The organism is Kitasatospora sp. NPDC101155 (genome assembly GCF_044768305.1).
Classification (GTDB): Bacteria; Actinomycetota; Actinomycetes; order Streptomycetales; family Streptomycetaceae; genus Kitasatospora.
In genome coordinates this window covers 432,183-481,128 of sequence record NZ_JBIWPN010000003.1, presented here as the reverse complement: position 1 = coordinate 481,128, position 48,946 = coordinate 432,183, and the positions used below count along the sequence as shown (strand labels likewise).

The window sequence follows — 48,946 nt, the reverse complement described above, 5'->3', positions numbered from 1 at the left end:
CGGCGGCCCCGGCCACGCTCAGTGATTGCAGCAGTTCCCGGGCCGCTTCCAACCCGGGTTCGGCCGCCACCGCGCGGTGCAGCAGACCGAGCGCGGCGCAGCGCGTCCGCCATGGCGCTGTTGGCCGGCGCGCCGCCGCCGAAGCCGCCCTGGTCGCCGCGGTCACCCCGGTCGCGCCGGTCCTGCCCGCCGCGGCCACCCTGGCCCCCCTGGCCACCACCGCGCCGCTCCTGGCGCGGCGGGCGGGCCTGCCGGTCACCCCGGTCGCCGCCGCGGTCGCCGCGGTCGCCCCGGTCCCCGCGCTCGCGGCCGACCTCGTCGTCCAGCCGCAGGGTGAGCCCGATCCGCTTGCGCGGCACGTCCACCGAGAGCACCCGGACCTTGACGATGTCGCCGGGCTTGACCACGTCGCGCGGGTCCTTGACGAAGTTCCTCGACAGCGCCGAGACGTGCACCAGCCCGTCCTGGTGGACGCCCACGTCCACGAAGGCGCCGAAGGCGGCGACATTGGTGACCACGCCCTCCAGCACCATGCCGACCTCCAGGTCGCCGATCTTGTCGACGCCCTCCTTGAAGACGGCGGTGCGGAAGGCCGGGCGCGGGTCGCGGCCCGGCTTGTCCAGCTCGCCGAGGATGTCGGTGACGGTCGGGACGCCGAAGGTGTCGTCGGCGAAGTCGGCCGGGCGCAGCGCGCGCAGCCGCTCGCTGTTGCCGATCAGCTCGCGCAGTTCCCCGCCGGTCGAGGCGAGGATGCGGCGCACCACCGGGTAGGCCTCGGGGTGCACGCTGGAGGCGTCCAGCGGGTCCTCGCCGCCGGGGATGCGCAGGAAGCCGGCGCACTGCTCGAAGGCCTTGGGGCCGAGCCGGGCGACGTCCTTGAGCTGCTTGCGGGTGCGGAACGGGCCGTTGGCGTCGCGGTGGGCCACGATGTTGTCGGCCAGCGTGGCGGTGACGCCGGAGACCCGGGTGAGCAGCGGTGCCGAGGCGGTGTTGACGTCCACGCCGACGGCGTTGACGCAGTCCTCGACCACGGCGTCCAGCGAGCGGGAGAGCTTCACCTCGCTCAGGTCGTGCTGGTACTGGCCGACGCCGATCGACTTGGGGTCGATCTTGACCAGTTCGGCCAGCGGGTCCTGGAGGCGGCGGGCGATGGAGACCGCACCGCGGATCGACACGTCCAGGTCCGGCAGCTCCTGGGAGGCGAACGCCGAGGCCGAGTAGACCGAGGCGCCGGCCTCGCTGACCATCGCCTTGGTGAGGTTCAGCTCGGGGTGGCGCTTGATCAGGTCCTCGGCGAGCTTGTCGGTCTCCCGGGAGGCGGTGCCGTTGCCGATCGCGACCAGGTCGACGTCGTGCTTCCTCGCCAGCGCGGCCAGGGTGCCCAGGGCCGCGTCCCACTTGTTGGCGGGCTGGTGCGGGTAGATCGTCTCGTACGCGACGACCTTGCCGGTGGCGTCCACCACGGCGACCTTCACGCCGGTGCGGAAGCCCGGGTCCAGGCCCATGGTGGCGCGGGTGCCGGCCGGGGCGGCGAGCAGCAGGTCGCGCAGGTTGGCGGCGAAGACGCGGACCGCCTCCTCCTCGGCCTCGGCGCGCAGCCGACCGCGCAGGTCGATGCCGAGCCGGACCAGGATGCGGGTGCGCCAGGCCCACCGGACGGTGTCACCCAGCCACTTGTCGGCCGGGCGGCCGTGGTCGGCGATGCCGAAGCGGCCGGCGATGCGCTGCTCGTAGTCGTTCTCGCCGGGCAGGTCGCCCGCGGACTCGCCGTCGTAGGGCGAGAGTTCGAGGTCGAGCACCTCCTCCTTCTCGCCGCGCAGCATCGCCAGGATGCGGTGCGAGGGGAGCTTGGTGTAGGGCTCGGCGAAGTCGAAGTAGTCGGCGAACTTGGCGCCGTCGCCCTCCTTGCCGTCCCGGACCTTCGCGACCAGGCGGCCCCGGGTCCACATCCGCTCGCGCAGCGAGCCGACCAGGTCGGCGTCCTCGCCGAAGCGCTCGACCAGGATCGCGCGGGCGCCCTCCAGGGCGGCGGGGCCGTCCGCCACCGACTCGTTCAGGTACCGGGCGGCGAGTGCGGCCGGGTCCTGCGTCGGGTCGGCGAGCAGGGTGTCGGCCAGCGGCTCCAGGCCCGCCTCGCGGGCGATCTGCGCCTTGGTGCGCCGCTTGGGCTTGAAGGGCAGGTAGATGTCCTCCAGCCGGGCCTTGGAGTCCGCGGCGAGCACCTGGGCGCGCAGCGCGTCGTCCAGCTTGCCCTGGGCCTCGATCGACTCCAGGACGGCCGCCCGGCGCTCCTCCAGCTCGCGCAGGTAGCGCAGCCGCTCCTCCAGGGTGCGCAGCTGGGCGTCGTCCAGCGAGCCGGTGACCTCCTTGCGGTAGCGGGCCACGAAGGGGACGGTCGCGCCGCCGTCGAGCAGGTCGACCGCAGCCTTCACCTGCCCCTCACGGACGCCCAGTTCCTCGGCGATCTTCCGCTCGATCACCTGCTGGGCCTGCCGGGCCCCCTGTTCGACTGGCGTGGTCACGAAGCCGGTCACCTTCTCCTTCAGTGCGTTCGCCGTACGCCCTGCATTCTGGCAGGTGCCGGTGACGGCTCCCGGCCGCGCCCGGGGCGGCGGGCGTGGCGCGATCGGGCGGCGAGCCCAATCAGGCTTGAGCGGGGCCCAGTTGGAGGGTGCGGGTCACAGCAGCGTGAGCGAGCCGCTGGGGCGGCCGTCGGCGGCGAGCTCGATGACCGTGGTCCGGCCGCCGGAGGTGAGCGTGAGCAGCGCCGACGCACCCGGCGCCGCGCGCAGCGCCCGGCGCTCCCCGTCCGTCCGCCGACTGATCACCATCTCCTCACCTTATCGGGCCGGGTAGTTCGGAAATCCGGCTGAAGCCCGGCGATCTGCGCTGTACGCTGCCGGGCATGTGCGCTGCCGCCCGGATGCACCCCGATGAACCGGTCGTCGACGCGGCCCTGGTACGGCGGTTGATCTCCGCCCAGTTCCCCGAGTGGGTGGGGCTTCCGGTCACGCCGGTCGGGTCCGCCGGGACGGACAACGCGATGTTCCGGCTCGGGCCCGAACTCGCCGTCCGGCTGCCCCGGGTGGAGTGGGCGGCCGGGGACGTCCGCCGGGAGCACCAGTGGCTGCCCCGACTGGCCCCGCGGCTGCCGCTGCCCGTCCCCGCGCCGATCGCCGTCGGCCGACCCGCCGCGGGCTACCCGTGGGCGTGGTCGGTGCTGCGCTGGCTCGACGGCGTCAACCCGGCGGTCGGCGTCCTCGCCGCCCCCGACGCCCTGGCCCGCGACCTGGCCGGCTTCGTCAACGCCCTGCGCACCACCAACCCCGCGGGCGGCCCCGCCGGGCACCGCAGCGTCCCGCTCGCCTCCCGGGACGGCGCCACCCGCGCGGCGATCACCCAGCTGACCGGCGCGATCGACACGGCGGCCGCAACCGCCCTGTGGGACAAGGCACTTCGCCTCCCCGAGTACGACGGCCCGCCGACCTGGATGCACGGCGACCTCACCCCCGGCAACCTGCTGGTCTCCAGAACCGGCCGGCTCGCCGCCGTCATCGACTTCGCCCTGATGGGCGTCGGCGACCCCACCGCCGACCTGATCGCCGCCTGGAACCTGCTCCCCGCCGCCGCCCGCCCCACCTTCCGGGCCGCCCTGCACGCGGACGACGCGATGTGGGCCCGCGGCCGCGCCTGGGCCTTCTCCATCGCCCTGGTGACGATCCCCTACTACCGCCACACCGACCAGGCGCTGACCGCGAACGCCCGCCACGTCGTCCGCGAGGTCCTCGCCGACCGCAGCGTGTAGAAGCGGCCCGGCGGCTCCTCGCCGACGACGACGTGGTGCGGGTGCGCTGCCCGCTGCCCGTACGCGAGGGCTTCGGGCTTCTGATCCTCCGCCACCACTCGCGCTGTCCTGGGCCATTGCTATGGTTCTCCCCGCCACTAGCAGCAGGGGGCAGAATTGGCACGGAGTGTGATCGACGTCAGGGTGAGCCGACGAGTGCTGTGGATCGGCGGGGACGCGTACCCGCTGCAGCACATCGCCCGGGCACGGCAGCTGGTGTGGTGGCCGCCCAAGCGCTTGCGGACCGTCATCAGGTTCGTCCGGCAGGTGATCGGTCTGCTGTTCGCCGCCGGCTTCCTCGGCGCGCTCACCAAGAACGCGACGGATCAGTCGATGGCCCGCGCCGTCCCGGGCGTACTGCTGGTCGCCGCACTCCTGTTCTGCCTCTACCGGTTCGTCACCCGACTGCGGCAGAGGGCGGTGTACAAGCTGGTCATCGAGACCTCGAACTCCGCGACCACCGCCGTGGTGAGCCACGACGCCCGGCAGATCGGCAACCTGATCCAGATGATCATGGAGGCGATCGACAACCCCCAGGCCGAGTTCGCACTCCAGGTCGAGAACGTCCACATCGGCGACAAAATCACCCAGTACGGCGATCACAACACGGGGAAGACGGTCTACTCATGAGCAACTCCTTCCACTTCGGCGACTCGGTCACCCAGCACGGCGACCACAACATCGGCATCGTGAAGAACCAGGGCCCGGTCGATCCGCAGGCCGCGCTGCGCGAGCTCGTCACCGCCGTCCACCAGTTGCGCGAGCAGGTGCCGACCGAGGACCAGGAGGTGCTGGACGAGTCGCTCGACGCCATCGGCGACGGCGCCGAGGCATCGCCGTCCACCCTGCGGCGGGCACTGCGCAACATCTCCGGGGTGGCCTCGCTGGTCCGGGCGGGTGCGCCGGTGGTGGAGTCGGTCCGGCGGATCCTGGACTCGCTCAACTCCTGAGCTCGCAATTGTCCTACCGGGTCAGAAACCTGCCCCGGTTAACACTGCTGTTAGCCTGATCCCATGAGTGGACTGCGGGAGCGCAAGAAGGAGCGGACGCGACAGGCCATCTCCGAGGCGGCCATCGCGCTCTTCCTGGAGCACGGCTTCGACCAGGTGTCGGTGGCGGACGTCGCGGCCGCCGCCGAGGTCTCCAAGCCGACCCTGTTCAGCTACTTCGCCAGCAAGGAGGACCTGGTCGTCCACCGCTTCGCCGACCACCAGGAGCAGGCGGCCGAGGTGGTCCGGGGCCGCGACGCCGACGAGACGGTGCTCGACGCCCTGCGCCGCGACTTCCTGGACGGCCTCGCCCGGCGCGACCCCGTCTCCGGTCTCAACGACCACCCCCAGGTACTGGCCTTCACCGCCCTGGTCTACGGCACCCCGAGCCTGGCTGCCCGGGTCGGCGCCTACGTCGCCCGCGCCGAACAGTCCCTCGCCGACGCCCTGCGCGAGGCCCCCGACCTCCCCGGGCCCCGCGACCTCACCGCACCCCTGCTCGCCGCCCAGGTCACCGCCACCCAGCGCGTCCTCGCCCTGCACAACTGGCACCGCATCCACCACGACGGCCGCTCCGCCGACGACCTCCACCCCGACGCCGTCGCCGACGCCACCCGCGCCTTCGACCTCCTCACCGACGGCTACGCCGAGGCCTGAGCGTCAGAACCCGAGCGCGGGCCCACGGACCCGCGCGGGGCAGCCGGCGTTGGGAGCGCGAAACCCGGCCCCGCGCCGGGTCGTGAGCAGCGGCGAGGCGGGACTACCGCCGACGCGGCCTGCCTGAGCGGCCGCCACCCTGCGGCCCTGCCCCGCCACGCGGCTTGCGCGGGGCGGCGGCGTGCACGGGGGCACCGGCCGTCTCCGGCCAGTGGGTGGGGCGGGTGAGGGTGGCGGGGAGACGGGTGGTGGCGTCGCCGCGGGCGGCGTTGAGTTGGGCCTGGGTGAGGAAGAGGGCCGAGCTGAGGTCGGCGCCGGCGAGGTTGGCGTCGCGCAGGTCGGCGCCGATCAGGTCGGCGAGGCGCAGGTCGGCGCCGGAGAGGTCGGCGGCGACGAGGAGGGCGCCGCGGAGGTTGGCGCCGCGCAGGTCCGCGCCGCGCAGGCGGGCGCCGAAGAGGTCGGCGCCGCGGTGCTCGCGGCGGCGGGGGACGGCGGCGCGGACGAGTTCACCGGCGCGCAGCAGCAGGTCGCTGACCCGCCGGCGGTGGGCGGGGACGTCGACGGCGAGGATCTCCTCGGGGGTGCCGCCGGCCAGCCGGTCGGTCTCCTCCAGGGCCTGGCGCAGTTCGGCGTGGACGGGCCGGGCCGCCTCGAAGGTGAGCGCCTCGGTGAGGTACCAGAGGAGTTCGTGGAGCTGCCGCACGATCGGGAACACGTCGAACATCGACTGGGCGCCGGCCGGTTCCTCGCGCCAGCTGACCCCGCCGAAGGTGACCTGGGAGACCCGCTGTCCGGCGCCGAAGCAGTCGTAGACGGTGCAGCCCTGGAAGCCGCTGTCCCGCAGCCGCGCGTGGATGCCGCAGCTGAAGTCGGTCCGCAGGTTGCGACAGGGGGTGCCGGCGGCCTTGTCGACGGCGAAGTCGGCGGTGGCCGCGAAGGGCAGGGCGACGCAGCAGAGCCCGAAGCAGCTGCCGCAGTCGGACTGGAGCGGGGTCGGCGCGGCCGCCGTCTGGTCCTGCGGCGGCTCGGTCTCGCGCACGTTCCGGGGTCCCTCCAGCAGCGGGGCGCCGGTCCGGCCCCGTGAACCCTGAAATCCTACTGGGCACGACCACCCTCACATCGGTAATATGTGCAGCTGCAAAGAGGCTATTACGCACGGGGGAGTAGACAGCATGTCGCAGCCGAGCATCACCGAGCTGGTCCGGATGTGGATCAGCGGCTGGACGGTCTCCCGGGGCTCCGCCGATCCGGTGGAGCAGCCCTGGGGCTGGAGCATCGACGTCGGCGCACCGGCCAGGGAGGTGGGCCGGCACGTGCTGCCCGTGCCGACCGAGGGCGAGGTCCGCAAGCTCGCCGAGACGATCACCGCGCCGACCACCTGGCTGAAGCTGTTCGCCGAGGACGACACCGTGCGCCCCTGGCTCGGCCCGCAGTGGCGGCTGGACCAGCCGGGCTTCCTGATGACCGCCCCGCTCGGCCCCGAGCGGCCCGAGCTCCCGGCCGGCTACACCGTGACCACCTGGACCAGGGGCGGGATCCTGCGGGTACTGGTGCGCACCGAGGACGGGCACCTGGCCGCCCGGGGCCAGGCGGGCCTGGCCGGCCCGGTGGCCGTACCGGACCAGATCGTGACGGCCCCCGAGCATCGCCGCCGGGGCCTGGGCTCGGTGGTGATGCGGACCCTGCAGTCCGCCGCGTACGAGACCGGCGCCCGCACCGGCGTACTGGTCGGCACCGTGGCGGGGCAGTCGCTCTACACCTCGCTGGGCTGGACCACCCACGCCCCGATGGCGAGCCTGGTCCTGGAAACGCAGGCGGACTGAAAAAGCAGGAGGCCTAGCGGGGCCTAGCGGTACGGCAGCAGCTCGGGCCGCTTCGGCGGGCGGCCGTCGCCGGAGGAGCGGCCGGTGAGGCGGCGCCCGATCCACGGGCCGAGGTGGGTGCCCAGCCAGCGGGCGTCCGAGCGCAGTTGCTCGGCGCGGCCGGTCGGTGCGGCGGGCGGCAGCGGGGCGCGCCAGTCGAAGGCGGCGGGGCGGCCGAGCGCCTCCAGCACGCCCTCGGCGACCCGGCGGTGGCCCTCGGGCGACAGGTGCAGGCGGTCCTCGGCCCAGAGCCGGCGGTCGTCGAAGCAGGGCGCGGAGAAGAGGTCGACCACGGCGAAGCCGTCCTGCTGCCCGAGCTCCTGCACGAAGGCCTTCATCCGCAGGATGGCGGGCAGCAGCCGGGCGCCGCCTGCCATCCTGCGGGTGGGGTCGGTGCTGGTGAACAGGACGACGGTGGCGCCGGCGGCGCGCAGGTCGGCGGCGCAGCGGCCGAGCAGCCGCTCGACCCGGTCGATGTCGCAGCCGGGGCGCAGCACGTCGTTGAGGCCGCCGGCCAGGGTGACGAGTTCGGCGCCCATGGCGGCGGCGGTGGCGAGCTGCTCGTCGTGGATCTGGCCGATGAGCTTGCCGCGGACGGCGAGGTTGGCGTACCGGAAGTCCCCGTCCGCCTGCCCCACCCGATCCGCGTGCTCGGCGGCGAGCGCCGAGGCGACCCGGTCGGCCCAGCCGCGGTAGTGGCCGTCGGGCAGCAGGTCGTCGCACATGCCCTCGGTGAAGGAGTCCCCGAGGGCGACGTAGCTGCGGTAGGTGATGGGCACGGACTGCCTCCGCTCTCCTGAGATGGCTCCGCGGTCCGACGATCGTACGTGTGCGCCCGCGGGCCCGAACGCCGGGGCCCGGCACTCATTCCGCGTCCACTGCCCGTTTATCGGTCTGCGCCATCCTGAGCACACGGGGCGGCGGCCGGCGACGGGGGCCTTGCCGCCGCCCCTTCACACAGCCACCCCTGCACGCGGCGGCCACCCCCGCACACTGCGGTCACCCCTTCACGCGGCAGCCGCCCCCGCACGCGGCGGTCATGCAGGGGCGACGACCGCCTCGTCCGTCACGCGCCCAGCCGTGAACCAGTGCTCCCGCACCGCGTCGGTGGGCCGCTGCTCACCCAGGGCGCCCAGCCCCCACTCCCCCAAGGCCTCGATCACCGGCCGCAGTTCGCGTCCGCGCCCGGTCAGCTCGTAGACCGTCGCGCTGGCCGGCCGTTCCAGCTTGCGCCGGACGGCGAGCCCCTCGCCCTCCAGCTGCTTGAGCCTGGCCGCGAGGATGTCGGTGGAGACGCCGGGCAGGTCGGCGTGCAGGTCGGTGTAGCGGCGCGGGCCGCCGAGGAGTTCACGGACGATCAGGAGGCTCCAGCGCTCCCCCACCGCGTCCAGGGCGCGGGCGACGGCGCAGTACTGGTCGTAGCTTCGGCGTGACATGTGGATCAGCATAGCCAAAAGGTTGGACTTTCCAAGTGCCAACTTGGTAGAACAAAGCAGAAGCAACGGAGCGGTGGTGACGGTCGGGAGGCCGCAGATGGAGTTTCGGCAGTCGAGCAAGCTGAACGGCGTGTGCTACGAGATCCGGGGACCGGTGGTCGACCAGGCCAACGCCCTGGAGGAGGCCGGGCACAGCGTGCTGCGGCTGAACACCGGCAACCCGGCCCCGTTCGGCTTCGAGGCGCCCGAGGAGATCATCCAGGACATCATCCGCAACCTGCCCCGGGCGCACGGCTACAGCGACTCGCGCGGCATCCTGCCGGCCCGTCGCGCGGTGGTGCAGTACTACCAGCAGCGCGGGGTCCAGGGCGTCGGCGTCAACGACGTCTACCTCGGCAACGGCGTCTCCGAGCTGATCCAGATGGCCGTCACCGCGCTGGTGGACGACGGCGACGAGGTGCTCGTCCCGATGCCCGACTACCCGCTGTGGACCGCGTCGGTCCGGCTGGCCGGCGGCAAGGCCGTGCACTACCTGTGCGACGAAGAGGCCGAGTGGTACCCGGACCTGGACGACATCGCCGCCAAGATCACCGCTCGCACCAAGGCGATCGTGGTCATCAACCCCAACAACCCCACCGGCGCGGTCTACCCGAAGGAGCTGCTGGAGGGCATCCTCGACCTGGCCCGGCGCCACCAGCTGATGGTGCTGGCCGACGAGATCTACGACAAGATCCTCTACGACGACACCGAGCACCACTGCCTGGCGGCCCTCGCCGACGACGTGCTCACCCTCACCTTCAACGGCCTCTCCAAGGCCTACCGGGTGGCCGGCTTCCGCAGCGGCTGGCTGGTCGTCTCCGGCCCCAAGCAGCACGCGACCGACTACCTGGAGGGCCTGACCATGCTCTCCGGCATGCGGCTGTGCCCCAACGTGCCCGCCCAGTACGCCGTCCAGGCCGCGCTCGGCGGCCACCAGTCCATCAACGACCTGGTACTGCCCGGCGGCCGGCTCACCGAGCAGCGCGACATCGCGGTCAAGGCGCTCAACGAGATCCCCGGCGTCAGCTGCGTCAAGCCCAAGGGCGCCCTGTACGCCTTCGCCAGGCTCGACCCGGCGGTGCACCGGATCGTCGACGACGAGCGGTTCGTGCTGGACCTGCTGCTGCGCGAGAAGATCCACGTCGTCCAGGGCACCGGCTTCAACTGGCCGCGCCCGGACCACTTCCGCTTCGTCACCCTGCCGCGCGCCGACGACCTGGAGACGGCGATCAACCGGATCGGGCGCTTCCTCGCGACGTACCGGCAGAGCTGAGCGCCCAGGGCCTGTCTCTTGGGTTTTGTCGGACCCGGCAAGGACCCGAGAGACAGGCCCTAGGCTCAAGCGTATGACCGTCCTGCGTTCCGTCGCGCTGTTCGTGCTCGCCGCCGTCGCCGAGATCGGCGGCTGCTGGCTGGTCTGGCAGAGCGTGCGGGAGCAACGGCCGTGGTGGCTGGCCGGGTTGGGGGTGGTGGCGCTCGGCGCGTACGGCTTCGTCGCGGCGCTGCAGCCGGACAGCCACTTCGGCCGGGTGCTGGCCGCGTACGGCGGGGTGTTCGTGGCGGGCTCGCTGCTCTGGGGCATGGCCGTGGACGGCTTCCGGCCGACCCGCTACGACGTGCTGGGTGCGCTGATCTGCCTGGCCGGGGTCGCCGTGATCATGTACGGGCCCCGGCGCTGAACGTGGCCGGGCCCCGGTGCCGAGGAGTTCCTCGGCACCGGGGCCCGTCGCGTCGATCAGGGCCTACCAGCCCCAGCCGCCGCCCTCGCCGTCGTCGTCGCGCCCGGAGTCCCAGCCCTCGCCGACCTTGCGCAGGATGCTGTAGTTGTCGATCTGCTTGCCGTCCTCGGTCAGCGCGGTGACCTTCATGACCGACTTCTGGCCCAGGTGCGCCGGGGTGACGTCGACCTTGATGAAGGAGTAGCCGGTGTAGCGCACCCGCGACCACTGGATGGTCTCGGGGGTCTTCACCCGGCCCTTGCTCCAGCAGTAGGTCGTGACCTCGTCCTGGTGGTTCTCGTGCCCCTCGTAGGTGTCCGGCACGTCGAACTTGTACAGGCTGCGGCCGGCCGCACCCGCGGTCACGTAGACCACGCCGTCCTTCTCCGGCTCGATCGTGGCGCCGCTCGGCACCTGCTTCGAGACCTTGTTGCCGAGGATGGCGTCGGTGCGCTCGTAGATGTGGTTGTGGCCGTTGATGACCAGGTCCACCCGGTACTTCTCGAACAGCGGCACCCAGGCCTCGCGGACACCGCCCTCGGAGGCGTGCGCGACGGTGGTGGAGAAGGCGCAGTGGTGGAAGAAGACCACGATGAAGTCGACGGTCTCGTCGCCGCGCAGGTCCTTGAGGGTGCGCTCCAGCCACGCGGTCTGCTTGCCCGCCGAGAGGCCCAGGTTGGCCGGGATCTCGTAGGACACGTCGTTGGCGTCGAGGGAGATGACGCCGACGTTCTTGTAGCGGAAGCTGTAGACGCCGGGGACCTTGCGCGGGTCCGGGCCGTTGTCCGGCAGGTAGAAGCGGGTGTTCTCGCCGCCGTAGCCGTTGGGCGAGTACCAGGCCTCGATGTCGTGGTTGCCGTACGCGACCATCCACGGCACGGTGGCGGCGACCGTCTCGGTCTGGACCAGGAAGTCGTCCCAGGTCCGGGCGTTGTAGACGGACTTGTCCGGGTCGGTGCCGGAGCCGGCCGGGTCGGCGTAGCAGATGTCGCCGGCGTGCAGGTGGAAGGCCGGGTTCTGGGCCAGGATCACGTGGTCGTTGCCGGCCGCGTGCGAGCTGACGCCCTGGTCGCCGAAGGCGGTGAAGGTGAACGGCTCGTACACCTTGCCCCAGCGGTGGTCGCGGGCGGGCGCGGTGCGGAAGGTGTGCAGGGTGGAGATCCGCTGCTGCGAGGCCGGGTCGAAGCCCTCGTGGCCGACACCGTAGTAGTAGGTGGTGTCGGGGTGCAGGTCCTCCAGCGCCACGTGCAGGTAGTACTGGTCCACCGGCTGGCTGTTCGGGGTCAGCGCCGGGGTGTGCAGGGCGCGGACCTCGGCCTGGACCTTGTGGCTGAGGTCCCACGGGTGCTTGCCGAAGCGCAGGAACGGCTTCTTGACCGGTGCCGGGACCTGCCAGGAGACACGGAACTGGGTGTCCGGCTCGGGGCCGAACTGGAGGTGGCGCCCGATCGGCGCGACCAGCGAGCCGTCGATGCCGTCCGTCGTGCCGCCCGTCAGCAGCTGCGGGCCGGCCGGGGCCGCGACCGCGGTGCCGCTGCCCAGCGCACCGCCGACGGCGATGGCGCCCACCGTCACGGCGCCGGCGCGCAGCATCCGGCGGCGGGAGAAGCGGGCCCGCAGGTACTCGTGCTGCTCGGCCATGCTCATGCGGTCGGCAAGCTTGGCCGGCACGCCCATGTTGGGGATATCCATGCGCGGGACTCTGTCAGCGGCGCGTTGACCGCACGCGGACTTCCGGTGAACGAGCGTCAGCGCGTCACCCACTCGAACACCAACGTTCGATCAAGGCCAGGTAAAGAGCATGTCCATACCGAACCGACGTCGGATCATGGGGCCCTTCGACGCCGGAGCCTGACCCGGTGCCATGGACGGGCCCGGCCCGAGGCGGCGGCGATACCGACGAGTGCAGATCAGGCGGACGGTTCGTCCCAGTGCGTGGCGGCCCGGTCGCCGGTGCCGTCACAGGTGCGGCAGATCTCGTCCCGGTAGGCCTGCTTGGCGCCGGTCGCGTCCACCCGGTAGCGGACATACACCCCGGTGCCGTCGCAGAGGAAACAGTTGCCGCCCCCGCCGCCCACCTCGGTGGTACCGGTGCCCTGGCAGGTACGGCAGTTGAGGCCGGCGGTCCGGCCGGTGCCCGCGCAGATGCGGCAGACCGTCGTCATCGTCTTCCTCCCTCGGCGCGGAACCACTCGATGCACCGGTCATGGTAGTGGTCCGGTCTCACGGCCGCCCCGGGACGTCGATCTGACAATCGGTCAGTAATGATCCGGCCGGTCAGGGAGTCAGTCGGGCAGGGCCTCGCGCACCCGGCGGGAGACCGAGATCAGCTGGAGGTCGAGCAGACCGGGCGGGTCGGCCAGGCCCGGACCGCCCGCGTGCACCCAGGCGGCTATGTCGTCGATCATCTCGTCCATCAGCACGAAGCCGAGCCAGACCGGACGGCCGCCCGCCGCCCGGCCCTCACTGGAGGGGCCGACCACCACCACGTTGGACTGGGTGCAGACGTCCAGGCACTTCACCGCGCGGACCCGGCCCGCCGAGCCGACCGCGGTCCGCAGCCGCTCGTACTGCCCCGCGTGGTCCACCCCCGGGTGCTTCGCCTCGGTGCCGCAGCAGCAGCCGCGGCAGACGGTCACCGTCACCGGGGAGCCGGCACCCTGCTTGCGGTCGCGGTCACGGCGGCTCATCGGCTCTGCTCCCCCTCGGGTCGGCGAGCCCTGGTCGGCGGCACGCTCTGCACCGGAACTGTACCGGGCGCCCGGGGACCCTCCGCCGGGCCGGGCGCCCCTCACTAGGATGCCCAGGGTCCCGCGCCGACACGGGGCGGTTTCCAGGGAAGGACGGGCGGATGCCGAAGCGGAGGGCCGTGGGCCTGTGGTTCTCGGTGGCCGTGGCGGTGCTCGGGATCCTCTGCGGGGCCCTCGGGCTCTCGGTGGTCCTCACCGGCGGCTACTCGGTCCACCGGATGGACGGCACGGCGATGGGACCGGGACTGCGCCAGGGCGACCGGATGCTGACCGACCGGGTCGCGGCCGCGGACGTGCGCCGCGGCGAGATCTACGTCGTCGACTCCCCCTGGGACCTCCACCACCCCGTCGTCTCCCGCGTGATGGCCCTCGGCGGCGACCGCATCGCCTGCACCGGCGGACAGCTCAGCCTGGACGGCAAGCCGCTGGACGAGCCGCCAGCCCGGCAGACCGGCACCTGCCCCACGACTTCGACGTCACCGTCCCGCCCGGGCGGGCCTTCCTGATGGGCGACGGACGCGACCAGGCGATCGACTCCCGGCTGAAGCTCGACGACGGCCGGCAGGGCACCGTCGACCTCGCCAAGCTCACCGCGGGCCGGGTGGTCTGGCACTCCGGCACCGACTCCCCCGCCCTGCCCGGCAAGCTGATCGGCGCGGCGGTGCTGATGGCGCTCGGGGCCCTGCTCACCCTGGCCGGGCTGGTCGCCTCGGTCGTGATCGCCTCCTTCACCGTCGCCCGGCGCCGGACGGCGGCGTGACGTACCCGGCGGAACCGGACGAAGGCGCGGACGGATCGGGCCCGGTCGCGCTGTACCGGGGCAGCAGCGTCGACGAACTGCGGGAGATCGTCAGCGGGCGGCTCTCCTCGCACCGCCTGGCGGTCCTGGGCAGACAGCAACTCGCCAGCTGCTTCCGGGTGTTCCACGAGGGCGGGATCGGGCTCTACGACCTGTGCTACGGCGCGGACGTCCGGCTGAACACCGAGGAACTGCCCGACTTCTACAGCGTCATCCTGCCCGTCACCGGCGACGTACGGGTCCGCGCCAACGGCGTCGAACTGCCCTCCGCGCTGTTCGTCGCCGGGCCGGGCGACCAGGTCGCCATGGAGTGGGACAGCCGAGCCCGCAACGGCGCGCTCGCGGTCTCCCGCGAGACGGTCGAGCAGGCCCTCGCGGTCCGGCTCGGCGACCTCCCCCGCCAAGCGCCCCGGTTCCGCCACCACCTCGACCCCGCCGACCCGGCCGTCCACGCCTGGGTCGAACTCGCCCGGCACTTCATGCGGTTCGCCGTCTCCCCGCTCGGCCGCCGCTCCCCACTGGGCCTGGGCCACTTCGAGAAGCTGCTCGTCGACGGCCTGCTGGACGCCCAGCCGCACTCCTTCAGCGGGCCGACCGCGGACGGCGCCCGCGCGATGCTGCCGAGCGCGCTGCGCCGGGCCACCGCCTACTGCGCGGAGCACGCGCACGAGGCCCTCTCGGTCGGCGACATCGCCCAGGCCGCCCGGGTCGGCGTGCGCACCCTGCGGGAGGGCTTCCGCGCCCACCTGGACACCACCCCGCTCGCCTACCTGCGCGAGGTCCGGCTCGACCGGGTCCACCACGAGCTGCTCGCCATCGCCGACGGCCGGTCGAGCGGCACGGTCACCGAGGTCGCCTGCCGCTGGGGCTTCACCCACCTCGGCCGGTTCAGCGCGGCCTACCGGCGCACCTACGGGCACCCGCCCTCGGAGACCCTCGGGCGCAGCGCCTGACCGGCCCGCCTGGCTATCCGGAAAGCTGCGTGCGCACCGGCCGGATCCGGATAGGCACGGGGGCGCCGCTCGGGCAGGGTTGGTCGCGAGCAGTGGCGGTGCGCCCCGCTCGGGGGAGGGGGCGCACCGCGACGGCGGCGACGTACCGGGAGCCCGACAGCCGGAGAACCGACGCCCGTACCGTCGAAGCCCGTACCGTCGAAGCCCTCACCGCCGAGGGCCGCTACGCCACCGCCTCCGCCGCCGCCCGGCCCGCCGTGCGCCCCGAGAACAGGCAGCCGCCGAGGAAGGTCCCCTCCAGGGAGCGGTAGCCGTGCACGCCCCCACCGCCGAAGCCCGCAGCCTCGCCCGCCGCGTAGACGCCGGGCAGCGCCTCGCCGTCCGGGCGCAGCACCCGCGAGGACAGGTCGGTCTCCAGTCCGCCGAGCGACTTGCGGGTCAGGATGTTGAGCCGGACGGCGATCAGCGGGGCGGCGGCCGGGTCGAGGACGCGGTGCGGGGCGGCGGTGCGCACGAGCTTGTCGCCGAGGTAGCGGCGGGCGCCCTGGATGGCGGTGATCTGGAGGTCCTTGGCGAAGGGGTTGGCCACCTGTCGGTCGCGGTCCTCGACGGTGCGGCGCAGTTCGTCCGGATCGATCAGCGGTTCGCGGGTCTTGGCGTTCATGCCCCGGGCGAGGTCGGCGAGGTTGCCGGCGACCACGAAGTCGGGCCCGTGCCGCAGGTGCCCCCGGACCGGGCCGGGGGCGCCGGGCAGCGCCCGTCCGAGCACCCCGCGCACGGATTTTCCGGTGAGGTCGGGGTTCTGTTCGGAGCCGGAGAGGGTGAACTCCTTCTCGATGATGCGCTGGTTGAGCACGAACCAGGTGTGCTCGTGGCCGCTCGCCATGATGTGTTCGAGTGTGCCGAGGGTGTCGAAGCCGGGGAAGAGCGGGACGGGCAGTCGCCGGCCGCGGGCGTCCAGCCAGAGCGAGGAGGGGCCGGGCAGGATGCGGATGCCGTGCCGGGCCCAGATCGGGTCCCAGTTCTCGATGCCCTCGGTGTAGTGCCACATCCGGTCGCCGTTGATCAGGTTGCCGCCCGCCCGTCCGGTGACCTCCAGCATCAGGCCGTCGACGTGCGCGGGCACCCCGGAGAGCAGCTTGGCGGGCGGGGTGCCGAGCCGGGCGGGCCAGGCCTTGCGGACCAGGTCGTGGTTGCCGCCGATGCCGCCGGAGGTGACGACCACGGCCTGGGCACGCAGTTCGAAGCTCCCGGCGACCTCGCGCGAGCTTGCCTCGCCGCGGCCCGCCGGACTGGGGACCAGCACCTCGCCGGTGACGGTGTCGGTGGTGCCCGCGGTGGCGGTCAGCCCGGTGACCCGGTGCCGGAAGCGCAGGTCGACCAGCCCGCGGGCGGCGGCGGAGCGGACCCGCCGGACGAAGGGGGCGAGCAGCCCGGGCCCGGTGCCCCAGGTGATGTGGAAGCGCGGCACCGAGTTGCCGGGCCCGTCTGCGAGGAGGCCGCCGCGCTCGGCCCAGCCGACCACCGGGAAGAACCGCACGCCCATGCCGTGCAGCCAGGAGCGCTTCTCACCGGCCGCGAAGTCGACGTAGGCCTCGGCCCAGCGGCGCGGCCAGGCGTCCTCGGGCCGGTCGAAGCCGGCCGTGCCGAGCCAGTCCTGACGGGCGAGCGCGTGCGAGTCGCGGATGCGCATCCGGCGCTGCTCGGGCGAGTCGACCAGGAAGAGGCCGCCGAAGGACCAGTGCGCCTGGCCGCCGAGCGAGGCGGCGGGTTCCTGGTCGAGCAGGATCACCTTCCTTCCGGCGTCGGCGAGTTCGGCGGTGGCGGCGAGGCCGGCGAGTCCCGCTCCGATGACGATGACGTCGGCGTCCAGGGCCATTGCGCAGTCCTCCGTCGCGGCTGTCGGTGTGCGCCGATAGTGCGGCCTGGGGTGACGCCCGGTCAACCGGTCGGTAACAAGCGTCGACGCGAATTCCGCTCCACCGCGTTTCGGAAATGACGGCGATACGCGGTGGAGCGAAATTCGAAATGTCACCCAGTGCCATCTGACGCAAATTCGGAATTTCCGCCGAAACGATGGACGCGCGCGAAACCTGGCAGTAACTTACCTGCGAGTAGCTGTGGCCCGGCTCGGCACGACCCCCACCCGTCGTTTCTCTCCCCCAGGAGGAACCGTGCTCCGCCCTGCCCGGAATTCCCGGCGACTCCGCAATTCCACCGCGCTCGCCGCGGTCGCCCTCGGCGCCGCCCTCGCGCTCACCTCCACCACCGCCCAGGCCGCCACCGCGGCGCCGAAGCACTACGTGGCCCTCGGCGACTCCTACGCCGCCGGCGCCGGGGTGCCCGGCCAGTCGGCCGGACTGTGCCTGCGCTCCGACCACAACTACGGCCACCTGGTCGCCGCCGCGCTCAAGGCCGGCGCGTACACCGACGTCACCTGCGCGGCCGCCAAGGTCAAGGCGATGACGCAGCCGCAGTACGACGCCTTCATCCGGGTCAACGACCCGCAGCTGGACTCGGTGACCGGCGACGCCGACCTGGTCACCCTCGGCATCGGCGGCAACGACCTCGCCTCCAGCGACCTCGGTCTCGGCGAACTGGTCGCCACCTGCATCGCCGGCGCGGTCGTCAACCCGCTCGGCACGCCCTGCAAGGACGTCTACCACCACGGCTACTGGGACTGGAACACCTGGTCCTGGCAGTACGGCAACGACGACCTGGCCGAGCGGATCACCACCACGATCGCCCCGCAGATCGCCACCACCCTGCAGCAGATCCACGCCAAGGCCCCCAAGGCCAAGGTGCTGCTGGTCGGTTACCCGTCCGTGCTGCCCGCCGACGGCTCCAAGTGCGTCCTGCGCCAGCCGGTGACGCCGGGCGACGTCGAGTACATGCACAGCGTGCTCGACAAGCTGAACGCCGCCCTCAGGTCCACGGCGGCGGCGGGCGGCGCGACGTACGTGGACACCGCGACGCCGACCCTCGGGCACGACGTCTGCTCGGACGACCGCTGGATCGAGGGCGCGCTGCCCGGCTCACCCGCCGTGCCGTTCCACCCGAACGCGACCGGCGAGCAGGTGATGGCGGACGCGGTGCTCGCCGCCCTGCGGTAGCGGTCCGTCCCGCACGCCCCGAAAAGCCCCGAGGGGCCGGTGACCAGACCCCGGTCACCGGCCCCTCGGCTTCGTTCAGGGCGCTTTGCCGCCGGTCACTCCGACTCGGCCGTGGCCAGCCCCGCCGACCACTTCTCCTCGACCTTGCCGAACTTCCAGAACGCGATCGCGCCGATCCAGGTCAGCACGAACAGGCCGACGATCGCGTAGCCGACGAAGTTGAGGTCCAGCGCGCCGATCCAGGCGATCGGGCCGCTGGTGATGCCCAGCTTCTCGCCGATCAGGCCGATCAGCTCGATCAGGCCGATGACCAGCGCGACCAGCACCGACAGACCGGTGACGGTCAGGTTGTAGTAGATCTTGCGGACCGGCTTGGAGAACGCCCACTCGTAGGCGAAGTTCATGAACGAGCCGTCGATGGTGTCCAGCAGGCTCATCCCGGCCGCGAACAGGATCGGCAGGGTCAGCAGGGCGTACCAGGGCAGCGAGAACGCCGCCGCGCCGCCCGCCAGCACCAGCAGCGACACCTCGGTGGCGGTGTCGAAGCCCAGGCCGAACAGCAGGCCCACCGGGTACATGTGCCAGGACTTGGTGACCGCCCGGGTGACCTTGCCGAGGATCCGGTTCATCAGCCCGCGCCGCTCCAACTGGCGCTCCAGCTCGGCCTCGTCGTACTCGCCCTCGCGCATCCGGCGGAACACCTTGAGGATGCCGTTGAACGCGCCCAGGTTGATCAGGCCGAGCAGCAGCAGGAAGGAGCCGGAGACGGCGGTGCCGATCAGACCGGTCATCCGGTGCAGGCTCGAGTCGTCCGCCTCCACCTGGTCGGCGAGCGAACGGATGCCGAAGGCGAGCAGCGCGCAGAGGCCGAAGACGATCGAGGAGTGCCCCAGCGAGAACCAGAAGCCGACCGACAGCGGCCGCTTGCCCTGGCCCATCAGCTTGCGGGTGGTGTTGTCGATCGCCGCGATGTGGTCCGCGTCGAAGGCGTGCCGCATACCGAGGGTGTAGGCGGTCAGGCCCATGCCCGCGCCGAAGACTTGGCCACCGACGTCGTAGTGCTCCGGCGCGACCAGCGCCAGCAGGGTGAACCAGCCGACCACGTGCAGCGCCAGGATGAAGCCGCCCATCCCGGCCAGGCGCATCCACTCCTCGCGGGTGAGCCGGTCGCGCCAGCGGGGGCCGGTCATCGTCTTGTCCTTTCGGCAGGGCGGTCAGAGCTGGGCCATCTTTCCCCCCTTGGGTGAGTAGTTGCAAGTCATACGCAAGTACGGGTCGGTTTCGGGACCTGCCCCGTTCACGCCAACCCCCCCGGCCCCCCTGCCCGGCCGAGCGAGGTGTAGCCACTTTGCCCCAGTTCGTCAGGAAATCCTCCGCTTCCTCCCCTAGGGTCGGAATGCCGACAGCCCGCGGCGCGACCCCGTACGCGCCGCGGGCCGCTCGGCGCTCACCGGCCCGGTACCCGATGGGAGCGGCCATGCCGTCGTACCCCTTCCACACCACCCGCGAGGACGTCCGCATCCCGCTGCCCGACGGCACCCAGCTGGCGGCCCGGCTGTGGCGCCCGGTCAGCGACGAGCCGGTCCCGGCCCTGCTGGAGTACTCGGCCGACCGCCTCTCCGACCGCACCGCCGCCGAGGACGCCCGCCGCCACCCCTGGTACGCCGGCCACGGCTACGCCACCGTCCGGGTCGACACCCGGGGCCACGGCAACTCCGGCGGCCTGCCCGCCGAGCCCGACGGCGAGCAGGAACTCACCGACGGCACCGCCGTCGTCGACTGGCTCGCCCGCCGCCCCTGGTGCAACGGCCGGGTCGGCCTGCTCGGCGTCGGCGCGGCCGCCACCACCGCGCTGCGGCTCGCCGCCCGCGCCCCGAACACCGTCGGCGCGGTGGTCGCCGGCTGCCCCGAGGGCGGCCACCGGCTCGGCGGCGCCGTCCTCGCCGCCGACCTGCACACCCGACTCACCGCCCTGATCGCCGACGCCGCCCTCCCGCCGGACCCCCGGCACACCGGCGACGCCTGGCGCTCCGGCTGGCTGGCCCGGCTGGAGTCGCTGGAACCCCCGGTCGACGCCTGGCTCGCCGCCGGGGACACCACCGTGCCGGTCTCCGTCCCGGTGTTCGCGGTCGCCGGCTGGGGCGACCCGTCCTGCTCCTTCGTGCTGCGCCTGCTGGCCGAGTCCCCCACCGCGCACGCCCTGCTCGGCCCCTGGCCGCACGGCCTGCCCGAGGCCGCCCTGCCCGAGACCCTGCGCTGGTGGAACCACTGGCTGCGCGGCGTCGACACCGGCGCCCTCAAGGAACCGGCCCTGCGCAGCTGGATCAGCACCCGCTGGACCGGCGCGGACAGCTGGCCCTCCCCCGACGTCCGGGAGATCCACTACGACCTGGACGGCCAGCTGCGCACCGCGGGCACCGCCTCCGACGACCGCTACGTCCACGTCCGCTCCCCGCAGCACACCGGCCTCAACGCCGGCGCCTACGTCCCGCACGGCCGCCCCGCCGACCAGCCGCCGGACCAGCGCGAGGAGGACGGCCGCTCGGTCTGCTTCGACTCCCTGCCGCTGCCCGAGCCGATCGAGCTGCTCGGCGCCCCGACGGCGCGGCTGCGGCTCCGGCCGCGCGAGGACGGCGGGTCCGTCCAGGTCGTGGCCCGGCTCTGCACGGTCGGCCCGGACGGCACCTCGCAGCTGCTCACCCGGGGCGTGCTGACCGCCACCGGGCCGGACGCCGAGGTCGAGCTCGCCGCCTGCGCGGCCACCGTCGCGGCCGGGCACCGGCTGCGACTCGCCCTCTCCTCCGTCTACTGGCCGTGGGTGTGGCCGTCCGCCGACGACACCGGGTACGCCCTCGACCCGTCCCGCTCCACCCTCGGCCTGCCCGTGCGCCACCTCGCGGCGGACGCCGGCGCCACGCCCGTCACCTTCGAGGCGCCCTCGCTGCCCGACCCGCTGGACATCCACCTCACCGAGCCGCTCACCGCCCGGCCCGAGCACGTCACCATCCACGACATCGGCCGACACGAGTGGCGCATCGAGCTCTCCCCCGCCGGCGACGGCACCCGCACCCACCCCGACGGGCTGGTTCGCGACGAGCACACCGTCACCGCGTACCGCGTGCTCACCGGCGCCCCGCTCAGCGCCCAGGCCCGTACGGACCGCACGGTGCGGCTGGAACGGCCGGACATCGGCTGGGACGTCACCGTCCAGACCCGCACCCAACTGCGGTGCGACGCCGGGCACTTCCTCAGCATCGTGCAGCTGCGGGCACTGGAGGCGGGATCGGTGGTGTTCACCCGGGAGTGGCAGCACCGGGTGCCGCGATAGGACCGGGAGGCAGTCAAAGCTCTTCTTATATACTTGCCTTCCTTCTCGACTTCGACTTATAACTGGCCCATGAAGACCCTCGGCCTGATCGGCGGCATGAGCTGGGAATCCACCGCCGAGTACTACCGCACGCTGAACGAACTCACCCGCGACCGGCTGGGCGGGCTGCACTCCGCCCAACTCGTGCTCTACTCCGTCGACTTCGCCGAGATCGAGCAGCTCCAGACGGCGGGGCGCTGGGAGGAGGCGGGCGCGATCCTCGCCCGCGCGGCACGCTCCCTGGAGGCGGCCGGCGCGGACCTGCTGCTGATCTGCACCAACACCATGCACAAGGTCGCCGACCAGGTCGAGGCCGCGGTGACCGTCCCCCTGCTCCACCTGGCCGATGCCACGGCTGACGCCGTCCGGGCGGCAGGTCTGCGACGGGTGGGCCTGCTGGGGACGGCGTTCACCATGGAACAGGACTTCTACCGGGGGCGGTTGGCGTCCGGCGGACTGGACGTCCTGGTGCCGGAGTCGGGTTCGCGCGCCCTGGTCCACCGGGTGATCTACCAGGAGCTGTGCGTCGGCGAGGTCCGGGAGGAGTCCCGGGCGGCCTACCGGCGGGTGATCGAGGAACTGGTCGCGGCCGGGGCGGAGGGGATCATCCTCGGCTGCACCGAAATCGAACTGCTGGTCCGGCCGGAGGACAGCCCGGTCCCGGTGTTCCCCACCGCCCGTCTGCATGCGGAGGCCGCTGTGGCCGCCGCCCTTGACGGGCAGTGAGGAAAAAGCGCTTGCGCCGGATGTCATGCGAGCTGCATGATCTTCCCGACCGCGACACCGCCCGAGGAGGTGAGACCCCGTGAACGCTGTATTGATGTGGGTGCTCCCCCTCCCTCTCACGGTCGAGCGATAGACGTAGCTGTCGCCGGGAGCCCCTGAACCAATCCGGGCATCCCGAAAGGCAACACGCTATGTACTCTCTCCAGTTCATCACCGAGTCGTCCTCCCACGGCATGCGCGAGCGCGACTTCACCCTGGGCGACGTCCCCGGGGTCCTCTGGTCGCCCGCCACCGGCGCCGACCGAGCGCCCCTGGTCCTGATGTGCCACGGCGGCGGCAACCACAAGAAGCACCCCGCGATGGCCGGCCGCGCCCGCCTCCTGGTCTCCCAGTGCGGCTTCCACGTCGCCGTCATCGACACCCCCGGCCACGGCGACCGGCCGGTCACCGCGCACGACGAGGCCGAAGTCGCCGAGATGTTCCGGGTCCGGGCGGCCGGCGGGCCCGAGGGCCCGATCGTCGTCCGCTACAACGCCCACCTCGCCGAACTCGCCGTCCCCGAATGGCGGGCCACCCTGGACGCCCTCCAGGAACTCCCCGAGATCGGCACCGACGGGCCGGTCGGTTTCTTCGGCATCAACATGGGCACAGCCATCGGCATCCCGTTCACGGCGACCGAACCCCGGATCACCGCCGCGGTCTTCGGCCAGCACTGGCCCGACGTCCTGGTCGACCACGCGAAGCGGATCACCATCCCGATCGAGTACGACATGCAGTGGGACGACGAGCACATCACCCGCGAGGAAAGCCTCGCGCTGTTCGACGCCTTCGCCTCCACCGAGAAGACGCTGCACGCCAACTCGGGCAAGCACAAGGAACTCCCCCGCTTCGAGGCCGACAGCGCCGTCCGCTTCCTCGCCCGCCACCTCATCCGGGCCTGACCGTTCCCCGCGGCGGCGCCCGGGGTGCGATACCAGTAGCACGTCTGCAGCGGTACCCGCTGACCTGGACGAAGCCCTGAGGGCTTTGTCAGTGCCACCCGTAAGAATTCGGCTGTGATCTGTGATGTCTGCGACCGCCGGATGCGGCCGGTGCCGGTATCGGAACCTCGGGCGGACTGGGCCCTGCCGGTGAAGGAGCGCTGGTTCTGCGCGTGGTGTTACGCCTGGACCGAGCTCGGGCACGGCCCCCAGGAGGTCTCGCGCCCGCGCTACGAGCCGCCCGAGTGGCGCTGGGAGCGGGCCGATTCGGAGGGGCTTCCCGCCGATGTCACTCACGCCTACGGGTACTTCGGCACCACCCTGTGCGGCATACGGCAGGACGGCATGCACGCCTCCCCCTACTACTGGCTGCCGGGCCGGGACAACGCCTGCCGCGCCTGCAAGGAGGCCGCGGCCGTCATCGACCAGCGCTGGCCGACGGATCCGGGAGGCGGGAGGCGCGAGCGGCCGCAGGTCACTCCTCCGCCCGGTTCCGACTGGCCGCCCTTCTAGCCGCCCTTCTGATCCGGCACCTCGACGATCAACAAGGTCCCCCGGCTGCCCGCCCGCACCGCGTGCCGCGCACCCGCCGGCACCTGACACAGCCCGCCGGGGCCGACCGTCAACTCCTCGCGGTCCACATCCAGTTCCAGGACACCCTCAGCGACGAACAGCACCTCGGCCGTCCCGTGCACCTCCGGTTCCAGCTCCCGCCCGTCCATCCGCAGCACCTTCACCGTCGCTGTTCCGACCTGTCCCAGCACCACCGACCGCCAGGCCTCCGTCAGCCCCGCCGCGCGCTCGTTCACGTTGAACACGTCCATGGCCCGGGACGCTATCCGGGCCGAGCCGAAAGTTGGTTGACCGGAGGGTAAAACCTGCCAGGATCGGCCCAGTGAACGCTCGCGCGCTGTACGAGGCGCTCCTCGACACCGACGGCCCCTACGAGGACGTCATCGCCCCCTGGCTCGATCAGGCCACCACCGACGGCTGCGTCGAACGCCTCCGGACCGCCGCCACCCACCGCGACCAGTGGTGGACCGACAAGGAGGAGGGCTGGAACCTCCTCCGGGAGCTCTACGCCCTCAGCCGGGTCAGCGACTACCTCCTCCTCGACCCGCAACTCCCTCCCTACCTCAGCCTGTTCACCGCCCTCGGCATGACGCCCTTCAAGCAGGCCCGCTTCGATCCCTTCCTGCACGAGATCACCGAGGTCGAACAGGCCGAGGACCCGGACGCCCCCATCGAGATCCTCGACGTCCGCTGGCCCGGACTGATGCTCGGCGAACTGCTGTTCAGTCGCGCCGGAGTACGGGTCCGGGCCGGCGCCGCGCACGCGGAACGCGGGGTGGCCGACCGCTGGCCGATCTACTGGACCCACCGCCGCGCCCACCGCCCCACCCGCGACCTCTCCCAGAGTTGGGGCAGCAACTCCCAGTGGCGCACCGACTTCCGTCTCGACTACCGCACGCCCGGCGGCGACCTGCTCAACGTCGCCGAGGACGCCCCGATCGACGGCCGCCCCGACCTCGACCCGAACGACTACGGGAACCTCGGCCCCGAGGAGCGCCTGCTCACCCCCGCCGAGCGCCGCGAACTCCTGCGCCACCGCACCTTCCTGCGCACCCCCGCGGCCGCCACCGGACCGGACTGGGCGGCCGACCTCTTCCCGTACGAGTGGCGGCTGCCCACCGACCTCGAACAGTGCAGGTGAGGGCTGGATCACTGCGCACGATCACGGCAGTTGATAGGTAAAGACGCATGGAAGAACTTGTACGCCTCAGGGACGTCGAGGAAGCCGCAGCCGGAGACGGGCACCTCCTGTGGGCAGCTCAGGGGCAGCGCGACGGCCGGCTGGGCCCCGGGGTGCGGGCCTGGCGTCATGGGACGGCCCTTGCGGTGGCGAGCCCTGACCTCTCCGGGCGCGACCGGCTGGCGGTCATGGGCGGTACCGATGACGCCACGCATGTGGTGCGGCACGTGCTGGACGACGTCGGACCGTCCTACCGCCCCGTCGGCCAGGCGTCCTTGATCGAGGCGCTGATCGGCGCGATCCGCGGCCTGTCACCGATCCCCGAGTTCTACTGGATGGAGACCTCGGCCGTGCCCGACTCGCCGGCCGTCGGAGTGGAGTGGCTGGACGAGGTGCGGGTGAAGGAGGCGACCTCGCTGTTCGACCGCTTCTTTCCCGACTCGTTCGCACAGCCGGAGGACGGCGGTGCGCACCGTTGGGCCGGAATCGTCGACTCCCTCGGGAGCCGCGAACGACCGGAGCCCCTGGCCGTAGCAGCCGATGTCTGGTCGGCGGCCGACTGCGGCTTCCTGGCCGGCGTGTGCGTGCACCCCGCCGCCCGCGGGCGTGGGCTGGCGCAGGCCGTCTGCGGCTTCGTCATCGAGGCGTTGGTGCGTCGGCACGGGCGTGCCGCCCTCATGGTGCACGCGGACAACCAGGCGGCCATCGCCGTGTACGAGCGCTTGGGTATGACCAAGCGGCTCCTCCGCGCGGCCCAGGTCGTCTCCCCGTAGGAGTCGCGGGCCGTGCTCCGTCAGGACTTCGCGGCGTGGTCGGCGAGCAGCTCGCCGACCACGTACCGGGCGGTGCGCACCATCCGGGGATTGGTCTCCCGGTAGTAGTCCAGCTCCATCAGCGCGACGGACAGCGCCCAGCCCGTCCCCCGCGCCCAGGCCGCGTCGTCGGCGCCGACGGCCGCCCGAAAGGTGTCGCGGGCGGCGGGCGGGAGGACGTACCAGGCCGGGAGCAGGTCCACGGCCGGGTCGCCGAGGCCCGCGCAGCCGAAGTCGATGACGGCGCTGAGGCGGCCCGGGCCGTCGACCAGGAGGTTTCCGGGCTGGAGGTCGGCGTGGATCCAGACCGGTGGGCCGGGGTGCGACGGGGCACGAAGTGCCGCCTCCCAGACGGAGGTTGCCGCCTCGACGGGGATGACGTCGGCCAGCGCCGCGAGCGCCCGCCGGATCGCGCCGTCCCGGTCCGACAAGGACTCGCTGCGGTAGGAGGCCGGACCGCCGGTCGGGTCCGCCCGGTGCAGGGCGGTGGTGAAGGACGCCAGGTCCCGGGCGAGCAGCCCGGGTTGCGGGGAGTGTCCGGCCTCGGGGTTGGATCCGTCCAGCCAGCGGAGCACCGACCACGGCCACGGACAGCCCTCGGCCGGCTCGCCCAGGCCCACCGGTGCCGGTACCGCGACCGGCAGTCGGGGCGCCAGGCGGGGCAGCCAGGCGTGTTCCTTGCCGATGTCCTCGGCCGCCCCCGGGATGCGCGGGATCCGTACCACCAGGTCCGCGCCGAGCCGGTACATCGCGTTGCTGGTCCCGGCGGAGTCAACCAACTCCGCGGGCAGGTCGGCCCATTGCGGGAACTGCGCGGCCACCATGCGCCGCACCAGCGCCTCGTCGATGTCCAATTCGTCAGCGTGCATCTTGGGGGAGGGCGGCATGGGGTCCGACCCTGTCAGCACCCATCAGGCCTGGCAAACGAATTACCAGGGCACGACCTGCCCCAGGTGGTCGACGAAGTGCAGGCCGGCCTTCCCCCGGTGCCGCTCGATCGTCCCCGCCACCCCGGGGACGCTCTCCTCCACGCTGAGCTCGGCCTCGAAGCCGCCGAGTTCGGTGCGCACCCAGCCCGGGTCCATCAGCAGCAACGTGCGCGGGTCGTCCGCGTGGCGGGCCGCGTAGCAGCGCATCAGCTGGTTCAGCGCGGACTTGCCGGCCCGGTAGAGGTCCTGGCCGCCATCGGTGTTCAGGGCGATGCTCCCCTGGTCCGAGGACATGACCCCGATGGTTCCGGTCGGCGCGACCCGCGGGCCGAGCACCTCCACGACGCGCATCGGGCTGAGCGCGTTGGTCACCATGACCTCGGTGAACATGTCCGTCGGGACCTCGCCGATCGGCAGGTCGCCGCGGGTGATGGCGGCATTGACGAAGAGCAGGTCGAGGCTGCGGCTGGCGAGTCGATCGCGCAGGGCCGCGATCTGCCCCGGGTCGGTCATCTCCAGCGACTCGACGGTCAGCCGTCCGTCGGAGGTGTCCGCCAGGTCGTGCAGGCCGGTGCGCCGGTTGCCGCGGACCGTGCCGATGACGTCCCAGTCGCGGCGGAGGAATTCGGCGGCGAGCCCGAGGCCCAGGGTCCGGGAGGCACCGATGATCAGTGCGGTGTGGCGGTTGTCGGTCATGGTTCGAGTCTCCGAGCGGCCCGGCCCGGGCGTCCAATACCCTTCCGAGCGCATTGATACCGTGCGGGCATGGATCTGGACCTGCGCAAGCTCCGCTACTTCGTCGCGGTCGCCGAGCACGGCCATTTCGGCCGCGCGGCACAAGCGTTGTTCATCGCGCAGCCGGTCCTGAGCCGGCAGATCCGCGCGTTCGAGCAGGAGTTGGGCTGCGCACTGTTCACCAGGACCACACGCAGCGTCGAACTCACCTCCGCCGGGCGGCAGTTGCACGAGGAGGCGCAGCGCATCACCACCATGGTGGACACGGCCCTGCGACGCGTGCACGAGGCCGCACACAACGAGAGGCGACTCGTCGTCGCCTTCTCACCCGGCCTGCACGTGTCGGAGGCCATCCGGGAGTTCACCGCGCGCCACCCGGAGGTCGGGGTCGACGTGCTGCCGCTGCGCTGGTGGGAGCGGGACGCGCCGCTGCGCGACGGCCGCGCGCACGTCGGGTACCTGCGGCGCCCCTTCGACGACGCGGGGCTGCGCACCATCCCCATCGGGCACGAGACCAAGGTCGCGTGCCTGCCCGCGACGCATCCGCTGGTCGGCCGCAGCAGCCTCACCTCGGCCGATCTCGACGGTGAGCCGGTCCTCGACGCCCGGGCGCGGCGGACCTACACCCTGGACGAGAAGTTCGAGCTGATCGCCTCCGGGCAGGGCATCGCGCTCGTCCCGCTGAGCATCGCGGGCTCGTACTCCCGCCCCGACCTCGTCTATCGGCCGGTCACCGACCACCCGCCGGTCGAGACCTGCCTGGCGGTCCCGGAGGACGGCGACCGCCAGGGCCTCGTAGGCGACTTCCTCGACACCGCCGTCGCCACCCTGCGCCACCGGGCGGCCGGGTAGGCGGGACAGAGCCCGCCGTCAGGCTCTGCCCCCGCCGGTTCCGGCCTTCCTCACGCCGGTGCGGATCCACCGCCGATTGGCGGCGCAGGCCACAACCGGACCGGCGAGCACGGACAGCCACCACAGGAACGCGGCGGCCCGCAGATGGTCGTGGTCCTGCCATCGGTCCGGAAGGACCAGCGGCAACAGGAGCGCCGCCACAATGAGTGCCGCCCAGGTCGCCATCCAAGTGATCACCGCGCGTGCCGCAACGTCCATACGCCCTCTCAGCCCCCGGACCACGTTTGAACGTGTTCAATATAGCGCTCGCGGCTTTCCCGGGCACAGCAAGGAAGCTTCAGCGCTTCATGCGGGCGGTCTCCGGAACGCTCACGCTTACTCCCGCACGGCGAGGTCCTGACTCCCCACCACCTTGAGCAGCCGCAGCGCCGAGTGCGAGGGGGTGCCGGGCGCGGCGGTGTAGAAAATCGTCCACTGGTCCCGGTGCGGGTCGTGCAGCGCCTCGCAGTCGAGGTCGAGCGGCCCGACCACCGGGTGGATGATGCGCTTGCGGGTGGAGCGGCGCATCTCGACGTCCTGCCGGGCCCACAGTTCGCGGAACTCGGCGCTGCCCGCGAGCAGTCGGTCGACCAGGCGGCGCACACCGCTGTCGGCCGGGTAGCGGGCTGCGGCGGAGCGCAGGTCGGCGACGGCCCGGCGGGCGAACACGGCCTGCCCGGCGGGGTCGTGGCGGGCACGGGCCTCCGGGTCGGTGAAGAAGCGCCAGACGTGGTTGCGTTCGCCGGGCGGCAGGGCGGAGAAGTCGCCGAGCAGCGCGGCCGCCATGGCGTTCCAGGCGAGCACGTCGCGGGCGGCGCTGCAGACCATCGCCGGGGTGTCGTCCAACCGGTCGAGCAGGTGCAGGATGCCCGGCCGGACGTCCCGGGGCAGCGCACTCGGAGGCAGCGGCGGTTCGCCGACCAGGTGGTGGAGGTGGGCGGTCTCGTCCTCGGACAGCCGCAGGGCCCGGCTGATCGCCCCGATCATCTGCCGGGACGGGCGCGGGCCCCGGCCCTGTTCGAGCCGGATGTAGTACTCCACCGACATGCCCGCGAGCTGCGCGACCTCCTGGCGGCGCAGGCCCGGGGTGCGGCGCCGACCGCCGGCCGGCAGGCCGACGTCGGCGGGCTGGATGCGGGCGCGCCAGCGCCGCAGGAAGGCGGCCAGCTCCGCCCGGTCCACGTGTTCCACGCCCCCAAGTCTGGCCCGGCCGCCGCACCGTGACCATGGGATCGCCGGTACCACCCTCGACAGTGCTCTCCCGCGCTTCGTGCGGCCCGGCCAGGGTGGAGCCCATGACAGACAACCACCGCATCGTCCTGATCACCGGCGCCAACAAGGGCATCGGCCTCGCCACCGTCCGCGAACTCGCCCGCGCCGGGCACACCGTGCTGCTCGGAGCCCGCGACCCCGAGCGCGGCGCCGCGGCCGCCGCCGGGCTGACCGCCGAGGGCCTGGAGGCCCGCTTCGTCCGCCTGGACGTGACCGACCCGGCGACCGTCGCCGACGCGGCCGAGCTGATCGCCGCCGAGTACGGCCGGCTGGACACCCTGGTCAACAACGCGGGCGTCGCCCGGGATTGGCGTCGCACGCCGGAGGAGCTGCCGGTCGAGGCCGTGCGCGAGACGTACGAGACCAACGTGTTCGGCGTCGTCACCGTCGTCAACGCGATGCTGCCGCTACTGCGCAAGTCGTCGGCCGGCCTGATCGGCAACGTCTCCAGCGGCCTCGGCAGTTTCTCCTTCCTCTCCGACCCGGACTCCCCGATCTGGGAGCACGCGACCCTGCTCGCCTACAACTCCTCCAAGGCCGCACTCAACGCCGTCACCCTGGTCTACGCCCGGGCGCTGCGCGAGTCCGGCATCAAGGTCTGCTCGCTGGAGCCGGGGTACTGCGCGACCGACCTCAACCAGCACAGCGGCCACGCCAGCGCCGAGGAGGGCGGCCGCCGGATCGCCCGCCAGCTCGGCGAGGCCGAGGCCGGGTCGACCGGCCAGTTCTTCCACGCGGAGGGCGGCAACTACCCCTGGTAGGCGGCGATGAGCCCGGGCAGCTCGCGCATGTCGTCGAAGACGACGGTGCCCGGCCCGGCCAGCCGCTCCGCCGCCGTGACGCCGCCCGCGTAACCGAGCGCCCGCATCCCGGCGGCGCGGGCGGCGGCGACGCCGGGCCCGCTGTCCTCGACCACCAGGCAGCGGGCCGGGTCGACACCCATGCTCCGGGCGGCGTGCAGGAACAGGTCGGGCGCGGGCTTGCCGCGCCCGACCTCGGTGGCGCTGAAGATGCGGCCCTCGAAGCGCCCGTACAGTCCGGTCCGGCCCAGGGTGTGGCGCATCTTCTCGTGGCTGCCGCTGGACGCCACGCAGGTCGGCAGCGTGATCGCGTCCAGCGCCTCCACCAGGCCGTCCACGGGCGTCAGCCCGGCGTCCACCGCTTCGGCGTGCAGTTCGCGGAACCGCTTGTCGAACAGCGTCGCGGCTTCCTCGCCGAGCCGCTCGGCGACCATCGCGTGGTTGGCCGCCTCGGACCGCCCGACGAACTTCTCGATCACCTCGGCCTCGGTCAGCGGCCAGCCGTACTCCTCCCCCAGCTGCACCAGGACGCGTACGGCGATCACCTCGCTGTCCACCAGGACGCCGTCGCAGTCGAATATCACCAGTTCTATCGGGTCGATCATCCGATCAGCATAGGGCGGCCCCGGCCCGGGTCAGGGCCCCGGCGGCAGGCTCATTCCGCAGGGGTCTTCCTCCAGTCGGTCGTCGCGGGGCCGTAGGAGTTCGCCGGCGGCTCGGCCGGAAGCTGGATGCCGGCATCGCAACTCAGCTCCTTGGAGACCACCTTGGCCAGCTTCAAGGCCGAGTTGGCCAGCAACTGGCGCTGGTGGAGGGGCAACCGTCCTTGGTCGCGGCCATAACCGGCAGCCCGACCGAAGACAGTGACGTCCACGAAGTACGGAACCGAGAAGTGGTCGACTTCATGGGGCTGGGTCCAGCAGCGGAAGTAGACCCTGGTGCCTTCGCTGGTGAAGTACCCACCGCGGTCCTCATCGTAGGCGAAGGAAACTGACTGCAGGAGCAGCGAGGGCATTTGCTTGTGCGCGGGATCTTCCGTCGACGGGGGCTCGGGATAGCCCCTGTCCTGCTGTACAACCGCGCTCACGATCTGGTGTTCGCCCTGCTTACCGCTACAGCCACCCATCACGGCGAAGTCGTCCTGATGAACCGTCCGCAGTAGCCTTTGCGTCGCCGTGACGTCCTCGTTGTCCACCATGAACGCGCGCAGCGTCTGCTCATCCAGCGTCCCGTAACACGAGACCGCGGGCACTGCAGCGAAGGAGTTGGGCCGCCATTCCTGCCAGGCTGGCCAAGCCCCCGCCAGCACCCCGATCGCGAGCGCCGCCACCCCCAGCCGCCGCCACCGCCGTCCGTTCCGCTTGCCCTCAGCCATTGACGGCCCGGGTGAAGAGCCCCGCGCTGTCGTTCGCGCCGTCCCGCACCGCGTTCGCGGCCCCTCCGGACAGCGCCTCGATCTGACGCCAGTTCAGGCCGGATCCCTGCGCGGCGGTCTCCACGGCCTGCGCGGCAGCGCTGGCTGGGCCGCCCATGCCCGCCACGTCCGCATGCGTGGCCGGGTCCGCGGTGTTGACGTCAGTGATGTGGTAGCTCGACGTCAGTTGGTCGACGAAGTCCTGGATATGTCCTGCATCATCTGACTGGTTGCCGACACCTGCCCACCCCAGATCTGCCCCATGCCTTCAATGGCTTTGACGATCGCCCAACTACCGGTTACGTCCTCCGTAGGGTGGGGGTTGTTCGTCCATATGTCCCGGCTGGCCTTGTCGAACTTGGTGTGCAATGTGTCCGCATTGGTCGCCGCCCGCCGCAGCGCCTCCGGGCTGACCTTCACCGTCGGCCCGCCCCCGCTCGCCCCTGTCACCGGTTCCGGTGACCACCCCTGAGGCTGTGCACCGGCCGCAGCGGCAGCGAGGTCCGGAAACTGCTTCTTCGCCGCCTCCGTCAGGTTCCCGGAGCTGTCGAAGAGCCACGGATTCACCCGTCGCTCGAAATCCAGGTCAGTCACTTCTCCCCACCCCTATACCGTGTGGCTCCAGATGGCCGTGGGCCGGCTCAAGTGGCCCCCTGCGCACGACAGAAGATCACGCGGTCGGACTCCCCCTCCCGGTCCACGTCAATTGGGAGCCTAGCCATCGACCCCTGTGGTGTAAGGAAGTTGAGCGAAACATGAGCAGGCGACGGGGCCCGACGGCCGAAGCCGCCGGGCCCCTCTCTCTACCGACCCGGCGTCAGCCGGTCTGGATGGAGGTGTCGTCGATCACGAAGCTCGTCTGCAGCGAGGAGTCCTCGGTGCCGGTGAACTTCAGGGTGACGCTCTGGCCCGCGTAGGCGGAGAGGTCGAAGGTGCGCTGCTGGTAGCCGGCCGCGGCGTCCACGTTGGAGTAGGTCTTCAGCGTGGTGCCGTTCACGGCGACGGTCAGCTTGTCGTACGCCGTGGTACCGGTCTCGGCGGTGTCGATGTGCAGCCAGAAGCTCAGCGTCGCCTTGCAGCCCGCCGGGATCGTCACCGTCTGGGCGAGGGTGTCGGTGTGGGTGCTGCCATAGCCGTCCAGGTACGCCTTCCAGCTGCCGCCGTGCGCCGGCTCGGAGGCGCTGTTGTCGATCACGCCGGAGCTGGCGGTCCACGGCGCCGCCGTGCCGGTCTCGAAGCCGGGGTTGCCGAGCAGCTGCGCCGGGGTGCAGCTGCCGCCGCCACCGCCGCTGACCGTCCAGGCGAAGCTGGTGGTGGCCGACTTGCCGGCCGCGTCCGTCACCGTGACCGTGACGCTGGAGGAACCGGCGGTGGAGGCGGTGCCGGAGATCAGGCCGGTGGCGGAGTTGATCGACAGCCCGGCGGGCAGGCCGCTCGCGCTGTACGAGAGCGGAGCGGTACCGCCGGAGGCGTTGATCTGCAGGTTCACCGCGCCGCCGACCGTGGTGGACTGGTCACCGGGGCCGGCGACCGAGACGGCGCTACCGCTGCCGCCCGGCTTGGTGAGCAGGCAGCCGGGCACGGTGAGGTCGACGGCGCGGCTGGAGTTCAGGCAGGTGGTGAACCAGTAGGTCTCCTCGCCGTAGCTCTGGCCCTTGGTGGCCGTGGTGGTGCCGTCGGCGGCGACCTCGCAGGGGTTGTTCAGGGTGCACATGGCGCCGTCGTCGTTGCCGGTGTTGTTGATGCCGACGATCCGCCCGCTCGCGGAGTCGATGATCGGCGAGCCGGAGGTGCCGTGCGTGGTGTTGCAGCCGGAGCTGTAGCGCAGCGAGTCGTGCCAGGTCCACTGGTCCTCGCGCAGGGTCGGCACGAACCCGTTGACGGAGCAGTTCCAGACCTGCTTCCAGTACGAGGACGGGATGTACATCGAGGAGCCGTCGGTCGGGTGCGCGTCGTTGACGGTCAGCGCGGTGGCGCCGTACTTGGAGCGGATCGACCCGTAGGTGTCGGTGAGGCGGTAGAGCGTGACGTCGGTGCCGGTCATCGTCGCGTAGATCACCTGGTCGGCCTGGACGGTGCCCAGGCTGTTGCCCGCGCCGTCCAGCAGGGTGCCACTGCGGCTGGCGCTCACGTTCTGGATGACCTCGCCGGCCGAGGGCATGGTGGGCAGGCAGTGCCCGTTGGTGAGCATCATCGCCCGGTCGCCGTCCACCGAGGCGGGGAAGCGGACCAGCGAGGCCGAGCAGTCGTCCAGGGCGATGGTCGACGTCAGGTCGGCCGCCTGGAGGGCGTGCGCGGGGGCGGCGGCTAAGGCCAGCCCGCTCGCGACGACGGCACTCGTGCCGGCCACCGCGACAAGTCTCTTGAACATGGCTCTCCTTGTGGGGGATCGCGGGGTGTACGACCGGTCGCCGAGGCCCGCGCCGCACGAAAGTGCCATGGCCACTTCAAGGGGTCAACCGTTCTGGCCGAACTCGCCACCGGATATCGGGTGTTGTGCCGACGGCCGGCAACCACCCGTCCCGGTATGCCCGTTACGGCCGGGCTCCGCGGCACCCCCAAGCACCCCCCGTGCCGTGCCGTGCCATGCCGCGTCGTGCCGCGCTGTGCCGTGCCGCGCTGTGCCGTGCCGCGCCATGCCATGCCGTGCCGTGCCGTGCCGTGCCGTGCCGTGCCGCAGACGATCACCGGAAGGGGGCCCTCCGGCCCTCCCGTCAGGGTCAACTACGATCGGGCTCGTGCTCAGCCTCACCGGACTCCCCCTCCAGATCGCCGCCTCGGTCGTCGCGGTCCTCGTCTTCGCCGCCACCATGTGGCTCTGGCCGCGGTTCGGCGGGAAGGGCTGGAAGGCCTGGGTGGGCCGGATCGGCGCCTTCCTGGCGACCCAGGTGGCGGTGCTGGTCGCGATGGGTCTGATCGCCAACAGCTACTTCGGCTTCTACAGCTCCTGGACCGACCTGCTCGGCACCAGCGGAAAGCTCGGCACCGTGGTCGACCACTCACCGAACGCCTCCGGCGTGGCCGTCACCGGCCAGCAGAACTTCTACTCGGCGCAGGGCTCCGAGCCCGAGCGCTCCGGGCTGATCCAGAAGGTCGACGTCAAAGGAGCCGGCAGCGGCCTGACCACCGAGGCGTACGTCTACCTGCCGCCGCAGTACTTCCAGCCGGACTACGCCAAGCAGCGCTTCCCGATGGCGCTGGTGCTCACCGGCTACCCGGGCACCGCGGAGAAGCTGATCTCGCTGATGCAGTACCCGGCCTCCACCCTCGACGCGATCGAGCAGAAGAAGCTGCCGCCCACCATCCTGGTGATGACCCGCCCGACCCTGGTCGGCGACCGGGACACCGAGTGCGTCGACGTGCCGAACGGCCCCCAGGTGGAGACCTTCTTCACCACCGACCTGCCCAAGGCCCTCGCCACCACCTACCGGATCGGCACCGACCCGGCCAACCGGGCCGTGATCGGCAACTCCACCGGCGGCTACTGTGCGCTCAAGTTCGCACTGCGCAAGCCCGACTCCTACCCGGCCGCGATCGCGCTGTCCGGCTACTACAGCGCGGCGCACGACCCGACCACCGGCGACCTGTTCGGCGGCGACGACAAGCTGAAGCAGGAGAACGACCTGCTGTGGCGGCTGAAGAACCAGCCGCCCGCCCCCGTCTCGCTGCTGCTGACCACCGCGAACGACGAGAACAACTACGGGGAGACCCAGGCCATGGTCGGCGCCTTCAAGGCCCCCACCAAGATGTCGACCATCACCCTGGACACCGCCGGCCACAACTTCCACACCTGGACCCGGGAGATCCCCCCGGCCCTGGAGTGGCTGGGCAAGCACATCACCATGCCGCCCGCCGCGTGACCACCCGGTGAAGGCCGCCTGAAGCCGCGCCCCTCCAGGTGAAGCCCGTCTGAAACCCGCGCCCTTCCGGGTGGAACCGGGGCAGATCACACGCGTCTCACAGCCCCGTCTCACGGTTCTCTCAGCCGCGCCACGCACGGTATGGCGCATGACCACGAGCAGCTACTCCCCTCCGGCCGGCGACCCGTGGCCCGAGGCCGCGAACTACCCGCCGCCGGAGGTGCCGCAGCCGGACACCCGCCGGCCGGACCCGGCGCCGCTCTTCCCCGAGCAGCCCCTGCCGCCCGTCGGCCCGAAGGGCCCGGCCTCCTGGTCCGGACGGCTGCGCACCCTCCCGGCCCGCGCCTGGCGCGGCCGCCCGGACGACCCGCGCTGGGTGCGCCCGTCCCTGCTGGCGCTGATGGCCGCGACCGTCGTCCTCTACCTGTGGGGCCTGGGCGCCTCCGGGTGGGCCAACGCCTTCTACTCGGCCGCCGTCCAGGCCGGCAGCCAGAGTTGGAAGGCCTTCTTCTTCGGCTCCTCCGACGCCGCCAACTTCATCACCGTCGACAAGCCCCCGGCGTCGCTGTGGCCGATGGCGCTGTCGGTGCGGATCTTCGGCCTCTCCTCGTGGTCGATCCTGGCCCCGCAGGCGCTGATGGGCGCCGCCACCGTCGGCGTGCTGTACGCCACGGTGCGCCGCCGCTTCTCCCCGCTGGGCGGCCTGCTGGCCGGCGCCGCGCTGGCGCTCACCCCGGTCGCGACGCTGATGTTCCGCTTCAACAACCCGGACGCGCTGCTGGTGCTGCTGCTCACCCTGGCCGCGTACGGGATGGTGCGGGCGGTCGAGACGGCGAGCACCCGGTGGCTGCTGTTCACCGGGGCGATGTTCGGCTTCGCGTTCCTCACCAAGACCCTGGCGGCGTTCCTGATCCTGCCCGCCTTCGCGGTGATCTACCTGGTCGTGGCCCCGACCGGCTTCTGGCGGCGGCTGCGGCAGACCCTGTTCGCGGGCCTGGCCCTGGTGGTCTCCGCCGGCTGGTGGGTGGCGATCGTCCAGCTGCTGCCCGCCTCGGCCCGCCCGTACGTCGGCGGCTCGCAGGACGACAGCTTCCTGTCGCTGACCTTCGGCTACAACGGCCTGGGCCGGGTCGACGGCAACGAGCGCGGCAGCGTGGGCGGCGGCGGACACCTCCCGGCCGGGCTCGACCTGCCGGCCGGCGCGACGCACAACCGGGGCTGGGGCCAGACCGGCATCACCCGGCTGTTCGGCAGCGACATCGGCGGGCAGATCGCCTGGCTGATGCCGGCCGCGCTGATCCTGCTGGTGGTCGGCCTGTGGGCGACCCGCCGCTACGCCCGTCCGGACACCGCCCGCGCGGCGTTCCTGGTCTGGGGCGGCTGGCTGATCTCCACCGCGCTGATCTTCAGCTTCATGTCCGGAATCTTCCACCAGTACTACACGGTGGCGCTCGCCCCCGCGGTCGCGGCGCTGGTCGGCATGGGCGTGGACGGGCTGTGGCGGGCGCGGCACCGGCTGCCGCACGCGCTGCTGCTGGCGGGCGTGCTCGCGGTGACGGCGGTGTGGGCCTTCGTCCTGCTCGGGCGCAGCTCCGACTTCCTTCCCTGGCTGCGCTGGGCGGTGCTGGTCGGCGGGCTGGCCGCGGCCGCCGCGCTGGTGGCCGGGCAGTTCGCCGGGAAGGTCGACGGACGGATGGGCGCGCGGATCGCCTCGGTGGCGGGCCTGCTGGGCCTGGCGGCGGCGCTCGGCGGTCCGGCGGCGTACGCGGTGGACACCGTGGGCACCGCGCACAACGGCTCGATCATCACCGCCGGGCCGTCCGTGAAGGGCGCGTCCGGGCCGGGGTCGTTCGGGCGCAAGGGCGGCAAGGGCGCGATGGGCAACGGCCGGATGTTCGGCCAGGGCGGTCAGAACGGCCAGGGCAGTCAGGGCGGCTGGGGTGGTCAGAACGGCCAGGGCGGCTTCCCCGGCGGCCAGGGCGGCTTCCCGGGCGGCCAGGGTGGCCAGGGCGGCCGTGGCACCCACGGCCAGGGTGGCTTCCCCGGCGGCGACACCGCCCCCGGCGGCCGCCACGAGCGCGGTGCCGGCGGCACCGGCGGCGCCACGGGCTTCCCGGGCGGCGGCTTCCCCGGCGCCCAGGACCCCGAGGGCATGGGCGGCCCCGGCGGCTTCGGCGGCTTCGGCGGCGGCATGGGCGGTCTGCTCGGCGGCACCAAGGTCAGCGACGAGGCCGCGGCCCTGGTCTCGCAGGACGCCGACCACTACACCTGGGCGGCCGCCACCACCGGTTCGCAGAACGCCGCGAGCTACCAACTCGCCACCGGCAAGCCGGTGATGGCGCTCGGCGGCTTCAACGGGACGGACCCCTCGCTCAGCCTGGCCGGCTTCCAGAAGTACGTCCAGGAGGGCAAGGTGCACTGGTTCATCGGCGGCGGCTCCCACCGCGGCTTCGGCGGCGCGGGCGGCGAGGGCGACGAGGGCGGTCAGCAGACCGAGTCCGCCCAGATCGAGGCCTGGGTGACCAGCCACTTCACCGCCAAGACGGTCGGCGGCGCCACCTTCTACGACCTGACGGCTCCGAAGTCCTGATCCCGGACCCGCCCGGAGGGGGCGTACCGCGTTCGCGCGGTACGCCCCCTCCTTGTCTGCGCCGCCGGAGTCCGTGCGGCCGGAGTCGTCAGTCGGACGGGCAGCGCGTCCCGGCCGCCGGCATCCGGCCGTCCACCAGGAACGCGGTGACGGCGTCGCGCACGCACCCGCTCCTGCCGTATGCCATGTGCCCGTCCCCGTCCCGGGTGAGCAGCACGGCGTTCGGCAGCCCGGCCGCCATCCGCTGTGCCCACGGGTAGGGGGTGACCGGGTCGCCGGTGGAGCCGACCACCAGGATCGGGGCACTGCCGGGCGCGGTCACGGTGTGCGGCTGCTCGGGCGAACGGTACGGCCAGGGGCGGCAGTCCGGGAGGAACAGGGTGGCCCCGGGGTCGTGCCGGGTGGTCAGCGGGGCCTTGGTGGCGAGGTCGGCGAGGGCCGCGTCCAGCTGCCGGCCGGTGGGCGCCATCGGGGCGTCCGCGCAGTGGATGGCCGCGAAGGCGTCCGCCGCGGTCTCGTAACGCCCCTCCTCCGTACGGCCGTTGGCGCCGTCGGCGAGCTTGATCAGCTCCTCGGCGTGGCCGTGGGCGACGGCCGGTTCGAGGGCGCCGCGCAGCCGCTGCCAGGAGCCCCTGCCGTCGCTGAGCGCGTCGAGGACGCCGGCCCAGCCGAGCGCGGCGGTGACGGTGCGGCCGTCGGGGACGCGCAGCGGGTGGGCCTTGAGGCCGTCGAGGAAGTCCGCGAGCCGGTTCGGGGCGGTGGCCGGGTCGCTGCCGAGCGGGCAGGGATCGGCACCGGTGGCGCAGTCGGCGGCGAAGGCTCGGAACTCGGCCTCCATGGCGACGGCCTGTTCGCCGTTCAGGTGGATCAGGTCGGTGCTGCGCTCGACGGCTCCGTCCAGGACGAGCCGGCCGGTGCGGTCGGGGAACTCCTCGGCGTAGAGGGCGCCGAGGTAGGTGCCGTAGGAGAGGCCGAGGAAGTCGAGCCTGCGCTCGCCGAGGGCGCCGCGCAGCACGTCCATGTCACGGGCGCTGTCGCGGGTGCCGAGGTGCGGCAGCAGGTCGGCGTGCCGGGCCCGGCAGGCGTCGGCGAGGATCCGGCCGTGGTCGTAGGCCGGGTCGTCGGTGCTGGTCCACTCCGCGCGGGTGCGGTCGTCCAGGCAGTGCACGGGGATGGTGCCGCCGGCGCCGCGCGGGTCGAAGCCGACCAGGTCGTAGTGGTCGTGCAGCGGGCCGAAGCCCTTCCAGCCCCAGCGGGCCGTGTTGACGCCGGAGTTTCCGGGCCCGCCGGGGTTGAGCAGGAGGGAGCCGATCCGCTCACCGGGGTCGGCGGCGGGTACCTTGGCGAGGGCGACCTCGATGGTGCGGCCGCCGGGGTCGGCGTAGTCCAGCGGGACCTTGAGGGTGGCGCACTGCACGACGGGCTCGTCCTGGCCGCCGTCGCCCTGGTCGGGGCAGGGTGTCCAGTTGATCCACTGGTCGTAGAACCCCTTGAGGGCCGGGGAGGCGGCGGCGACCCGCTCGGCGAGCGGCGGGCGGGTCGCCGGAGCGACCGTCGCCTGCCGACCGCCCGGGCCGGTGCAGCCGGCCGGCAGGGCGAGCAGGAGGGCGGCGAGCGCGGGCAGGGCGCGCCGCGGGAGGCGGGGGGTGGTGAACCGTTGGCAGCTGAGAGTTGTTGAGTGATCTTTGGTGCTCATGAGTGGCTTCGTCGTTTTCTGCTGAAGTGTTGTCGAGAAGGTTCCGCTTCTCCTGTTTCCGGCTGTTGGTGCTGCTGGGTATGCCAGCATGTCCGTGGTCGAAGGATTCGTGAGGACGGAGGGGCCGGGGGTGGCGGTGTTGCGGCAGATCGCTCGGCCGTTCGTTGCCGACGCCGCATCGGGCGTGTGCATACGGGACCGGCTCAAGGGCCTCGCCGCCGAGGACGACGCGGTGCTGCGTCTGGTCGGCGGACACCTCGGTTCTCTCGCCTCGCGGGATCTGGCCCGGCGCGTCGCCGACGCTCTGGAGCATTCCGCCCAGACATGGGCTGTCCGTAAGCGGGGCCTCACGGCGGAGTCGTCGTCGCGCTGGGCCGGGTCCATCACGAAGGCCACGCATGACCAGTGGGGCCTGTCGCGCCGCGCACAATGGCGGCACCTGCGGGGGCTGGAGGCGGGGATCGCCGTGATCCGCCACCGCCTCGCCCTGCCGATCGGCGCGAAGGGCGGCAAGCGGCAGCCCGGCGGGTACCACTCGCGCCGGGAGTGGCACGCCAAGTCCCGGCGCCTGGCGCACCTGGAGCGCGAGTACGCGCGAGTGACGGCCGACCACGAGGCCGGCCGGGTGACAGTGGTGCGCGGCGGCCGCAAACTCCTCAATACCCGCCACAACCTGGATACGGCGGGGAAGTCGCAGGAGCAGTGGCGTGGGGAGTGGGAAGCCGCCCGCTGGTTCCTCGCCGCTGACGGCGAGTCCGGCAAACGGTACGGGAACGAGACGATCCGCGTCACTGCCGACGGGCACGTGTCGATCAGACTTCCGGCTCCCCTGGCCGAACACGCGAACGCCGGGCACGGCCGGTACGTCCTCGCGGCGAAGGTCACGTTTCCGCACCGGGGCGAGGAGTGGCGCGACCGCATCGAAGCGAACCGGGCCGTCGCCTACCGCATCCACCTCGACACCACGTCCGGGCGCTGGTACCTCGACGCCTCGTGGACCCGCAAACACCTCCCCGTCATCCCGCTCGACACCCTTCGCGCCCATGGTGTCATCGGAGTGGACACCAACACCGACCACCTCGCCGCCTGGCACCTGGACGCCCACGGCAACCCGATGGGCGCACCCCGCCGCTTCGACTACGACCTGACCGGGTCGGCCGACCACCGCGACGCCCAGCTGCGCCACGCGCTCACCCGTCTCCTGCACTGGGCGCGGGCCACGGGCGTGCAGGCCATCGCCATCGAAGATCTCGATTTCACCGACTCCAGGACCCGGGAGAAACACGGCCGCAAGAAGCGGTTCCGGCAGCTGATCTCCGGCATCCCGACCGGCAAGCTCCGCGCGCGCCTGCTGTCGATGTGCGCGGAAGCCGGTATCGGCGTGATCGCGATCGATCCCGCATACACCAGCATGTGGGGCGCTGAGCACTGGCAAGAGCCCCTCACCACCACGAACCGCAAGACCAGCCGACACGCCGCCGCTTCGGTGGCCATCGGCAGACGCGCCCTCGGGCACCGGATCAGGCGACGGAAGGCACCGCCCTGCCAGCACCAGAGCGATGCTGGCAGGCATCGGACCTTCCAGGCCGGACCCGGCACCCGGGGGAGTGAGGGAAACCGCCCCCGTGTACCCGGACCACGGACACGATCCGATGGGACCGGACTCGGCAGGAACGCGGTGGACCAGAACGCCCAAGACCGTCCGGGGCGTTCGGCTGAGCATGGGTTCTGGCAACAGGACTCACTCCCGCTCAGTCCTTAGGAACGGTCATCGGGGCCACCGCCCACGAATACCACCCACCCCCCTCCCGGGGCACATCGCACCCGTCCCACGCCCGGCCGGGGGATCTCCCGGCCCCGTCGAATCTCACGCGGCGTCGAAGCCCACGCGCCGTCGGCGGTCAGCCGCCGATGGCGGACATCGGGCGCTCCGGCCGGACGAACCCGGCGCTGTTGACGGCGTGTCCGGGGCCCTTGCCGGCGATGGAGGCCCGCCAGGCCGCCTCGATGCGGTCGTCGTCCGCCCCGCCGCGCAGCAGGGCACGCAGGTCGGACTCCTCGGTGGCGAACAGGCAGTTGCGCAGCTGCCCGTCGGCGGTCAGCCGGACCCGGTCGCAGCCGCCGCAGAACGGGCGGGTGACGGAGGCGATCACCCCGACCACCGCCTGCGTCCCGGCGATCCGCCACTCCTCCGCCGGGGCGTTGCCGTGCCGCCCGACGGGCACCAGGTCGAAGCGCTCGCCGAGCCGGGCCAGGATCTCGTCCGCCGTCACCATCGCGTCGCGCTCCCAAGCGCCTTGCGCGTCCAGCGGCATGGACTCGATGAAGCGCATCCGGTAGCCGTGCCCGACGGCGAACTCGACCAGCGGGACGATCTCGTCCTCGTTCACCCCGCGCACCGGCACGGCATTGATCTTCACCGGGTCCAGCCCGGCGGCCTTCGCGGCCGCCAGCCCCGCGAACACGTCGTCGATCCGGTCCCGCCGGGTGAGCGCCGCGAAGCGTTCGGGCCGCAGCGTGTCCAGGCTGACGTTCACCCGCCGCAGCCCCGCCTCCCGCAGCTGGGCGGCCGTCCGGGCCAGGCCGATCCCGTTGGTCGTCAGCGACAGCTCCACCCCCAGCGCCGCCAGCCGCCCGACCAGCCCCACCAGCCCCCGGCGCAGCAGCGGCTCGCCGCCGGTCAGCCGGACCGAGCGCACCCCCAGCCGCTCCACGGCGATCCGCACCAGCCGCACCACCTCGCCGTCCCCCAGTACCGAGTCCCGGGCGAGCCAGTCCAGCCCCTCCGCCGGCATGCAGTAGGTGCAGCGCAGGTTGCAGCGGTCGGTCAGCGAGACCCGCAGGTCGGTGTGGACCCGGCCGAAGCGGTCCACCAGCGGGCGCCGCGGCTCGGTGTGCGGTGCGGTGTTCATCGACCCAGTACAGAGGGCGGGCGGCCCGCGGGGCCAGCGGCCGAACCGCCGGGGACCGCCGCCCACCTGCGCCTTCGCCTTGTGGATTCGTACAACCACGGGGGTGCTGCGCGACCTCGCCCCCACCGGGCAGGCTGGGCCCATGCAGAACACGGCAGCCGGCGTCCCGGCCCTCGTCCTCGCCGCCGGGGGCGGTCGCCGGCTCGGCGGGCGGCCCAAGGCGCTGATCCGGTACGCGGGCCGGCCGCTGGTCGAGCACGCGGTGGCCACCGTACGGGCCGGCGGCTGCCCGGACGTGACGGTGGTGCTCGGCGCGGACGCCGAACGGGTACGGGCCACCGCGCACCTGCCGGGCTGCCGGCTGGTGGCCAACCCGGACTGGGCGCAGGGCATGGGCTCCTCGCTGCGGGCCGGGCTGGCCGCCCTGCCGCCCGGGGCCCCGGCGGTGCTGGTGATGCTGGTGGACACCCCGGGCGTCACCCCGGCCGCGGTGGCCCGACTGCTGGCCGCGCACCGGGCGGGCGCCGAACTGGCCGCGGCGGCCTACGAAGGGCGGCGCGGGCACCCGGTGCTGATCGGCGCCCGGCACTTCGCCGAGGCCGCCGCGGGCGCCCGCGGCGACGCCGGGGCCCGCGCCCTGCTGGCGGCGCACGCCGGGGAACTCGCCCTGGTCGAGTGCGCGGACGTGGCCGTCCCGGACGACCTGGACACCCCCGCCGACCTGGAACGCTGGTCCGCGCGCTGAGCATCCTCCGCGCGCCGACCGCGCATCCTCCCTGCGAAGGGTGTCGGCATCGCCCCCGCCGGGCACCATTCCCTGATCCGTCCCTGAGGATTGCCCCATTCCGCGCCCAGAACCGGGCGTTTCGGGGAGCATGGGAACCGTCCCACCCACCCGACACCGACGGACGGAGCCCGCGATGGCCGGACTGCCCGACGACTTCACCGGACACGACCCCGCGCGGCCAGGGCCGGCGACAGGCGGTGGCACCCGGGCGATCCGCTGCCCCGCCTGCCGCCGCGAGCACCTGTACGAGCCGCCGTCGCTGCCGTGCCCGTGCGGCGCCTCGCTGAAGGTGCCGCTGCTGCGCGGCGGGGTGCCGGTGCAGGTGCGGTTCCGTTCCTGGGAGGACTCCTGGCTGAGCATGCGCTGCCCGCACTGCGGCCGCTCCGACCAGTGGCCGCAGCCCGAGTTCACCTGCAACTGCGGCGCCACCGTCCGGCTCCCGGTGGACCGCGCCACCCGGCTGGGCAGCGGAACGGCCGGTCCGCTCGCCACCCCCGGCCCTCAGTCCTCCCGGCCGTACCCGGCCCACCCGATGAGCGCCCCGGTGCCGGCCCCGCCCGCGCCGCCCGGTGGCTCCGCCGGGCGCCCCCGCCCGTTCCGCCACCGCGCGCCGTTCCGCCCGCACCCGGTGCGCACCTCGCAGGACGCGGTGTTCACCGCCGCCCGCTACCTGGAGTGGCTGGGCTTCGACGACCTGGAGCTGACCGAGGCCCAGGAGCGCGACGGGGTCACCCTGCTGGGCAGCCGGATGGTCGCCCAGGTGGACACCTGGACCGAGCCGGCCGACGTGAAGTCGGTCGAGTGCCTGTGGCTGCAGACCCTGCACGCCGAGGAGATGGCCGCCGCCATGTTCACCCTGGCCGGTTACTCACACCAGGCCACCGTGCGCGGCGAACAGCTGCTGGTCGCGCTGTTCAGCCTGGACCTGGCCGGCGTTCCGCAACCCGCCAACGGCGCCGCCGAGGCCCTGATGGAGACCGGCTGGACCTCCTGACCACCCGCCGACCGGGCGCTGACCACCCGCCGACCAAGCACTGACCGAGCGCCGACCGATCGATCCCCACTAGATCATTTCCCCGCCGAAAGCAACAACCTGCGCTCGTGATCTGGTGCACAAGCTCACCCCCGTGTTGAATTGCCGCCACAGCGTGGGCCTTTCGCCCTGCCGTCACCATGCGAACGGACCGTGGCGGCCGGGCCTCAGGGCAGGTCCGCGCCCATGCCGGATGGCGCACACAAGGAGGTGGCGTTGTCGGAGCACGGATGGGGCCCGGGCGATCCGCACGGGCGGGGGCGGGGGCGGGCGGCAGCGGAGGAGCCGGGCGACACCGTGTGGCGGCTGCGCTCCCGGGGGTGCTGGCAGGAGGCCGCCGAACTGCTGCGCCCGGCCGCCGAAAACGACCCCACGGCCGCCCTCGCACGGGCTGAACTCCTCATCGAGCAGTGTCTGTTCACCGCCGCGCACTGGACCCAGGCGGAACAGGCCCTACGACTGGCCGAGGCCCTGGCGGAGGGCACCGAGCAACGCGCGGCCGCCGCCTGCGCCCGCGGCTTCCTGGCGTACCTGGCGAGCGTGCTCGGCCCGCGCGACCGGCTCGACGAGGCGCAGGCCGCACTCGGCCGCACCTCGGCCCTGCTGCCGCCGGACGCACCGGGCCGTCCGCTGCTGGACTTCCGGCGCGGACTGGTCGCCGAGAACCTGCTGGGCGACCGCAGCGCCGCCTGGATCGCCTACCGCCGGGCGCACGAGGGCGCGGGCGAGCGCGGCGACGAACTGCTGCGCTCCTACACCTGGCGGCACCTGGCCTCGCTGGCGCTCGCGCGCGGGGACCGCGGCAACGCCCGGGAGGGCTTCGACGCCTCGCTGCGGCTGCGCGAGCAACTCGGCTTCACCGTGGGGGTCGCGCCGGCGCTCGCGGCACTCGCCGAGGTGTCCGAGCCCGCCGAGGCCGCGCGGCTGCGCGCCGAGGCCGCCCGGCTGGTGCACGCCCTCGGCGGGGTGCCGGTCTGGCTCGCGCGGCAGCTGTCCGCCACGCCCCCGGCCTCCGCCCGTGCGCCGGGGCCTCCGCCCGTGCGCCGGGGCCTCCCCCCGGACGGACGCATCGCCAGTGAGACCCCGGGAACAATCAGCTAAGGTGAGCCTAACCTGTCCGGGGTGAGCAGTGCCCCGGACGGGTCGCCTTGCCGTTCCCCGGGCACCGCCGTGCCCCGGTCCGGCCGGGCCCGGCCGCCGTGACGACCGGGCACCGCCGGGCGGTCCACCGGCGGCCCCGGTCGACCCGATGGGGCCCGCCCATGACCGCGAGCAGCACCCGGCCCGGCCCCGCGCCGCGCGCCCCCCGCACCACCGAGGCGCACGTCCACCGCCCCGCGCCGGCCTCCCCCGCCCCCTGCGCGCCGTCGTACCACCGACTGGCCGTGCTCACCCCGGTCGTGAGCGTGCGCTGCGCCCCGCCCCGGCGCGGCGACGGCTGGCTGACCGTCGCCGACCTGGCAGCGGACCCCGGGGCGGTGCGCGAGCTGGTCGCCCACGACGCCCGACAGGGCCTCGCCCGCTACCGACGGCCGCTGCGCCCGGACGTGGCGGCCGGCTTCGGACTGCACCGCTTCGTCTGGCCGGTCTCGCTGCTGTTCACCGTGCCGTGGTTCCTGGAGCGGCGCGTGCCGCTGCTCGGCCCGGCGGACGTCTCGGTGCGCCGGGGCCCGGGCTCGGTCGAGCTGACGGTCCGCCCGGAGTCCTTCGCCTGCCTGCCGGACGACCCGGCGGTCGGCGCGCCGCAGGCCCGTACGGCACCGAACGAGCCCGCGCTGGCCGCCGAACTGCTCGGCGCGCTGGGTGAGTTCCTCGCGCCGGTGCTCGCCGCTTTCGGTCCGGAGGTGCGGCGCGGGCCCCGGGTGCTGTGGGCGATGGCCACCGACGCGGTGGTGGAGGGGCTCGGGTACGCGGGCGGGCTGCTCGGCGAGCAGGAGCGGGCGCGCGCCGAACTGACCGCGCTGCTCGCCCCCGGGGAGCCCGCCGCGTGCGCGCCCGGCGCGGGCCGGTGCCCCGCTCCCGCCCCGGCCCCCTTCACCCCGGGCGCCGGTTTCGCGGACCCGGCGCCCGGCCGCCCCGGCGCTCCCGATGGCCCGGCGGAGGGCTCGGTCGGTGCTTCGGACACCGACCGAGCCCGGGCCAGCTGCTGCCTCGTGTACACCGTGGAACCCGAGGACATGTGCGGCGGCTGCCCCCGGATCCGGCGGCGCCGAGCCGCACCGCCGCCCGTCACGCCGGGTTGACGGAAATCCGTCCGATTTCGAATCCGAAAAGCCCGCCATTTCGGGAACAATCCGCATCACATTGATACGACAATGCGCTTTTCGCCGGATCAGAAATCCCTCTCCTCAGCGCATTGACTGCGAATCAGCCGTTCCCCGGCCGAGCATCCGCCATGATGGTCCCCGCCATCACGACACAGGAACGCGACGCAGGAAAGCGAGGCTGGTTCCGGCGATGAAATTGTCCGACATACCGCTCGGTTGGGCCGTCACCGGGGTTGCTGGGCTACTAGTCAGCGCGCTCCTGGTGGCCCTGGCCCGGAGCCGGGGATCCGCTCCCGCCGCCGGCGCGGATTCCTGGGAGCGTTCCGAGGAACGGCGCCGCCACAAGGAATCCCTGTACGGCGCGGCCTCGTACACGCTGCTGTTCTGCTGCGCCGGCGTCGCCGCCGCGCTGTCCTTCCACGGGCTGGTCGGCTTCGGCGTGCAGAACCTCGGTCTCTCCGGCGGCTGGGAGTACCTCGTCCCGTTCGGGCTCGACGGCGCCGCGATGTTCTGCTCGGTGCTGGCCGTGCGCGAGGCCAGCCACGGCGACGCCGCACTCGGCTCCCGGCTGCTGGTCTGGCTGTTCGCCGGCGCCTCGGCCTGGTTCAACTGGGTGCACGCCCCCCGCGGCTTCGGCCACGCCGGCGCCCCGCAGTTCTTCTCCGGCATGTCGCTGTCCGCGGCAGTCCTGTTCGACCGGGCGCTCAAGCAGACCCGCCGGGCCGCGCTGCGCGAACAGGGCCTGGTGCCCCGCCCGTTGCCGCAGATCCGCATCGTCCGCTGGCTGCGCGCCCCGCGCGAGACCTACGCGGCCTGGTCGCTGATGCTGCTGGAGGGCGTGCGCAGCCTGGACGAGGCGGTGGACGAGGTCCGCGAGGACAAGCGGGAACGCGCCCTGGACAAGGAACGCCGCAAGCTGGCGGGCCGCCGCGAGCGGGCCGAGATCCGGGCGATCAACCGCAGCAGCGGCCACTGGCGCGGACGCGGCGGCGCCGCACCGCAGTTGGAGTCCGGCTCGGAGCCCGCCATAGCCGGCGGGCCCGGGGCGGAGCGGCCGGAGCCCGCCATAGCCGCCGGGCCCCGCGGGGACGGGCCACGCGAGGTCGGCGCGGCCGAGGGCACCGTCGTCCAGCCGGGCCTGCCGGCCCGTCCGGAGCGGCGCACCATCGACCTCACCGCGGACGAGGACACCGTCACCCTGCCGCGGCTGGACTCGCTGGAGCGCAAGCTCAAGGACCTGGAGCAGCAGTTCGGCTGACGGTGGCCCGACTGACGCCGGCCGGGCCGAACAGCGGTCGCGCCGACGGCGGTTCGGCTGAGCACCTCCACCGGGGCCAGGACCGGACGCCGGGCGTCAGGACGACCGCCGCACCGGCACCGAGGAGTCGGCCCGCGCCCGGCGGCAGGGGGACGGGGATCGCGTCCCGGTCGTGGTCGAGGGGGCCCGGGGGGCGGCGGCCCGGGGGGCGCGCGCGGGGCGGGCCGGCGGGCGGGAGGGGGCTTGGGCCCCCCGCCCCCGGGCCGGCGCCCCGCCCCGGGGGCCTGGGGCCGGGGGACCGCGCCCGGGTGGGGGCCGCGCGCCCGGCCCCCCCCCCCGCCCGGGTCCCGGTCGGCGATCGCGCCGGGCAGCTCGGAGTTCCAGGCCGCCCAGATCCGCAGCTCGCCCTCGGGATCTACGCCGCGCTCGCCCCGCTGAGTTCGAACCACATCCGCTTGCCGGAGCCGCGCGGCTCCACGCCCCAGGCGTCCGCCAGCGCCTCGACCAGCATCAGGCCGCGCCCGGAGGAGGCCTGCTCCCCCGGCGTGCGGCGGGTGGGCCACAGGTCGGACTCGTCCTCCACCTCGACCCGCAGCCGGGCCCGGCCGCCGTCCGAGGCCGACTCGCGGTAGAGCCGGGCGGTGAACATGGCGTCCCGGTCGGTGTGCCGGATGGCGTTGGTGACCAGCTCGGAGGAGAGCAGC

At 73.0% G+C, this 48,946-nt stretch carries 47 protein-coding genes and 3 pseudogenes (1 of these 50 running past the window's edge); 27 read left to right on the top strand and 23 right to left on the bottom strand.

Features of this window, described 5'->3' with window-relative positions; all coding sequences use genetic code 11:
* A partial coding sequence (locus tag ACIRYZ_RS06930; protein ID WP_402940527.1) for a Tex family protein occupies window positions 1–2,522 on the bottom strand: 2,522 nt, incomplete at its 3' end.
* Between the two features lie 156 nt (window positions 2,523–2,678).
* The gene (locus ACIRYZ_RS06925; protein ID WP_402940524.1) at window positions 2,679–2,831 is read right to left on the bottom strand and encodes a hypothetical protein; all 153 of its coding nucleotides are present in this window, start codon (window positions 2,829–2,831) and stop codon (window positions 2,679–2,681) included.
* A gap of 74 nt (window positions 2,832–2,905) precedes the next feature.
* Between ACIRYZ_RS06925 and ACIRYZ_RS06920 the strand changes: the two genes are divergently transcribed.
* From ACIRYZ_RS06920 to ACIRYZ_RS06905, 4 genes are all read left to right on the top strand, one after another.
* Window positions 2,906–3,805 (top strand): aminoglycoside phosphotransferase family protein, encoded by a 900-nt coding sequence (locus ACIRYZ_RS06920; protein WP_402940521.1) that lies wholly within the window; start codon window positions 2,906–2,908, stop codon window positions 3,803–3,805.
* A gap of 183 nt (window positions 3,806–3,988) precedes the next feature.
* The gene (locus tag ACIRYZ_RS06915; protein ID WP_402940518.1) at window positions 3,989–4,474 is read left to right on the top strand and encodes a DUF6232 family protein; all 486 of its coding nucleotides are present in this window, start codon (window positions 3,989–3,991) and stop codon (window positions 4,472–4,474) included.
* Complete coding sequence (locus ACIRYZ_RS06910; protein ID WP_393027937.1) at window positions 4,471–4,794, top strand: hypothetical protein; 324 nt, start codon at window positions 4,471–4,473, stop codon at window positions 4,792–4,794. The genes ACIRYZ_RS06915 and ACIRYZ_RS06910 overlap by 4 nt, the downstream gene beginning before the upstream one ends.
* A 63-nt stretch (window positions 4,795–4,857) precedes the next feature.
* On the top strand, window positions 4,858–5,490 hold the full coding sequence (locus tag ACIRYZ_RS06905; RefSeq protein ID WP_402940515.1) for a TetR/AcrR family transcriptional regulator: 633 nt from the start codon (window positions 4,858–4,860) through the stop codon (window positions 5,488–5,490).
* Between the two features lie 103 nt (window positions 5,491–5,593).
* On the opposite strand, the gene ACIRYZ_RS06900 is transcribed toward ACIRYZ_RS06905, so the two are convergent.
* Window positions 5,594–6,529 carry a pentapeptide repeat-containing protein gene (locus ACIRYZ_RS06900; protein WP_402940512.1) on the bottom strand — a complete coding sequence of 312 codons (936 nt, stop codon included), beginning with the start codon at window positions 6,527–6,529 and terminating at the stop codon, window positions 5,594–5,596.
* A gap of 133 nt (window positions 6,530–6,662) precedes the next feature.
* Here ACIRYZ_RS06900 and ACIRYZ_RS06895 point away from each other — a divergent pair, with 133 nt between their 5' ends.
* The gene (locus ACIRYZ_RS06895; RefSeq protein WP_402940509.1) at window positions 6,663–7,313 is read left to right on the top strand and encodes a GNAT family N-acetyltransferase; all 651 of its coding nucleotides are present in this window, start codon (window positions 6,663–6,665) and stop codon (window positions 7,311–7,313) included.
* Window positions 7,314–7,336: 23 nt separating this feature from the next.
* Here the strand turns inward: ACIRYZ_RS06895 and ACIRYZ_RS06890 are convergent, their stop codons facing one another.
* Window positions 7,337–8,131 (bottom strand): SGNH/GDSL hydrolase family protein, encoded by a 795-nt coding sequence (locus tag ACIRYZ_RS06890; protein ID WP_402940506.1) that lies wholly within the window; start codon window positions 8,129–8,131, stop codon window positions 7,337–7,339.
* A gap of 303 nt (window positions 8,132–8,434) precedes the next feature.
* Window positions 8,435–8,788: pseudogene (locus ACIRYZ_RS06885) on the bottom strand (winged helix-turn-helix transcriptional regulator); the annotation flags it as partial.
* Between the two features lie 97 nt (window positions 8,789–8,885).
* Here ACIRYZ_RS06885 and ACIRYZ_RS06880 point away from each other — a divergent pair.
* Both ACIRYZ_RS06880 and ACIRYZ_RS06875 read left to right on the top strand, forming a co-directional pair.
* Window positions 8,886–10,100 carry a pyridoxal phosphate-dependent aminotransferase gene (locus tag ACIRYZ_RS06880; protein WP_402940503.1) on the top strand — a complete coding sequence of 405 codons (1,215 nt, stop codon included), beginning with the start codon at window positions 8,886–8,888 and terminating at the stop codon, window positions 10,098–10,100.
* 73 nt (window positions 10,101–10,173) lie between these two features.
* Window positions 10,174–10,506, top strand: a complete 333-nt coding sequence (locus ACIRYZ_RS06875) for a YnfA family protein (protein WP_387631203.1) — start codon at window positions 10,174–10,176, stop codon at window positions 10,504–10,506.
* 63 nt (window positions 10,507–10,569) lie between these two features.
* Here the strand turns inward: ACIRYZ_RS06875 and ACIRYZ_RS06870 are convergent, their stop codons facing one another.
* The 3 genes from ACIRYZ_RS06870 to ACIRYZ_RS06860 all read right to left on the bottom strand — a co-directional run bounded on the left by ACIRYZ_RS06870 (window position 10,570) and on the right by ACIRYZ_RS06860 (window position 13,235).
* Window positions 10,570–12,237 carry a fibronectin type III domain-containing protein gene (locus ACIRYZ_RS06870; protein ID WP_402940500.1) on the bottom strand — a complete coding sequence of 556 codons (1,668 nt, stop codon included), beginning with the start codon at window positions 12,235–12,237 and terminating at the stop codon, window positions 10,570–10,572.
* Between the two features lie 218 nt (window positions 12,238–12,455).
* Window positions 12,456–12,710 (bottom strand): hypothetical protein, encoded by a 255-nt coding sequence (locus ACIRYZ_RS06865; RefSeq protein ID WP_402940497.1) that lies wholly within the window; start codon window positions 12,708–12,710, stop codon window positions 12,456–12,458.
* Between the two features lie 120 nt (window positions 12,711–12,830).
* A complete protein-coding gene (locus tag ACIRYZ_RS06860; protein ID WP_402940495.1) occupies window positions 12,831–13,235 on the bottom strand; it encodes a (2Fe-2S) ferredoxin domain-containing protein in 405 nt (134 codons plus the stop codon).
* A 161-nt stretch (window positions 13,236–13,396) separates the two neighbouring features.
* Between ACIRYZ_RS06860 and lepB the strand changes: the two genes are divergently transcribed.
* The 3 genes from lepB to ACIRYZ_RS06845 are packed head-to-tail and all read left to right on the top strand — an operon-like array spanning window position 13,397 to window position 15,047.
* The gene (gene lepB / locus ACIRYZ_RS06855) at window positions 13,397–13,801 is read left to right on the top strand and encodes a signal peptidase I (RefSeq protein WP_402940493.1); all 405 of its coding nucleotides are present in this window, start codon (window positions 13,397–13,399) and stop codon (window positions 13,799–13,801) included.
* The gene (locus tag ACIRYZ_RS06850) at window positions 13,801–14,055 is read left to right on the top strand and encodes a hypothetical protein (RefSeq protein ID WP_402940490.1); all 255 of its coding nucleotides are present in this window, start codon (window positions 13,801–13,803) and stop codon (window positions 14,053–14,055) included. Before lepB ends, ACIRYZ_RS06850 begins: the two co-directional genes overlap by 1 nt.
* The gene (locus ACIRYZ_RS06845; RefSeq protein ID WP_402940487.1) at window positions 14,052–15,047 is read left to right on the top strand and encodes an AraC family transcriptional regulator; all 996 of its coding nucleotides are present in this window, start codon (window positions 14,052–14,054) and stop codon (window positions 15,045–15,047) included. The genes ACIRYZ_RS06850 and ACIRYZ_RS06845 overlap by 4 nt, the downstream gene beginning before the upstream one ends.
* Window positions 15,048–15,270: 223 nt before the next feature.
* Here ACIRYZ_RS06845 and ACIRYZ_RS06840 read toward each other — a convergent pair whose 3' ends face one another.
* Window positions 15,271–16,926 carry an FAD-binding dehydrogenase gene (locus tag ACIRYZ_RS06840; protein ID WP_402940485.1) on the bottom strand — a complete coding sequence of 552 codons (1,656 nt, stop codon included), beginning with the start codon at window positions 16,924–16,926 and terminating at the stop codon, window positions 15,271–15,273.
* A 295-nt stretch (window positions 16,927–17,221) separates the two neighbouring features.
* Here ACIRYZ_RS06840 and ACIRYZ_RS06835 point away from each other — a divergent pair, with 295 nt between their 5' ends.
* On the top strand, window positions 17,222–18,160 hold the full coding sequence (locus tag ACIRYZ_RS06835; protein WP_402940482.1) for an SGNH/GDSL hydrolase family protein: 939 nt from the start codon (window positions 17,222–17,224) through the stop codon (window positions 18,158–18,160).
* A gap of 95 nt (window positions 18,161–18,255) precedes the next feature.
* On the opposite strand, the gene ACIRYZ_RS06830 is transcribed toward ACIRYZ_RS06835, so the two are convergent.
* Window positions 18,256–19,350 (bottom strand): HoxN/HupN/NixA family nickel/cobalt transporter, encoded by a 1,095-nt coding sequence (locus ACIRYZ_RS06830; RefSeq protein WP_402940480.1) that lies wholly within the window; start codon window positions 19,348–19,350, stop codon window positions 18,256–18,258.
* Window positions 19,351–19,637: 287 nt separating this feature from the next.
* On the opposite strand from ACIRYZ_RS06830, the gene ACIRYZ_RS06825 reads away from it, so the two are divergent.
* The 4 genes from ACIRYZ_RS06825 (at window position 19,638) to ACIRYZ_RS06810 (ending at window position 23,746) form a co-directional block, all read left to right on the top strand.
* Complete coding sequence (locus ACIRYZ_RS06825; protein WP_402940477.1) at window positions 19,638–21,488, top strand: CocE/NonD family hydrolase; 1,851 nt, start codon at window positions 19,638–19,640, stop codon at window positions 21,486–21,488.
* A gap of 69 nt (window positions 21,489–21,557) precedes the next feature.
* The gene (locus tag ACIRYZ_RS06820; RefSeq protein ID WP_402940475.1) at window positions 21,558–22,253 is read left to right on the top strand and encodes an aspartate/glutamate racemase family protein; all 696 of its coding nucleotides are present in this window, start codon (window positions 21,558–21,560) and stop codon (window positions 22,251–22,253) included.
* Between the two features lie 191 nt (window positions 22,254–22,444).
* Complete coding sequence (locus ACIRYZ_RS06815) at window positions 22,445–23,194, top strand: dienelactone hydrolase family protein (RefSeq protein ID WP_402940472.1); 750 nt, start codon at window positions 22,445–22,447, stop codon at window positions 23,192–23,194.
* Window positions 23,195–23,344: 150 nt separating this feature from the next.
* Window positions 23,345–23,746, top strand: coding sequence for a hypothetical protein (locus ACIRYZ_RS06810; protein WP_402940469.1), 402 nt, complete (start codon window positions 23,345–23,347; stop codon window positions 23,744–23,746).
* Here the strand turns inward: ACIRYZ_RS06810 and ACIRYZ_RS06805 are convergent.
* Complete coding sequence (locus tag ACIRYZ_RS06805) at window positions 23,743–24,057, bottom strand: cupin domain-containing protein (protein ID WP_402940468.1); 315 nt, start codon at window positions 24,055–24,057, stop codon at window positions 23,743–23,745. The two genes, ACIRYZ_RS06810 and ACIRYZ_RS06805, sit on opposite strands and share 4 nt — an antisense overlap.
* Before the next feature lie 71 nt (window positions 24,058–24,128).
* Between ACIRYZ_RS06805 and ACIRYZ_RS06800 the strand changes: the two genes are divergently transcribed.
* Window positions 24,129–24,947 (top strand): hypothetical protein, encoded by an 819-nt coding sequence (locus tag ACIRYZ_RS06800; protein WP_402940465.1) that lies wholly within the window; start codon window positions 24,129–24,131, stop codon window positions 24,945–24,947.
* Window positions 24,948–24,994: 47 nt separating this feature from the next.
* Entirely contained in the window at window positions 24,995–25,759 is a 765-nt protein-coding gene (locus ACIRYZ_RS06795; RefSeq protein ID WP_402940462.1) for a GNAT family N-acetyltransferase, read from the top strand.
* 20 nt (window positions 25,760–25,779) lie between these two features.
* Here the strand turns inward: ACIRYZ_RS06795 and ACIRYZ_RS06790 are convergent, their stop codons facing one another.
* Together ACIRYZ_RS06790 and ACIRYZ_RS06785 are read right to left on the bottom strand one after the other, a co-directional pair.
* On the bottom strand, window positions 25,780–26,667 hold the full coding sequence (locus ACIRYZ_RS06790; RefSeq protein WP_402940459.1) for an aminoglycoside phosphotransferase family protein: 888 nt from the start codon (window positions 26,665–26,667) through the stop codon (window positions 25,780–25,782).
* Window positions 26,668–26,727: 60 nt separating this feature from the next.
* Window positions 26,728–27,423, bottom strand: coding sequence for an SDR family oxidoreductase (locus ACIRYZ_RS06785; protein WP_402940456.1), 696 nt, complete (start codon window positions 27,421–27,423; stop codon window positions 26,728–26,730).
* 69 nt (window positions 27,424–27,492) lie between these two features.
* On the opposite strand from ACIRYZ_RS06785, the gene ACIRYZ_RS06780 reads away from it, so the two are divergent.
* Complete coding sequence (locus ACIRYZ_RS06780) at window positions 27,493–28,314, top strand: LysR family transcriptional regulator (RefSeq protein ID WP_402940453.1); 822 nt, start codon at window positions 27,493–27,495, stop codon at window positions 28,312–28,314.
* Between the two features lie 375 nt (window positions 28,315–28,689).
* Here the strand turns inward: ACIRYZ_RS06780 and ACIRYZ_RS06775 are convergent, their stop codons facing one another.
* On the bottom strand, window positions 28,690–29,544 hold the full coding sequence (locus ACIRYZ_RS06775; protein ID WP_402940450.1) for a helix-turn-helix transcriptional regulator: 855 nt from the start codon (window positions 29,542–29,544) through the stop codon (window positions 28,690–28,692).
* Window positions 29,545–29,648: 104 nt separating this feature from the next.
* Between ACIRYZ_RS06775 and ACIRYZ_RS06770 the strand changes: the two genes are divergently transcribed.
* The gene (locus ACIRYZ_RS06770; protein WP_402940447.1) at window positions 29,649–30,386 is read left to right on the top strand and encodes an SDR family oxidoreductase; all 738 of its coding nucleotides are present in this window, start codon (window positions 29,649–29,651) and stop codon (window positions 30,384–30,386) included.
* Here ACIRYZ_RS06770 and ACIRYZ_RS06765 read toward each other — a convergent pair.
* The 6 genes and pseudogenes from ACIRYZ_RS06765 to ACIRYZ_RS06740 form a co-directional block, all read right to left on the bottom strand.
* Window positions 30,374–31,030, bottom strand: coding sequence for an HAD family hydrolase (locus tag ACIRYZ_RS06765; RefSeq protein WP_402940444.1), 657 nt, complete (start codon window positions 31,028–31,030; stop codon window positions 30,374–30,376). The two genes, ACIRYZ_RS06770 and ACIRYZ_RS06765, sit on opposite strands and share 13 nt — an antisense overlap.
* 50 nt (window positions 31,031–31,080) lie before the next feature.
* A complete protein-coding gene (locus ACIRYZ_RS06760) occupies window positions 31,081–31,800 on the bottom strand; it encodes a hypothetical protein (protein ID WP_402940442.1) in 720 nt (239 codons plus the stop codon).
* Entirely contained in the window at window positions 31,793–31,966 is a 174-nt protein-coding gene (locus ACIRYZ_RS06755; RefSeq protein WP_402940439.1) for a hypothetical protein, read from the bottom strand. The genes ACIRYZ_RS06760 and ACIRYZ_RS06755 overlap by 8 nt, the downstream gene beginning before the upstream one ends.
* A 56-nt stretch (window positions 31,967–32,022) precedes the next feature.
* A complete protein-coding gene (locus ACIRYZ_RS06750; protein WP_402940436.1) occupies window positions 32,023–32,433 on the bottom strand; it encodes a hypothetical protein in 411 nt (136 codons plus the stop codon).
* Window positions 32,434–32,656: 223 nt separating this feature from the next.
* Window positions 32,657–33,382 (bottom strand): annotated as a pseudogene (locus tag ACIRYZ_RS06745) (putative Ig domain-containing protein); the annotation flags it as partial.
* Window positions 33,383–33,592: 210 nt separating this feature from the next.
* A pseudogene (locus ACIRYZ_RS06740) lies at window positions 33,593–34,210 on the bottom strand (trypsin-like peptidase domain-containing protein); the annotation flags it as partial.
* A 367-nt stretch (window positions 34,211–34,577) separates the two neighbouring features.
* On the opposite strand from ACIRYZ_RS06740, the gene ACIRYZ_RS06735 reads away from it, so the two are divergent.
* Window positions 34,578–35,699 (top strand): alpha/beta hydrolase, encoded by a 1,122-nt coding sequence (locus tag ACIRYZ_RS06735; protein WP_402940434.1) that lies wholly within the window; start codon window positions 34,578–34,580, stop codon window positions 35,697–35,699.
* A 148-nt stretch (window positions 35,700–35,847) separates the two neighbouring features.
* Window positions 35,848–38,289, top strand: coding sequence for an ArnT family glycosyltransferase (locus ACIRYZ_RS06730; protein WP_402940432.1), 2,442 nt, complete (start codon window positions 35,848–35,850; stop codon window positions 38,287–38,289).
* Between the two features lie 88 nt (window positions 38,290–38,377).
* Here the strand turns inward: ACIRYZ_RS06730 and ACIRYZ_RS06725 are convergent, their stop codons facing one another.
* A complete protein-coding gene (locus ACIRYZ_RS06725; RefSeq protein WP_402940429.1) occupies window positions 38,378–39,985 on the bottom strand; it encodes an alpha/beta hydrolase in 1,608 nt (535 codons plus the stop codon).
* A gap of 136 nt (window positions 39,986–40,121) precedes the next feature.
* Here ACIRYZ_RS06725 and ACIRYZ_RS06720 point away from each other — a divergent pair, with 136 nt between their 5' ends.
* Window positions 40,122–41,747, top strand: coding sequence for an IS200/IS605 family accessory protein TnpB-related protein (locus ACIRYZ_RS06720; RefSeq protein WP_402940570.1), 1,626 nt, complete (start codon window positions 40,122–40,124; stop codon window positions 41,745–41,747).
* Window positions 41,748–41,886: 139 nt separating this feature from the next.
* Here the strand turns inward: ACIRYZ_RS06720 and moaA are convergent, their stop codons facing one another.
* On the bottom strand, window positions 41,887–42,897 hold the full coding sequence (gene moaA, locus ACIRYZ_RS06715; RefSeq protein ID WP_402940426.1) for a GTP 3',8-cyclase MoaA: 1,011 nt from the start codon (window positions 42,895–42,897) through the stop codon (window positions 41,887–41,889).
* Window positions 42,898–43,039: 142 nt separating this feature from the next.
* Between moaA and ACIRYZ_RS06710 the strand changes: the two genes are divergently transcribed.
* The 5 genes from ACIRYZ_RS06710 to ACIRYZ_RS06690 all read left to right on the top strand — a co-directional run bounded on the left by ACIRYZ_RS06710 (window position 43,040) and on the right by ACIRYZ_RS06690 (window position 48,242).
* The gene (locus ACIRYZ_RS06710; RefSeq protein ID WP_402940424.1) at window positions 43,040–43,642 is read left to right on the top strand and encodes an NTP transferase domain-containing protein; all 603 of its coding nucleotides are present in this window, start codon (window positions 43,040–43,042) and stop codon (window positions 43,640–43,642) included.
* Between the two features lie 175 nt (window positions 43,643–43,817).
* Complete coding sequence (locus ACIRYZ_RS06705) at window positions 43,818–44,678, top strand: hypothetical protein (protein WP_402940421.1); 861 nt, start codon at window positions 43,818–43,820, stop codon at window positions 44,676–44,678.
* A 225-nt stretch (window positions 44,679–44,903) separates the two neighbouring features.
* Window positions 44,904–45,818 carry a hypothetical protein gene (locus ACIRYZ_RS06700; RefSeq protein WP_402940418.1) on the top strand — a complete coding sequence of 305 codons (915 nt, stop codon included), beginning with the start codon at window positions 44,904–44,906 and terminating at the stop codon, window positions 45,816–45,818.
* Window positions 45,819–45,979: 161 nt separating this feature from the next.
* Entirely contained in the window at window positions 45,980–46,960 is a 981-nt protein-coding gene (locus ACIRYZ_RS06695; RefSeq protein ID WP_402940415.1) for a (2Fe-2S)-binding protein, read from the top strand.
* Window positions 46,961–47,174: 214 nt separating this feature from the next.
* Window positions 47,175–48,242, top strand: coding sequence for a DUF2637 domain-containing protein (locus ACIRYZ_RS06690; RefSeq protein ID WP_402940412.1), 1,068 nt, complete (start codon window positions 47,175–47,177; stop codon window positions 48,240–48,242).
* A 415-nt stretch (window positions 48,243–48,657) separates the two neighbouring features.
* Here the strand turns inward: ACIRYZ_RS06690 and ACIRYZ_RS06685 are convergent, their stop codons facing one another.
* On the bottom strand, window positions 48,658–48,946 hold the 3' portion of the coding sequence (locus ACIRYZ_RS06685; RefSeq protein ID WP_402940410.1) for a SpoIIE family protein phosphatase. Its footprint extends 1,964 nt past the window's final position; 289 of the gene's 2,253 nt are visible here — the last part of the coding sequence; its start codon lies beyond the right edge, outside the window — the gene reads right to left on this strand; its stop codon occupies window positions 48,658–48,660.

Bases quoted from the DNA above. Each gene is read 5' to 3' on its own strand.
- ACIRYZ_RS06925 (WP_402940524.1), bottom strand. From the start codon at position 2,831: ATGGTGATCAGTCGGCGGACGGACGGGGAGCGCCGGGCGCTGCGCGCG.
- ACIRYZ_RS06920 (WP_402940521.1), top strand. From the start codon at position 2,906: ATGTGCGCTGCCGCCCGGATGCACCCCGATGAACCGGTCGTCGACGCG.
- ACIRYZ_RS06910 (WP_393027937.1), top strand. From the start codon at position 4,471: ATGAGCAACTCCTTCCACTTCGGCGACTCGGTCACCCAGCACGGCGAC.
- ACIRYZ_RS06905 (WP_402940515.1), top strand. From the start codon at position 4,858: ATGAGTGGACTGCGGGAGCGCAAGAAGGAGCGGACGCGACAGGCCATC.
- ACIRYZ_RS06895 (WP_402940509.1), top strand. From the start codon at position 6,663: ATGTCGCAGCCGAGCATCACCGAGCTGGTCCGGATGTGGATCAGCGGC.
- ACIRYZ_RS06880 (WP_402940503.1), top strand. From the start codon at position 8,886: ATGGAGTTTCGGCAGTCGAGCAAGCTGAACGGCGTGTGCTACGAGATC.
- ACIRYZ_RS06875 (WP_387631203.1), top strand. From the start codon at position 10,174: ATGACCGTCCTGCGTTCCGTCGCGCTGTTCGTGCTCGCCGCCGTCGCC.
- ACIRYZ_RS06870 (WP_402940500.1), bottom strand. From the start codon at position 12,237: ATGGATATCCCCAACATGGGCGTGCCGGCCAAGCTTGCCGACCGCATG.
- ACIRYZ_RS06865 (WP_402940497.1), bottom strand. From the start codon at position 12,710: ATGACGACGGTCTGCCGCATCTGCGCGGGCACCGGCCGGACCGCCGGC.
- ACIRYZ_RS06860 (WP_402940495.1), bottom strand. From the start codon at position 13,235: ATGAGCCGCCGTGACCGCGACCGCAAGCAGGGTGCCGGCTCCCCGGTG.
- lepB (WP_402940493.1), top strand. From the start codon at position 13,397: ATGCCGAAGCGGAGGGCCGTGGGCCTGTGGTTCTCGGTGGCCGTGGCG.
- ACIRYZ_RS06850 (WP_402940490.1), top strand. From the start codon at position 13,801: ATGGGCGACGGACGCGACCAGGCGATCGACTCCCGGCTGAAGCTCGAC.
- ACIRYZ_RS06840 (WP_402940485.1), bottom strand. From the start codon at position 16,926: ATGGCCCTGGACGCCGACGTCATCGTCATCGGAGCGGGACTCGCCGGC.
- ACIRYZ_RS06830 (WP_402940480.1), bottom strand. From the start codon at position 19,350: ATGACCGGCCCCCGCTGGCGCGACCGGCTCACCCGCGAGGAGTGGATG.
- ACIRYZ_RS06825 (WP_402940477.1), top strand. From the start codon at position 19,638: ATGCCGTCGTACCCCTTCCACACCACCCGCGAGGACGTCCGCATCCCG.
- ACIRYZ_RS06820 (WP_402940475.1), top strand. From the start codon at position 21,558: ATGAAGACCCTCGGCCTGATCGGCGGCATGAGCTGGGAATCCACCGCC.
- ACIRYZ_RS06815 (WP_402940472.1), top strand. From the start codon at position 22,445: ATGTACTCTCTCCAGTTCATCACCGAGTCGTCCTCCCACGGCATGCGC.
- ACIRYZ_RS06805 (WP_402940468.1), bottom strand. From the start codon at position 24,057: ATGGACGTGTTCAACGTGAACGAGCGCGCGGCGGGGCTGACGGAGGCC.
- ACIRYZ_RS06795 (WP_402940462.1), top strand. From the start codon at position 24,995: ATGGAAGAACTTGTACGCCTCAGGGACGTCGAGGAAGCCGCAGCCGGA.
- ACIRYZ_RS06790 (WP_402940459.1), bottom strand. From the start codon at position 26,667: ATGCACGCTGACGAATTGGACATCGACGAGGCGCTGGTGCGGCGCATG.
- ACIRYZ_RS06785 (WP_402940456.1), bottom strand. From the start codon at position 27,423: ATGACCGACAACCGCCACACCGCACTGATCATCGGTGCCTCCCGGACC.
- ACIRYZ_RS06780 (WP_402940453.1), top strand. From the start codon at position 27,493: ATGGATCTGGACCTGCGCAAGCTCCGCTACTTCGTCGCGGTCGCCGAG.
- ACIRYZ_RS06770 (WP_402940447.1), top strand. From the start codon at position 29,649: ATGACAGACAACCACCGCATCGTCCTGATCACCGGCGCCAACAAGGGC.
- ACIRYZ_RS06765 (WP_402940444.1), bottom strand. From the start codon at position 31,030: ATGATCGACCCGATAGAACTGGTGATATTCGACTGCGACGGCGTCCTG.
- ACIRYZ_RS06760 (WP_402940442.1), bottom strand. From the start codon at position 31,800: ATGGCTGAGGGCAAGCGGAACGGACGGCGGTGGCGGCGGCTGGGGGTG.
- ACIRYZ_RS06730 (WP_402940432.1), top strand. From the start codon at position 35,848: ATGACCACGAGCAGCTACTCCCCTCCGGCCGGCGACCCGTGGCCCGAG.
- ACIRYZ_RS06725 (WP_402940429.1), bottom strand. From the start codon at position 39,985: ATGAGCACCAAAGATCACTCAACAACTCTCAGCTGCCAACGGTTCACC.
- moaA (WP_402940426.1), bottom strand. From the start codon at position 42,897: ATGAACACCGCACCGCACACCGAGCCGCGGCGCCCGCTGGTGGACCGC.
- ACIRYZ_RS06710 (WP_402940424.1), top strand. From the start codon at position 43,040: ATGCAGAACACGGCAGCCGGCGTCCCGGCCCTCGTCCTCGCCGCCGGG.
- ACIRYZ_RS06705 (WP_402940421.1), top strand. From the start codon at position 43,818: ATGGCCGGACTGCCCGACGACTTCACCGGACACGACCCCGCGCGGCCA.
- ACIRYZ_RS06700 (WP_402940418.1), top strand. From the start codon at position 44,904: ATGCCGGATGGCGCACACAAGGAGGTGGCGTTGTCGGAGCACGGATGG.
- ACIRYZ_RS06695 (WP_402940415.1), top strand. From the start codon at position 45,980: ATGACCGCGAGCAGCACCCGGCCCGGCCCCGCGCCGCGCGCCCCCCGC.
- ACIRYZ_RS06690 (WP_402940412.1), top strand. From the start codon at position 47,175: ATGAAATTGTCCGACATACCGCTCGGTTGGGCCGTCACCGGGGTTGCT.